The 57,083-nt window shown below is 63.6% G+C and carries 50 protein-coding genes and 2 pseudogenes (1 of these 52 running past the window's edge); 30 read left to right on the forward strand and 22 right to left on the reverse strand.

Annotated features, from left to right (window positions below; all coding sequences use genetic code 11):
- Window positions 1-357: 357 nt before the first annotated feature.
- The gene (locus AC0L3B_RS31035; protein WP_473381605.1) at window positions 358-1,497 is read left to right on the forward strand and encodes an MFS transporter; all 1,140 of its coding nucleotides are present in this window, start codon (window positions 358-360) and stop codon (window positions 1,495-1,497) included.
- Between the two features lie 6 nt (window positions 1,498-1,503).
- Here the strand turns inward: AC0L3B_RS31035 and AC0L3B_RS31040 are convergent, their stop codons facing one another.
- Window positions 1,504-2,493, reverse strand: coding sequence for a Bug family tripartite tricarboxylate transporter substrate binding protein (locus tag AC0L3B_RS31040; RefSeq protein WP_473381606.1), 990 nt, complete (start codon window positions 2,491-2,493; stop codon window positions 1,504-1,506).
- Between the two features lie 287 nt (window positions 2,494-2,780).
- Between AC0L3B_RS31040 and AC0L3B_RS31045 the strand changes: the two genes are divergently transcribed.
- Complete coding sequence (locus tag AC0L3B_RS31045) at window positions 2,781-5,621, forward strand: ATP-binding protein (protein ID WP_247473845.1); 2,841 nt, start codon at window positions 2,781-2,783, stop codon at window positions 5,619-5,621.
- A gap of 23 nt (window positions 5,622-5,644) precedes the next feature.
- Here the strand turns inward: AC0L3B_RS31045 and AC0L3B_RS31050 are convergent, their stop codons facing one another.
- The 3 genes from AC0L3B_RS31050 to AC0L3B_RS31060 all read right to left on the reverse strand — a co-directional run bounded on the left by AC0L3B_RS31050 (window position 5,645) and on the right by AC0L3B_RS31060 (window position 9,315).
- Window positions 5,645-6,583, reverse strand: coding sequence for an aldo/keto reductase (locus tag AC0L3B_RS31050; RefSeq protein WP_473381607.1), 939 nt, complete (start codon window positions 6,581-6,583; stop codon window positions 5,645-5,647).
- 93 nt (window positions 6,584-6,676) lie between these two features.
- Window positions 6,677-8,173: an MDR family MFS transporter gene (locus AC0L3B_RS31055; protein WP_473381608.1), complete on the reverse strand. Its 1,497-nt coding sequence runs from the start codon at window positions 8,171-8,173 to the stop codon at window positions 6,677-6,679.
- Complete coding sequence (locus AC0L3B_RS31060) at window positions 8,170-9,315, reverse strand: HlyD family secretion protein (protein WP_018460337.1); 1,146 nt, start codon at window positions 9,313-9,315, stop codon at window positions 8,170-8,172. The genes AC0L3B_RS31055 and AC0L3B_RS31060 overlap by 4 nt, the downstream gene beginning before the upstream one ends.
- Window positions 9,316-9,362: 47 nt before the next feature.
- Between AC0L3B_RS31060 and AC0L3B_RS31065 the strand changes: the two genes are divergently transcribed.
- The gene (locus AC0L3B_RS31065) at window positions 9,363-10,091 is read left to right on the forward strand and encodes a TetR/AcrR family transcriptional regulator (RefSeq protein WP_247393606.1); all 729 of its coding nucleotides are present in this window, start codon (window positions 9,363-9,365) and stop codon (window positions 10,089-10,091) included.
- A gap of 49 nt (window positions 10,092-10,140) precedes the next feature.
- Here AC0L3B_RS31065 and msrA read toward each other — a convergent pair whose 3' ends face one another.
- The 6 genes from msrA to AC0L3B_RS31095 all read right to left on the reverse strand — a co-directional run bounded on the left by msrA (window position 10,141) and on the right by AC0L3B_RS31095 (window position 15,389).
- A complete protein-coding gene (msrA, locus tag AC0L3B_RS31070; RefSeq protein WP_026234007.1) occupies window positions 10,141-10,656 on the reverse strand; it encodes a peptide-methionine (S)-S-oxide reductase MsrA in 516 nt (171 codons plus the stop codon).
- A 172-nt stretch (window positions 10,657-10,828) separates the two neighbouring features.
- Window positions 10,829-11,251, reverse strand: coding sequence for an OsmC family protein (locus tag AC0L3B_RS31075; protein WP_018460340.1), 423 nt, complete (start codon window positions 11,249-11,251; stop codon window positions 10,829-10,831).
- Between the two features lie 206 nt (window positions 11,252-11,457).
- On the reverse strand, window positions 11,458-12,306 hold the full coding sequence (locus tag AC0L3B_RS31080) for an enoyl-CoA hydratase/isomerase family protein (RefSeq protein WP_473381609.1): 849 nt from the start codon (window positions 12,304-12,306) through the stop codon (window positions 11,458-11,460).
- Window positions 12,307-12,368: 62 nt separating this feature from the next.
- On the reverse strand, window positions 12,369-13,682 hold the full coding sequence (locus AC0L3B_RS31085; RefSeq protein WP_473381610.1) for an epoxide hydrolase family protein: 1,314 nt from the start codon (window positions 13,680-13,682) through the stop codon (window positions 12,369-12,371).
- A 264-nt stretch (window positions 13,683-13,946) separates the two neighbouring features.
- A complete protein-coding gene (locus AC0L3B_RS31090) occupies window positions 13,947-14,684 on the reverse strand; it encodes a VOC family protein (protein WP_473381611.1) in 738 nt (245 codons plus the stop codon).
- 33 nt (window positions 14,685-14,717) lie between these two features.
- The gene (locus AC0L3B_RS31095; protein ID WP_085384008.1) at window positions 14,718-15,389 is read right to left on the reverse strand and encodes a sensor histidine kinase; all 672 of its coding nucleotides are present in this window, start codon (window positions 15,387-15,389) and stop codon (window positions 14,718-14,720) included.
- A gap of 332 nt (window positions 15,390-15,721) precedes the next feature.
- Between AC0L3B_RS31095 and AC0L3B_RS31100 the strand changes: the two genes are divergently transcribed.
- From AC0L3B_RS31100 to AC0L3B_RS31115, 4 genes are all read left to right on the forward strand, one after another.
- Entirely contained in the window at window positions 15,722-18,565 is a 2,844-nt protein-coding gene (locus AC0L3B_RS31100; protein WP_473381612.1) for an ATP-binding protein, read from the forward strand.
- Window positions 18,566-18,683: 118 nt separating this feature from the next.
- The gene (locus tag AC0L3B_RS31105; protein ID WP_085348991.1) at window positions 18,684-19,391 is read left to right on the forward strand and encodes a hypothetical protein; all 708 of its coding nucleotides are present in this window, start codon (window positions 18,684-18,686) and stop codon (window positions 19,389-19,391) included.
- 184 nt (window positions 19,392-19,575) lie between these two features.
- Complete coding sequence (locus tag AC0L3B_RS31110) at window positions 19,576-20,277, forward strand: type 1 glutamine amidotransferase domain-containing protein (protein WP_085384006.1); 702 nt, start codon at window positions 19,576-19,578, stop codon at window positions 20,275-20,277.
- Between the two features lie 122 nt (window positions 20,278-20,399).
- Complete coding sequence (locus tag AC0L3B_RS31115) at window positions 20,400-21,356, forward strand: alpha/beta fold hydrolase (RefSeq protein ID WP_085348989.1); 957 nt, start codon at window positions 20,400-20,402, stop codon at window positions 21,354-21,356.
- 49 nt (window positions 21,357-21,405) lie between these two features.
- On the opposite strand, the gene AC0L3B_RS31120 is transcribed toward AC0L3B_RS31115, so the two are convergent.
- Window positions 21,406-24,288: an ATP-binding protein gene (locus tag AC0L3B_RS31120; RefSeq protein ID WP_085361019.1), complete on the reverse strand. Its 2,883-nt coding sequence runs from the start codon at window positions 24,286-24,288 to the stop codon at window positions 21,406-21,408.
- A 354-nt stretch (window positions 24,289-24,642) separates the two neighbouring features.
- Between AC0L3B_RS31120 and AC0L3B_RS31125 the strand changes: the two genes are divergently transcribed.
- Window positions 24,643-25,626 carry a helix-turn-helix domain-containing protein gene (locus AC0L3B_RS31125; RefSeq protein ID WP_473381613.1) on the forward strand — a complete coding sequence of 328 codons (984 nt, stop codon included), beginning with the start codon at window positions 24,643-24,645 and terminating at the stop codon, window positions 25,624-25,626.
- 82 nt (window positions 25,627-25,708) lie between these two features.
- Here AC0L3B_RS31125 and AC0L3B_RS31130 read toward each other — a convergent pair whose 3' ends face one another.
- Entirely contained in the window at window positions 25,709-28,030 is a 2,322-nt protein-coding gene (locus tag AC0L3B_RS31130) for a molybdopterin guanine dinucleotide-containing S/N-oxide reductase (RefSeq protein ID WP_473381614.1), read from the reverse strand.
- A 328-nt stretch (window positions 28,031-28,358) separates the two neighbouring features.
- Between AC0L3B_RS31130 and AC0L3B_RS31135 the strand changes: the two are divergent.
- Window positions 28,359-28,708 (forward strand): annotated as a pseudogene (locus AC0L3B_RS31135) (RidA family protein).
- 69 nt (window positions 28,709-28,777) lie between these two features.
- On the opposite strand, the gene AC0L3B_RS31140 reads toward AC0L3B_RS31135, so the two are convergent.
- The 5 genes from AC0L3B_RS31140 to AC0L3B_RS31160 all read right to left on the reverse strand — a co-directional run bounded on the left by AC0L3B_RS31140 (window position 28,778) and on the right by AC0L3B_RS31160 (window position 33,450).
- Entirely contained in the window at window positions 28,778-29,986 is a 1,209-nt protein-coding gene (locus tag AC0L3B_RS31140) for a multidrug effflux MFS transporter (RefSeq protein ID WP_377829651.1), read from the reverse strand.
- A 180-nt stretch (window positions 29,987-30,166) separates the two neighbouring features.
- A complete protein-coding gene (locus tag AC0L3B_RS31145) occupies window positions 30,167-31,342 on the reverse strand; it encodes a helix-turn-helix transcriptional regulator (RefSeq protein WP_244561209.1) in 1,176 nt (391 codons plus the stop codon).
- A gap of 316 nt (window positions 31,343-31,658) precedes the next feature.
- The gene (locus AC0L3B_RS31150) at window positions 31,659-32,195 is read right to left on the reverse strand and encodes a methyltransferase family protein (protein ID WP_473381615.1); all 537 of its coding nucleotides are present in this window, start codon (window positions 32,193-32,195) and stop codon (window positions 31,659-31,661) included.
- Window positions 32,196-32,527: 332 nt separating this feature from the next.
- Window positions 32,528-33,121: a class I SAM-dependent methyltransferase gene (locus tag AC0L3B_RS31155; protein ID WP_473381616.1), complete on the reverse strand. Its 594-nt coding sequence runs from the start codon at window positions 33,119-33,121 to the stop codon at window positions 32,528-32,530.
- A complete protein-coding gene (locus tag AC0L3B_RS31160; protein ID WP_473381617.1) occupies window positions 33,118-33,450 on the reverse strand; it encodes a methyltransferase domain-containing protein in 333 nt (110 codons plus the stop codon). Before AC0L3B_RS31160 ends, AC0L3B_RS31155 begins: the two co-directional genes overlap by 4 nt.
- A gap of 209 nt (window positions 33,451-33,659) precedes the next feature.
- Between AC0L3B_RS31160 and AC0L3B_RS31165 the strand changes: the two genes are divergently transcribed.
- On the forward strand, window positions 33,660-34,610 hold the full coding sequence (locus tag AC0L3B_RS31165) for an AraC family transcriptional regulator (RefSeq protein WP_473381618.1): 951 nt from the start codon (window positions 33,660-33,662) through the stop codon (window positions 34,608-34,610).
- A gap of 642 nt (window positions 34,611-35,252) precedes the next feature.
- Window positions 35,253-36,035, forward strand: coding sequence for a Crp/Fnr family transcriptional regulator (locus AC0L3B_RS31170; RefSeq protein WP_473381619.1), 783 nt, complete (start codon window positions 35,253-35,255; stop codon window positions 36,033-36,035).
- Here AC0L3B_RS31170 and AC0L3B_RS31175 read toward each other — a convergent pair.
- Window positions 36,010-36,972 (reverse strand): glycosyltransferase family protein, encoded by a 963-nt coding sequence (locus AC0L3B_RS31175; protein ID WP_368507336.1) that lies wholly within the window; start codon window positions 36,970-36,972, stop codon window positions 36,010-36,012. The genes AC0L3B_RS31170 and AC0L3B_RS31175 overlap by 26 nt on opposite strands.
- A 12-nt stretch (window positions 36,973-36,984) precedes the next feature.
- Window positions 36,985-37,272 carry a hypothetical protein gene (locus tag AC0L3B_RS31180; RefSeq protein ID WP_018460363.1) on the reverse strand — a complete coding sequence of 96 codons (288 nt, stop codon included), beginning with the start codon at window positions 37,270-37,272 and terminating at the stop codon, window positions 36,985-36,987.
- A 354-nt stretch (window positions 37,273-37,626) separates the two neighbouring features.
- On the opposite strand from AC0L3B_RS31180, the gene AC0L3B_RS31185 reads away from it, so the two are divergent.
- From AC0L3B_RS31185 to AC0L3B_RS31255, 15 genes are all read left to right on the forward strand, one after another.
- Window positions 37,627-38,727 (forward strand): inositol-3-phosphate synthase, encoded by a 1,101-nt coding sequence (locus AC0L3B_RS31185; RefSeq protein WP_026234013.1) that lies wholly within the window; start codon window positions 37,627-37,629, stop codon window positions 38,725-38,727.
- Window positions 38,727-39,326, forward strand: coding sequence for a histidine phosphatase family protein (locus AC0L3B_RS31190; protein ID WP_473381620.1), 600 nt, complete (start codon window positions 38,727-38,729; stop codon window positions 39,324-39,326). Before AC0L3B_RS31185 ends, AC0L3B_RS31190 begins: the two co-directional genes overlap by 1 nt.
- A complete protein-coding gene (locus tag AC0L3B_RS31195) occupies window positions 39,323-40,426 on the forward strand; it encodes a CgeB family protein (RefSeq protein WP_018460366.1) in 1,104 nt (367 codons plus the stop codon). The genes AC0L3B_RS31190 and AC0L3B_RS31195 overlap by 4 nt, the downstream gene beginning before the upstream one ends.
- A 2-nt stretch (window positions 40,427-40,428) precedes the next feature.
- Window positions 40,429-41,238, forward strand: a complete 810-nt coding sequence (locus AC0L3B_RS31200; protein ID WP_018460367.1) for a nucleotidyltransferase family protein — start codon at window positions 40,429-40,431, stop codon at window positions 41,236-41,238.
- Window positions 41,235-42,002 (forward strand): TIGR04290 family methyltransferase, encoded by a 768-nt coding sequence (locus AC0L3B_RS31205; protein ID WP_018460368.1) that lies wholly within the window; start codon window positions 41,235-41,237, stop codon window positions 42,000-42,002. Before AC0L3B_RS31200 ends, AC0L3B_RS31205 begins: the two co-directional genes overlap by 4 nt.
- Entirely contained in the window at window positions 41,999-42,952 is a 954-nt protein-coding gene (locus AC0L3B_RS31210; protein WP_018460369.1) for a glycoside hydrolase 5 family protein, read from the forward strand. Before AC0L3B_RS31205 ends, AC0L3B_RS31210 begins: the two co-directional genes overlap by 4 nt.
- Window positions 42,940-44,145 (forward strand): phosphopentomutase, encoded by a 1,206-nt coding sequence (locus AC0L3B_RS31215; RefSeq protein ID WP_204511965.1) that lies wholly within the window; start codon window positions 42,940-42,942, stop codon window positions 44,143-44,145. Before AC0L3B_RS31210 ends, AC0L3B_RS31215 begins: the two co-directional genes overlap by 13 nt.
- A 209-nt stretch (window positions 44,146-44,354) precedes the next feature.
- Window positions 44,355-45,467, forward strand: coding sequence for an NAD-dependent epimerase/dehydratase family protein (locus AC0L3B_RS31220; protein WP_473381621.1), 1,113 nt, complete (start codon window positions 44,355-44,357; stop codon window positions 45,465-45,467).
- A complete protein-coding gene (locus AC0L3B_RS31225) occupies window positions 45,467-46,531 on the forward strand; it encodes a GDP-mannose 4,6-dehydratase (protein ID WP_018460372.1) in 1,065 nt (354 codons plus the stop codon). The genes AC0L3B_RS31220 and AC0L3B_RS31225 overlap by 1 nt, the downstream gene beginning before the upstream one ends.
- Window positions 46,528-47,814 (forward strand): TIGR04295 family B12-binding domain-containing radical SAM protein, encoded by a 1,287-nt coding sequence (locus AC0L3B_RS31230; RefSeq protein ID WP_018460373.1) that lies wholly within the window; start codon window positions 46,528-46,530, stop codon window positions 47,812-47,814. Before AC0L3B_RS31225 ends, AC0L3B_RS31230 begins: the two co-directional genes overlap by 4 nt.
- The gene (locus AC0L3B_RS31235; protein WP_473381622.1) at window positions 47,811-48,914 is read left to right on the forward strand and encodes a glycosyltransferase family 4 protein; all 1,104 of its coding nucleotides are present in this window, start codon (window positions 47,811-47,813) and stop codon (window positions 48,912-48,914) included. The genes AC0L3B_RS31230 and AC0L3B_RS31235 overlap by 4 nt, the downstream gene beginning before the upstream one ends.
- On the forward strand, window positions 48,911-50,041 hold the full coding sequence (locus tag AC0L3B_RS31240; RefSeq protein ID WP_018460375.1) for a CgeB family protein: 1,131 nt from the start codon (window positions 48,911-48,913) through the stop codon (window positions 50,039-50,041). The genes AC0L3B_RS31235 and AC0L3B_RS31240 overlap by 4 nt, the downstream gene beginning before the upstream one ends.
- A complete protein-coding gene (locus tag AC0L3B_RS31245; RefSeq protein ID WP_204511967.1) occupies window positions 50,038-51,126 on the forward strand; it encodes a CgeB family protein in 1,089 nt (362 codons plus the stop codon). Before AC0L3B_RS31240 ends, AC0L3B_RS31245 begins: the two co-directional genes overlap by 4 nt.
- The gene (locus AC0L3B_RS31250) at window positions 51,123-52,247 is read left to right on the forward strand and encodes a CgeB family protein (RefSeq protein ID WP_018460377.1); all 1,125 of its coding nucleotides are present in this window, start codon (window positions 51,123-51,125) and stop codon (window positions 52,245-52,247) included. The genes AC0L3B_RS31245 and AC0L3B_RS31250 overlap by 4 nt, the downstream gene beginning before the upstream one ends.
- 10 nt (window positions 52,248-52,257) lie before the next feature.
- On the forward strand, window positions 52,258-53,325 hold the full coding sequence (locus tag AC0L3B_RS31255) for a UDP-glucuronic acid decarboxylase family protein (protein WP_018460378.1): 1,068 nt from the start codon (window positions 52,258-52,260) through the stop codon (window positions 53,323-53,325).
- Window positions 53,326-53,368: 43 nt separating this feature from the next.
- Here AC0L3B_RS31255 and AC0L3B_RS31260 read toward each other — a convergent pair whose 3' ends face one another.
- Together AC0L3B_RS31260 and AC0L3B_RS31265 are read right to left on the reverse strand one after the other, a co-directional pair.
- Window positions 53,369-53,629: a hypothetical protein gene (locus tag AC0L3B_RS31260; protein ID WP_018460379.1), complete on the reverse strand. Its 261-nt coding sequence runs from the start codon at window positions 53,627-53,629 to the stop codon at window positions 53,369-53,371.
- A 107-nt stretch (window positions 53,630-53,736) separates the two neighbouring features.
- The gene (locus AC0L3B_RS31265; RefSeq protein ID WP_026234016.1) at window positions 53,737-54,234 is read right to left on the reverse strand and encodes a ferritin-like domain-containing protein; all 498 of its coding nucleotides are present in this window, start codon (window positions 54,232-54,234) and stop codon (window positions 53,737-53,739) included.
- Window positions 54,235-54,461: 227 nt separating this feature from the next.
- On the opposite strand from AC0L3B_RS31265, the gene AC0L3B_RS31270 reads away from it, so the two are divergent.
- The 4 genes from AC0L3B_RS31270 to AC0L3B_RS31285 all read left to right on the forward strand — a co-directional run bounded on the left by AC0L3B_RS31270 (window position 54,462) and on the right by AC0L3B_RS31285 (window position 56,791).
- Window positions 54,462-55,064, forward strand: a complete 603-nt coding sequence (locus AC0L3B_RS31270) for a NuoB/complex I 20 kDa subunit family protein (protein ID WP_473381623.1) — start codon at window positions 54,462-54,464, stop codon at window positions 55,062-55,064.
- Between the two features lie 29 nt (window positions 55,065-55,093).
- A complete protein-coding gene (locus AC0L3B_RS31275; RefSeq protein ID WP_166517552.1) occupies window positions 55,094-55,963 on the forward strand; it encodes an MBL fold metallo-hydrolase in 870 nt (289 codons plus the stop codon).
- Between the two features lie 73 nt (window positions 55,964-56,036).
- Entirely contained in the window at window positions 56,037-56,372 is a 336-nt protein-coding gene (locus tag AC0L3B_RS31280; RefSeq protein ID WP_143273835.1) for a hypothetical protein, read from the forward strand.
- A 182-nt stretch (window positions 56,373-56,554) separates the two neighbouring features.
- A complete protein-coding gene (locus AC0L3B_RS31285) occupies window positions 56,555-56,791 on the forward strand; it encodes a DUF3551 domain-containing protein (protein ID WP_083926601.1) in 237 nt (78 codons plus the stop codon).
- Window positions 56,792-56,900: 109 nt separating this feature from the next.
- Here the strand turns inward: AC0L3B_RS31285 and AC0L3B_RS31290 are convergent.
- Window positions 56,901-57,083 (reverse strand): annotated as a pseudogene (locus tag AC0L3B_RS31290) (SIR2 family NAD-dependent protein deacylase) (it continues 677 nt past the right edge of the window).

The raw sequence follows: 57,083 nt of genomic DNA on the forward strand, positions 1-57,083 counted from the left end.
ACCCGAACGCTGCCGCGTCCACCGCAAGCCCGGCTCGCGAACATGACGACCACAAGATCGCCCCTCAAGGATGAGCCAGGATGGGCGACACATACGCCGTTTCCGAATTTCGGTAAAGCGGAATATTTTCATCAGTGCGGCTTGACACCGGTGCGGGTCGGGCTGTCAAGGTGTTTCGCCCGACGGCGCAGCCCACCGGCGCGCCGAGATGCCGGTGACGAGCCAAAAGGCCTGGTGTCCGCTTGCGGCCGCCCGGGGGCCGCCTGCGACAATCCGAGTCCGCCGCGGACATAAAGACGCGACAATTGCGGGGCTTGTCGACTGCCCCTGCCCTGATTCCCCCTTCCCGGAGTTCCCATGTCTTCTGCCGACAGGCCAGCGACACGCCTTGCGACCAGACTTGCCTTCCTCGTCGCGGGTTTCGGCATGGCGTGTTGGGCACCACTGGTGCCGTTCGCGAAGGCGCGGCTCGCCGTCGACGACGGCATCCTCGGACTGCTCCTGCTCAGCCTCGGCATCGGCTCGGTCGTCGCGATGCTTCTGACCGGCGTGCTGAGTGCGCGCTATGGCAGCAAGCCGATCATCATGGCGGGCGGGATCGGTCTTGCCCTGGTCCTGCCTCTGCTGACAATCGCGAACTCGCCCGCGATGCTGGCGCTGGCACTCCTCGCATTCGGCGCCGCGCTCGGCTCCATCGATGTCGCCATGAACATCCACGCGGTTGAGGTGGAGCGCGCCGCGGGACGTCCGCTGATGTCCGGCTTCCACGCGCTGTTCAGTATCGGCGGCTTCGCCGGGGCCGCGCTCATGACCGCACTGCTCTCGCTGCAACTCGGCGCGCTCGCTTGCACGCTGATCTGCTCCGTCCTGATGCTGATCGCGATGCTTGGGGCCTGGCCGCGGCTGCTTCGCTCCGTGCAGGTGCAGGAAGGACCGCTGTTCGTGCTGCCGCATGGCGCCGTGCTCCTGCTCGCGCTGCTTTGCGCCATCACCTTCCTCGTCGAAGGCGCGATGCTCGATTGGGGCGCGTTGCTCGTCATCGGCGCGGGTCTCGTTTCCGAAGCGCAAGGCGGGATCGGCTACATCGTGTTCTCGGTCGCGATGACGATTGGGCGGCTCGCCGGCGACGCCGTCGTCGCGCGCATCGGAGACCGCACGACATTGTTCTGGGGCAGCCTGATTGCGATCGCGGGTTTCGTGGTCCTGCTCACCGCTCCCGTCGTGGCGGTCGCCATAGGCGGCTTCCTACTCATCGGCCTCGGCGCATCCAACCTCGTGCCGGTGCTGTTCCGCCGAGCGGCGAGGCAGAAGGTGATGCCAACGGGCCTCGCCGTCGCGGCGATCACGACCGCCGGCTACGCCGGCGTTCTCGTGGGTCCCGCCGGTGTCGGCTTCGTCGCACGTCTTGGCGGATTGCCGGTGGCGTTCTGGCTCCTGACCGCGCTGATGGGCCTCGTCACGCTGACGGCGCGCATTGTCACGCGCGCCGATGCCTGAGCGGCTTCACAAATTGCTCAGCCCGATCGATTTGATCAGGGGCGCGAGGCTTGCGGATGTGGCCTCGACGATGCGCTGGAATTTGTCCGGGCTTGAATCGTTGTCCGGCTCCATGCCCTGGGCGCGATAGCTCGCCAGAAGCGCCCTATCGGCCATGGCGAGCCGCGTCGCCTGCGCGATCCGGTCGATGATCGCATCGTCGGTGTCCTTGGGTGCGAACAGACCGAACCATCCCTCATACCGGATGCCGGGCATGCCGGATTCGACGGCGGTCGGGATCTCCGGCGCGCCGCTCAGCCGCGTTTCGGTGGTGACCGCAAGCAGCCTGACTCTTCCCGCTTGGGCCAGCTGCTGCAATTGAACGGACATGACGGCAATGACGAGCGATATCTGGCCGCTGACGAGGTCGTTGGTCGCCTGCGCGATGCCGCGATAGGGCACGTGGACGATGTCCAGCGCGCCGGCCTGCTGCTTGAAGGATTCGCCGACCAGATGGTTTCCGGTGGCGATCCCCGGCGTGCCATAGGACAGCTTTCCTGGATTGGCTTTCGCATAGGTGATCAACTCGCGCAGGTTTGCGGCAGGCACCGAAGGATTGACGGCGAAAACCAGCGCGCTGTTGATCAGCCGGTAGATGGCGCGGAAATCGCCAACGGAATATCCGGGATTTGCCGCCGTCATGGGAATGATGACCTGCGTGCTGCCGTTGCCGAGCAGCAGCGAATAGCCGTCGGGCTCCTCGCGCGCGACCGCCGCGGTCCCGATGGCGCCGCCCGCGCCGCCGATATATTCGACGAAGGTCGGCCCGAGCAGCGACGGCATCCTGTCCACCCAGGGGCGCGCGATCTGGTCACCCGATCCGCCGGCTCCGTAGGGAATCACCAGGCGAATGGGACGAGACGGATAGTCGGCGGCTTGTCCGCTGCGGGGAAGCGCGGCGAGCGCCGCTGCGCCCGACAACGCGTGCACCAATTGTCGCCGCGTGAAAGAGGCCATGCTGGAAATTCCGGAAGTCGGCAGTCAATGTGGTGGCGGGACCGGCTCCCGGACCATGCCATCGCAGCAATCCGGCATCACAGTCAATGCTCCATCCGGCCGTGCCCCGGCGTCATCGCATTGTCATGTCGGCCTAACTCTTTATTTCACAAGCATTATTTCGGCGAGCCATCCGTCCGCGCAGGGCTGTCAGCCCTGCCCACTGCTTTCGACCGGTTTACTGTACGCCTCGTTCTGTTAGATCAGAAAGTAATACCTTTTGACTCCCTTCGAGGGGGCGATGGCGCGTGCCAGATCGTAGCGAAGATTCGGCCATTTCCTTTGGGCCATTTCGACTGTTTCCGAAGTCCCGGCTCCTGGAGAAGGAGGGCTCGCCGCTTCATGTCGGCGGCCGCGCGCTCGACATTCTCATCTTCCTTGCCGGACGCCCCGGAGAAGTGGTCGACAAGAGAGAGCTGGTCAAGCGCATCTGGGCCGGCGTCAATGTCGACGAGGGTAGCCTGCGCTTCCATGTCGCAGCGCTACGCAAGGCGCTCGGCGACACCGGCAAGTCGGCGCGTTACGTCGTCAACGTGCCCGGCCGCGGCTATTGCTTTGTCGCCTCGTTCGCTCAAGCAGCTCCTCCGGCCGCCCCGCTCCCGGCCGAAAGCGCCCCTCCCCGCTCCTTGCCCGCTCAGCTCACCAGGATGGTCGGCCGGGAAGGTGTCATCGAGAAGATCTCGAACGGACTTTCGCTCTATCGCTTCATGACCGTCGTCGGCCCGGGCGGCATCGGCAAGACCTCGGTCGCCGTCACCGTCGGGCATCGCCGCTCCCAGGATTTCGGCGGGCGAGTCTTCTTTGTCGATTTCGGTCCGCTGAGGGATGCCAGTCACATCGCGACCACCATTGCTTCGGCGCTCGGACTGACCATCAGCGCGGAGGATCCGACGCCGGCCCTGCTGACGTTTCTGAAGACCGACCCGGCCCTGCTGATCTTCGACGGTTGCGAACATGTGCTGGATCATTTGGCGCCGCTGGTCGAGCGCATCGTTCGCGAAGCACCGCAGCTTCGTGTTCTCGCAACCAGCCGCGAGTCGTTCCGGAGCGAAGGCGAGCGAATTTTCCGGCTGTTCCCGCTGGACTGTCCGCCCGAGCGCGAAGGGCTTGCTGTCGACGAGGTCCTTGCCTACCCTGCGGCTCAGCTCTTTGTGGAGCGCATTGCGCAGAGCTCGGGCCCGTTCCAGCTCAGCGCGGAAGAGGCCCCCCTCGTCGCGAGCATCTGCCGGCGCCTCGACGGCATCGCGCTGGCAATCGAGCTCGCGGCGGGCCGCGTCAATGCTTACGGCATCGCCGGCACGGCATCCCTGCTCGACAGCCGCTTTTCGCTGCAATGGCGCGGCCGACGCACCGCCGTGCCGCGGCACCAGACACTCGCTGCGGCGCTCGACTGGAGCTACGACCTTCTGCCTGCCGCGGAGAGCGCAACGCTGCGACGCCTGTCGGTCTTCGCCGGGCCTTTCGCGCCGGAGGCGGCTGCGGCGGTCGCGTCGGGTGACGGCCTCAACGCCTCCGAGACCCTCGAAGCAATCGACAGCCTGGTGACCAAGTCTCTGATTTCGCCGTCCGGCTCGCGGACGCTGCGCTATCGGCTGCTCGACACCACGCGCACCTATGCATACGGAAAACTCAACGAGCTCGGCGAAGCCGGGCAGTTCGCGCGGCGTCATGCCGAGCATTTTCGCGATTTATTCCAGCGCGCGGAGGCCGATATTTCGACGCCGCTGCCCGAATGGCTGAGCATGTATGGCGCGGAGCTGGACAATGTGCGCGCGGCGTTGGACTGGGCCTTCGGGCCCGACGGCGAGCCGAAACTCGGGATCGCGCTGACGTCGGCCGCAGTCACGCTGTGGGTGCGTCTTTCGCTGTTCGCGGAATGCCGTGAGCGCAGCAGAACGGCGCTCGCGGCGCTCGGAGACACCGCCGACGACGACCGCATCCGCATGCAGCTGCTGTCGGCGCTCGGATGGTCGCTGATGTATGGCGAGGGCCGCGCGCGCGAGGCGCGGCCGATCCTCGAGACGACCCTCGAGCTGGCTGACAGGCTCGACGACAAGGATTTCCGGCTGCGCGCGCTCTGGGGCTTGTGCATCGACCAGTTCAATAACGGACAGTTCGGCAAGGCCCGTGCGCTCGCCGATCGCTTTGCGAACGCAGCCGCGAACTCGCCCGACAGGACCGATGTCATGCTGGGCGACCGGCTGATGGCCGTCGCGCTGCATTATCTCGGGGATCAGAACGAGGCTCGGCTGCGCATCGACCGGGTCAATGCATCGTTGCATGTGTTGGCGGAGAAGCCGAAAATCTTCCCGCTCGATCTGAGAATATCGACGCAATATTTTCGAGCTCGCATCCTGTGGCTTCAGGGTCTGGCCGATCAGGCTCAGGCCCTCACCGCCAGAAACATCGAGGAAGGCCGCGCCAACGGCCACGCGCTGACATTCTGCAGCGTGCTCGGACAAGCCGCCTGCCCGATCGCCTTCTGGTCCGGCGATTTCGACGCCGCCGAGCGTCACGGCATCGAGCTGCTCGAACACACCGAGCGCCACGCCATCCGGCTGTGGGGCCTGTGGGCACGGGCCTTCAACGCCGCAGTCATGGTCAGGCGCGGCGACGTCACGACTGGCCTGCCGCTGCTGCGCGAGGAGCTCAATCGCGCCGGCGATGCGCGCTTCCTGCCGCGCTTTCTGCCCTTGCTCGGCGAGCTCGCCGCGTGTTCCGGAGAGGCCGACCAGGTCGATCGCGGGCTCGACGTGATCGAGGATGTCCTGACCCGCTGCAACGACCGGCAGGAGCTCTGGTATCTGCCGGAGCTGATCCGCATCAAGGGAGAGTTGATGCTCAGGAACGCCCGGCATTCAGAGGATGCCGAGGCGCGCTTTCGCGAGGCCATGGACATTGCCGTCCAGCAAGGCGCGCGTTTCTGGGAGCTGCGAAGCGCGGTCAGCCTGGCGCGGTACATGATCGGGGCCGGCCAGAGCGCGGAGGCCTTGGCAATTCTGCAACGCGCATGCGGGCCGTTCACCGAGGGCGCCGGCATTGCCGAGATCCGCAGCGCCCACGATCTGATCGAGCAGCTCCGGGCTTGACGAGTCGGCTGACCGGCGCCGATTCATCCGGCCCGCGGAATGAATCCGGGCACGCCGGTCTCGACGACCGTGTTGAACCTGATGTTTGTCGTAATCTGGTCCCTCATCTCTCGCATGGCGTCTTCGGGCAAGGCCGAAATATCGAAGTTTTCCTGGATGCGCCGGGAATTGGTCGAAGTCGTCAGGAAAGCGGTGCCGCGCTGGAGGGCCCACGCCAGCGCAATTTGAGCCGGCGTCCTGTGCAAGCGCTCCGCGATGGCAGTGATCACCGGATCGGCTAGCACGTTCGGCTTCATGGCGTGTCCCAGCGCTGCAAACGCCTGCAAGACAATCCCGTGCTCTCGACAGAAGTCGAGCAGGTCCCATTCGGGAAGATACGGATGCGATTCGACTTGCACCATGGCGGGCCTGATCCGCGCGATCGAAACGATCTCGCGCAGCTTGTCCAGGGTGATGTCCGACAGACCGATCGACTTGCAGTGCCCCTCGTCGACGAGGCGCTCCAGCGCCCCCCATGTCTCCGCCAGCGTAACCCCTGAATCATAGATGACCCGACCGTGCTCATCCCTCGGGTCCTGCTCGTCGCCGGGTTGAAAGGCAAAGGGCGTATGGATGATGTAGCAATCGATCTCGTCGAGTTGCAGCCGCCGGCGACTGCCGTCGAAGGCAGGCCTGACCCGTTCCGGCCGATGATTGGTGTTCCATAGCTTCGTCGTAACGAACAGGTCCTTGCGCTGAAGCGTCCCCGCCTTGAATGCCTCCCGCAGCGCATCGCCGACCGCCTCTTCGTTGCGATAGCGCTCCGCGCAATCAAGATGTCGAAATCCGGCCTCCAATGCAGCCTTGGTGGCCCGCCTGGTCACGAGCGGATCCGGAATGAGCGTGCCAAATCCCACCGCGGGAATCGTCCCGGATTGATGAGTTAGAATTCTCGTATAACGAAGCGAATCCGACGTTGTCATGCTGATGCTCCTTTGTTTGCCCTCAGCTCCCTCAAAAGTAAGGGACGAGGTATTCGAAATTGACGATGCGATGTCATTCCACGACTCCAGGCGTTAACCGGTAGGCCGCGGCTTACGGAGAAAAAACACGAGCGGAATCATGACGAGCATGGCGAACATCAGGATCTCGAACTGGTCGATGACCGCGACGGTCGCCGCCTGACGCGTGACCATGCCGTTGAGGGCCGCAAGACCCGGCTTGCCGACCGAGCCCCCGACGTAAGCGGCGACACGATAGGGCGTGAGGTTCTTTGCGAGTGCGACATGCACAGCCTGCGTGTTGGCGTAGAAGAAGAGCTGGACGACCGCGATGCCAATGGTGCTGCCATAGAGGCGCGACAGGTTGATCAGCGCGCTGCCTTCCGGGCGGAGCTTCGGATCGAGCGTGCCGAACGCGGCCCTGGCGAGCGCGGGCAGCAACATGCCGACACCCGCTCCCTGGAGCAGGCCGGCCTCGACGACCGGCCGCCAATCCATCGCCGGTGAATAGCCAAGCATCAGCCAGTTGGCATAGACCACCAGCGTCATTCCACCCACGAGGAACGGCCGGTAGTCGATCTGCGCCGGGACCAGGCTCGTCAGCACCAGCGCCCCCACTAGCGCGACGCCGCGAGGAACGGTCATGTATCCGGTGGTGTCGACGGGGTAGTTGAGCAATTCCTCCAGCATCGGGGACGTCAAGGCCAGGGTCGGCAGCAGCACGAAGCCAAGCGCGAAGGAGATGACCGTCGAGAGCACGAGATTGCGGTCCCTGAACAGCGCCGTGCGGAGAAAGTGCTCCTTTGTCGTCATGACGTGCACGATGAAGAGATAGAAGCCGAGCACGGAGGCGCCCGCCTCGATCCAGATTTCCGTCGAGGCGAACCATTCGAGGCGCTCCCCGCGGTCGAGCAACATCTGCAACCCGATCATGCCGACGGAGAACGTCGTCAGACCGAAGAAGTCGAAGGACCGGCTCCGCTCCGCCCGCTTCTCGCGGAGCAGCTGAGCCATCGTCAGGAAAATGAAGCCCGTCATCGGCAGGCTGAAATAGAAGATCGAGGGCCAGCCGTAATATTCGCTGAGCCAGCCGCCAATGGCCGGGCCACTGCTGATGCCGAGTAGGGAGCAGACGGTCCACGCCAGGCTCATGCGCGCATGTCGCACCGGCGATGTCGCCTCGAGCAGGATCGCCAGCGAGAGCGGTGCCAGCGGTCCGCTCGCCGCGCCCTGGAGGATTCGCGCCAGCACGAACTGAATCGACGTCGTCGCCAGCGCGTCGAGCGCGAGACCCAACACGAAGATCGTGACGGCGGCCTGATAGACCACCTTCCGACCGTAGCGTCCCGCCAGCCATTGCGTGATCGACATGGTCACGGCGCTCGCCGCGATATACGAGGAAAACACCCAACCGACCTCGTCATTGGCCATCGAGAGCGTCGCCTGAATATGGGGTAGCGCCGCGTTCGGTATCGAGATGTTGACGGCCTGCATGTAGGTCGCCATGAGGGCGGCCGCGGCGATCGCGTGATGACCGCCGGGCGCCGTGGACGATGGGAGGGGCGTACTCATTTGCCCTCCATCGCAAGCGCCGGTTGGAGCAGATGCGCCCAGCTGCGGCGATGGCCTGTATCGACCCGCGCCGTCACGCTGATGCCTGAGAACAGCGGCCGGTTTGGATCGAGATCGTCGAGTTCCAAGCGCACCGGCAATCGCTGGACGACCTTGACCCAGTTTCCCGTCGCATTCTCGGGCGGCAGGAGCGAGAAGTCCGAGCCGGTCCCCGGACTCATGCTGACGATGTGTGCCTTGAACTTGCGATCGGGATAGGCATCGACGTCGATCGTCGCCTCCTGGCCAGGGCGCATATGAGTGAGACCGGTCTCGCGAAAATTCGCCTCGACCCAGACGTGCCGGCTCGACAGCAACGAGAACGTCGGTGCCCCGGCATTGACGAAGCCACCAATCTGGAGATCGTCGACCTTGGTCACGATGCCGTCGTCCGGCGCCGTCACGGTGGCGTAGGAGAGATCCAGCCGCGCACGGTCGAATTGTGCCTTGGCTGCGCGGACTGCCGGATGGCGATCGACATCACCCTCAAGCTCGCCGTTGAGTGCGACGATCGTGGTGGCGATCTGCTGCTCGACCGACGCCACGCGCTGGCGAGCGACCTTGAGATCCGTCTCGGCCCGTTCATAGACCGCGCGTGGCGTGAAGTCGGAGGCAACCAGCATCCTCTTGCGGTCGAATTCGTGCTCGTCGAACGTAGCCGTCTCTTTGGCCGACTGCAGCTCCGCCTGCTGCTGACGGTGGGTCGCCTTGAGGGATTCGATCTGGAGCCGCGCACTGCCGAGGCGCGCCTCGGCCTGGTCGACGGCAATTTGATAAGGCTCCGGGTCGATGCGAAACAGCACCTGCCCCCGCCGGACGCGCTCGTTGTCACGCACGGCTATCTCGACCGCCTGGCCGGAAACGCGCGCGTTGATGGTCACCTTGGCGGCACGCACAAAGGCGTCGTCGGTCGAGACATATTGCTCCTGCGCCAGATAGATGAATGCGCCGACCACGGCCGCCGCCATCGGCAGCGCAAGCATCAGCGGCCGTCGCAGCGGCTTGCCGAGCCCTGCCCCAAACCATTGGGCGGCTGCGTCGCTCGGGCGGAAGCTGTTGCGAACGCCGAGCCCGCCGGCGATTGGCGCGAAATCGAAACGCATCGGAAGATCCTCGGGTTCAATCTATTTAATAACGTTCGTTACAAATATTGTACCCCGACGCGGCGATCAAGTCCGCGACCTTGATTTTTATAACGATCCATACAAATATGCGTGTGGAACATGCCAACCGGGGTTCTGACGATATGGCACGGAAAAAGAGCGAAACGAGCCCGGCGCGCCGGGGACGCCCACCGGCCTACGACGCAGAGACGGCCTTGAAGCGGGCAACGGAAACGTTCTGGAGGACCGGTTATTCCGGTACCTCCCTGGACAAGGTCGCTGCCGCGACCGGGATGAGTCCGCCGAGCCTCTACGCGGTGTTCGGCAACAAGCATGCGCTCTATCTCGAGGCCCTCGCGCGGTATTGGGAGATCAGCCTTGCCGCGACGCGTGAGGCTCTCGCCGGGGACCATCCCTTGGACGAAGCGCTGATCCTGGCCTATGACGCGGCGCTGTCGATCTACTTTTCCGGCAAGGGAGCCGCACGCGGCTGCTTCGTGGTGGGGACGGCGGTGACCGAAGTCGCAGAAGATGCCGCGATCCGGAGCAGCGTTGCGGCGGGACTGCGCATGATAGATGCCGATTTCGAAGCCCGCTTCCGGCTCGCGCAGGACAAGGGCGAACTGAAGCGCGACGCCGATCCGGCGGCGCTTGCCATTTTCGCTTCAGCCACGATGCACACCATCGCCATTCGCGCCCGTGCCGGCGCCCGCCGCTCCGAGCTGAGGGAGATGGCCCGAAAAGCGGTCGATGTGATCTGCGGATGCCGGCGATGATCTCGCGGATTTCAGCCATGGCTCTCCCCGGCAATAGCGACGACCAGCTTTAGCCTGCCGCGGCAGCCCCGCGCCGCGGCAACTTCCAGTCGGGGCGGATGAAGTGGCAGGTGTACCCGTCCGGATAGCGTTCGAGATAATCCTGATGCTCCGGCTCGGCTTCCCAGAACTCGCCCGCGGGCGCGACCTCGGTCACGACCTTGCCAGGCCAGAGACCGGACGCCTCAACGTCTGCAATCGTGTCCTTGGCGATCCGCTTCTGCTCGTCGCTGGTATAGAAGATTGCCGAGCGATAGCTCGTGCCCAAATCATTGCCCTGGCGGTTGAGCGTGGTCGGATCGTGGATCTGGAAGAAGAACTCCAGCATGGTCCGAAAGCTGGTCTTGGCGGGATCGAAGGTGATCTCGATCGCTTCGGCATGACCTTCATGGTTGCGGTAGGTGGCATTCTTCACCGCGCCGCCGGTATAGCCGACGCGGGTGGAGACCACGCCCGGTTGCTTGCGGATCAGATCCTGCATGCCCCAGAAGCAGCCTCCGGCCAAAATTGCGCGTTCCGTTGTCATATCTCCACTCCCAATTGATCGGTCTGTCCGTTCTGAACCCGTCGCATCCTATGCTTTCGGCGGCCCAGTCGAAAGCCGGGCATTTGCCCATCCGGTTCCTCTCGTGGAGGCCAAAGCTTCGACGACCTCAGCTTCCCCAAGCAGAACCAGATGGACATAAATTGAGCGCGCCTTACGTCAGCTTCGCGTCGAGCGTGATTGCGGCGTTGAGCACCTTCGACACCGGACAGTTCTTCTCGGCCTCGCCCGCGATCTTGGCGAAACCAGCGTCGTCGAGGTTCGGCACCTTGGCACGTAGCGTCAGCGCCGATTTGCTGATCTTGAAGCCTTTGCCTTCCGGCTCGAGGCTGACCGCAGCTTCAGTCGTGAGCTCGTCCGGCGTGAAGCCGGCGAGTTGCAGGCCGAAGGCCAGCGCCATAGTGAAGCAGCCGGCATGGGCCGCAGCGATCAATTCCTCGGGATTGGTGCCCTTCTCGTTCTCAAAGCGGGTCTTGAACGAATAAGGCGTCGCGGCGAGCACGCCGGATTCGCTCGATAACTGACCAGTGCCATCGCGACCGGTGCCTTTCCAGACTGCTGTTGCCTTGCGGATCATCTCAATTCTCCTGGTTGATTTTTTTAGCACCGGCACTCGGTACGGTACGAAAGCGACATTGGCACGACCGCCTGTCGCCGTTCCAACCGGCCGAGCGCCGCAGCAGTTCCGTCAAATCCCGTTCCGATAAAATCGGAACGGGACTTGATTCTTGCTTTGACGCGTTTTCTTCACGCGAACCGGTATCCACTTCGCTTGAAAACGCTTTAGCTACCGATCTGTCCGACATGGAAGCCGAGCCGGTTCTCGACATCACCGGCGCGGTGGAAGCCGCGCGACATCAGCGCCTTGATGCGGCTCTGGCTTGCCGGGCGGCTGAGCGAGGCCAGGAACGCGTCCCATTCCGGCTTGATCTCGATATCCGGTGGCAGGCTCGCAACGTCGACGAGGCGCTTGGTCTCGGCAATCGCCTCCTTGTCGAAGGGCGCGATGCGCATGGCCAGCGCCTCGACGAAGCCATCGAGCTCGGCATCCGGCAACGAGCGGTTCACATAGCCGTAACGTTCGGCGAGATCGCCGTGGATATCGTCGGCGCCAAGCAGAACCTCGAGCGCGCGGCCGCGGCCCATCAGGCGCGGCAACCGCGCCATCGGGCCGCCGCCGGGCACCAGGCCCGCACCAACCTCCCATTGCGACAGGACCGCCTTTTCGCGGCTGGCAAAGCGCATATCACTTGCCAGCGCCAGTTCGCTGCCGACGCCGGTCGCACGGCCCCTAATCGAGGCAATCGAAACCACCGGCGCGCGGCTGAGACGCACCAGCATGTCGGGCAGTGCCTGCAGGCCCGTCGGCCCCGGCGGGATACGAAGCGAATCCTCCAGCGGCGCGAGGAAGTCGTAATGCGTGATGAAGAAGCCTTCGACGGCGCTGTCGAACACCACGACCTTCACCTCAGGATCGGTCTCGATCGCCTTGACGACGTCATCAAGAAGCGGAAGCTGCTTGGGGCCGAAGATATTGACTGGGGGCATGTCGAAGGTGACACGCCAATACGACGGCAGCCGACGTTCCAGGCGGATTTGGTCGGTCGTGAAGGTGCGTTCGGGGCGGTTCATGATTGGATTCCTGGTCTGTGGGGAAAGAAGGGAACGCGCGGAAGTGCGCGTCCCCGCAGGTCTCAGATCGACTGACGCAGCGGTCGGAAGGCGGTGCGCATTTCCGCGCAGAACAACGCGGGCTGCTCCCAGGCGGCGAAATGGCCGCCCTTGTCGAGACGGTTGTAGTGCATCAGCCTCGGATAGGCCTTCTCGGTCCAGCTGCGCGGCGCAGCGTAGATCTCGTCCGGGAAGACGCTGACGGCGACCGGGATCTTGATGTGCTTGGGCTCGAAGAACACCAGCTTGTTCTCCCAGTACAGCCGCGCCGACGACACCGCGGTGTTGGTGAGCCAGTAGAGCGCGATGTTGTCGACCACGTCGTCGCGCGACAGCCCTTCCGTCTTGCCGTCGAACACCCGGGCGATCAATGCGGCGCTGCGCGCATCATGGTCGAGCATCCAGGACGCGAGGCCCGCCGGCGAATCCACCAGGCCATAGAGTGTCTGCGGCCGGTTGGACATCTCGATCGCGTAGCCGAGACCGTGCTTGTAGAAGTCCTCGAGCTGATCGTAAGCGTAGCGCTCGTCGGCCGAGAGGTTCGACGGCCGCGATCCGCCGGGCTGAAGCGCCTTGGCGATGTCGTCAGGAACGGTCGCGGGCATGTTGGTGTGGATGCCGAGCAGTTCCGGCGGCGCGATCACTGCCATCTGCTCCGTCACGGCATTGCCCCAATCGCCGCCTTGCGCGACATAGCGGTTGTAGCCGAGCCGCTTCATCAGCACGATCCAGGCACGCGCGACGCGCTGGGGATCCCAGCCCAGCTCCGCCGGCTTGCCGGAGAAACCGTGGCCTGGGAGCGAAGGGATCACGAGATCAAAAGCGTCCGCCGCCGTCGCGCCGTGTGCGGCGGGATCGGTGAGCGGGCCGACGATCTTCATCTGCTCGATGATCGAACCGGGCCAGCCATGCGTGACGATCATCGGCAAGGCATTCCCGTGCCTGGAGCGGACGTGAATGAAATGGATGTCGACGCCGTCGATCTCGGTGACGAATTGCGGCAAGGCATTCAGCCGCGCCTCCATCTTGCGCCAGTCGTAGTCGTTCTGCCAGTAGCTCACGAGCTGCTGCACCGTCGTCAGTTGCACGCCCTGCGATTGATCGGCAACGATCTCACGATCAGGCCAGCGCGTCGCGGCGAGACGGCGACGGAGATCGAGCAGATCCTGCTCGGGCACGCTGACGTGGAACGGGCGAACCGCCCCACTCACGCCGGCCTTCGCGGAGTGCAGCGGCAGCAGGCTCGATACGCTTGCGGCAACCGCGGCCATCGCGGCCTGGCTCAACAGTTGACGGCGGTCTGGATTGAGAATGTCGGTACGTGCTTGCGTGGTCATGTTCGATCTCCCTGGCTTTGGTCGGTGACGCTGACCGAATTTGACATAAACGCCTCGGTTCGCCATGCCGAGAGATTGGCGCAGGCCCTGGCAATTTGCTCGTTATGGGTTGTTAGAGCGCGTTAGCCGTTGCGAGCCGCGCGACACCGAGGAGAGCGATCGTCGACGCGCGACGCGCGCCGCCAAAACAACACGGCGCGCGATGAGCTCAGTCATCGCGCGCCGTGTCGGCTTGCATCAGTCGAAGAATCCGTGCTGCCCAGCTCAGGATGGCAGCGGCTGGCCCGCCTGTTCGCGGACGATGTAATCGGCGTACCAATCGGCCCAGTTCTCGTCGTGCCCGCCGGTCCGCTTTTCGTGCTCGCCATGGGCCGCCGCCGCGCGGCGCAGTGCTGCGGCCAGCGCAGCCTGCGAAGCGAATGTCGTGCCGTCGCCCGCGATCCGTCCCGGCAATCGCGTCGTGACCTCCTGGAACAACCAGCCATTGCCGTCGGGATCGCTGAACGACGCATATGAGCCGTAGCTGCCGCCCTTCGGGTCAGCACCGCTCACCCGAACGCTGCCGGAGAGATAAGGCTCGTCGGTCCCCGCGTGAACATCGCCGGCACCGTGGAATGGAGCGCTGACCTCGACGCCGCGGTCGAGCAGATCCGTTCGCGCCGCCTCCAGATCGGAGACGATCAGGTACAAGCCTCGCGCCGAGCCCGGCGCTGCCGCCGTCACGTTCCTGCCGAAGATCACCGAGCAGGCCGAACCCGGCGGCGTGAACTGGATCACGCGCCAGTCATCGCCGGAGGCAAAATCGGCGTCCAGTCGCCAACCGAGACGCGCGTAAAAGGCCTTGGCGCGATCGACATCGGACACCGGGATCACGATCACCTCGAGCCGCTGATCGACGCTAGGCGATGTCGAAGGCGTCTTCGTAGACTTGTTGGAAGACTTGTTGGAAGGCTTATTGGAAAGCTTGGCCGCGGCGTCGCGGTCGATTTCGGTAGTGGCCATGTCGAACTCCCTGGGTTGGATCTAAGGCGAGCTTCAAGCAGCTGTGATCGGCATCACGATGGTTACGCGTGTGCCGTCCTCTCCCGCCTCGCCCTGCAGCCGGGCGTGAATGCTGCGTGCGAGTCCTTCGAGAATCCGGCTGCCGGTGCCCTGAAGCGGCCCGGTCGCGCCGATCCCGTTGTCTATTACCGTGCAGAACCAGGCGCCGTCGCGATTGGCCGTCTCGATGCGGATCAGTGCGTCATTCCTGTTCGGGAAGGCATGCTTGGCCGCATTCGTTACCAGCTCCGTCAGCATCAGCGCGAGCCGATGGCATTGCGACGCCGGCAGCGTGCCGCTTTCAATTGCAGCCTCGCAGCGGATGCCCGCCGGCTCCAGCACGGCCTCGGAAATCGCTCCGCACAGATTTTCGAAGAAGGCCGCCACCGGGATCGCCGTATGGTCGTCATTGTCGGACAAGAGTTGATAGAGCCTGCCGAAGGCGACAATGCGCCGCTCGAGCCGGTCCGCTGCAAGCGATACGTCCCTGGTACCCGTTCGGGTGAAATCGCGGCGGACTGACGCACCCAGTATCGTTAGCGTGTTCTTCATCCGATGGTGGGATTCCCGCAGCACGAGCTCCCAGTCACGCGACTGATCGTCTAAACTGGCCACAAATTGAGATCGAACGACGTCGTCATTCGGCCGAGCATTGATACCGGACATCGTAGCCTCCCCGTTGGAATTAGCGTCAAACTCGGAACGGATACTGGATGCAGTTCGCGCGCATTGCTCGTTAGACGTTGCAAGATTCTGTTATGATGGGGGTCCGACGACGGGCACTCCGAACGTGAGCTGGTCGGTCAAGCACACTGCCGGGTTGTCCCGATCGCTCCGAAAGAGGCTCGCGTTGAGTACAATTTGCGACGGATCGTCGCGCGCGACCGGCCAATTGCCGGCACCCTCCACGCGATTTCGCCACTTTCGACCAGTTTACTCAGGGTTCCCTTCTGCTAGATCAAAGTGCAGAGTTCAGCTCTCACTGGAATGATTGGCCCGTGCCGGACACTAACGACCAGGATTCGGCCATTGCTTTCGGGCCATTCCGGCTGTTCGCAAAGACGCGGCTGCTCGAGAAGGACGGCGCCCCGGTTCACCTCGGCGGCCGTGCGCTCGACATCCTCGTTTTTCTCGCCGAGCGCGCCGGCGAGGTCGTGGACAAGCGTGAGTTGATCCGGCGGGTCTGGGCCGACGTGAATGTGGACGAAGGCAGCCTGCGCTTTCACATCACGACGCTGCGCAAGGCCTTGGGCGATCCGGGCGAAGGGTCCCGCTACGTCGTCAACGTCCCCGGACGAGGTTATTGCTTCACGGCGGCGCTGCTCCGGGCTGCCCCTTCGGAGAACCGGACCAGCCTGCCCGTTGCTTCGCCGCGCTCGTTGCCCTCGCCGCTGGCAAAGATGATCGGGCGGGACGATGCGGTCCAGAGAATTTCCGCCGAGCTCGTTTTGCATCGCTTCGTCACGATCGTCGGTCCCGGCGGGATCGGCAAGACCTCGGTCGCACTGGCCGTGGCGCATGGCGAGCTCCCGGCCTTCGACGGCCAGGTGTGTTTTGTCGATTTTGGCGCGCTGAGGGAGACCCGGCTCGTTGCGGGAACGATCGCGGCCGCGCTGGGCCTGACAGTCAATTCCGACGATCCGGTGCCGGGGTTGCTGACGTTCCTGCGCAACCGGCGGATGCTGATGGTCTTCGACAGTTGCGAGCACATCCTCGACGATCTCGCCCCTCTGGCGGAGCGCATCGTCCGGGAAGCGGGTGAGCTGCATATTCTCGCCACCAGCCGCGAATCCTTCCGCGCCGAAGGTGAGCGTGTCCATCGGCTGTTTCCACTGGATTGCCCGCCACAGCGCGACGGACTCGGCATCGCCGACATCCTTGCCTATCCCGCAACTCAGCTTTTTGTGGAACGCATTGCAGAGAGCCTGAGCGAATTCGAGCTCAGCGAGGAGGATGCGCCGCTTGTGGCCGACATCTGCCGTCGATTGGACGGCATCGCGCTCGCGATCGAGCTCGCGGCCGGGCGTGTGAACGCCTATGGCATTGCCGGCACCGCCTCGCTGCTCGACAGCCGTTTCTCCCTGCTATGGCGCGGCCGGCGCACCGCTGTCCCGCGACACCACACCCTGAGTGCGGCGCTCGCCTGGAGCTATGATTTGCTGCCGGCAACCGAAAGCGCAACGCTGCGCGGATTGTCGGCCTTCGTCGGGCCGTTCACGCTGGAAGCCGCGCTTGCGGTCGCATCCTGTCAGGGCATCGGCGAGGCAGAAGCCGCCGAGGCGATCTCCAACCTGCTTTCCAAATCGCTGATCGCGACCTCGCCTGCGGAGCGGCGGCTGCGCTATCGCCTGCTGGATACGACGCGTGCCTTCGTCGCGGAGAAGCTCGTCGAGAACGGCGAAGCTGACCGCGTCGCACGTGCCCACGCCGAATATTTCCGCGATTTCCTGCGTGACATCGCCCTCAAATCCACGGGCATGCAGAGCGCCGGAGGCTTTCTTCCCTATGCCGACCACCTGCCCAATGTCCGGGCCGCGCTGACCTGGAGCTTTTCGGACGGCGGGGACCGAACGATCGGCGTGGATCTGGCGGCGTCGGCGGCGCAATTCTTTCTCGAGCTGACATTGCTGACCGAATGCTACCGCTGGACCCAGCAGGCGCTGGCGTCCCTCGACGCGAGCGCGGTGGATGGCCGCAATGAAATGATCTTGCAGGCCGCGCTCGGCGTATCCGCGATGTTCACGCAGGGCAATACCGAAGCGGTCCGCTCGGCATTCACGCGCAGTCTCCAACTTGCCCAGGAGCTCCAGGATTTGCACTGGCAGCTCTGGCTGCTCCGCGGATTGCACATCTATCTCACCAGGGTCGGAGATTTTCACGGAGCACTCGGAACCGGGGAACAGGGCGAGAGCGTCGCGCGGAAGCTGAACGATCCCGCCAGCACGCTGAACGTCGAATGGATGCTGGGCGTCGCCCATCATTTGATCGGCAACCAGGACAAGGCGGTGCAGCTCTGCGAGAGCGCGATGTTGCATAATCCCGGCTCGCAGCGGCTGAATATCGGCCATCTCGGCTATGACGACCGCATCGTCGCACTGGTGGCGCTGGCACGCGGGCTTTGGCTCACCGGCCGGCCCGATCGTGCGATCGAGGCGTCGAGATACACCGTTCGCGAAGCCGAGCTGCTCGAACAGCCGCTCACTCTCGGTATTTCCTTGATCTGGACCATCTACGTGTTCCTCTGGGTCGGCGACTTGGCCAATGCGGAAATCCTGATCGAGCGGCTGATCGATCATTCCGCGCGGCACTTCCTCGGGCCCTATCACGCGGTCGGCATCGGCCAGAAGGGTGAGCTGCTGCTTCGCCGCGGCGACGTCGCCGCCGGCATCGAGCACCTCCGCCGCAGCCAGGCCACGCTGTACGCGACGCGACACCGGATCATGACCACGGTGTTTGCGACCGCGCTCGCGGAGGGACTCGTGGCGCAGAACCAGGCCGACGAAGCCTTGCAGACCATCAACGATGCCATCGCAGAGATTCCCGATCATGGCGAATCCTTCGACATGCCGGAGATGCTCAGGGTCAAGGGCGACATCCTCGCCCGGTCGGGCAATGCCGCGGAGGCCGAAAGCTGCTTCCTGGACTCGCTCGATCTGTCACGCCGCCAAAGCGCGCTCGGCTGGGAGCTGCGGGGAGCAATTAGTCTCGGCCGGGTTTGGCGCGGGGCCGGAAAAGCCGCCGACGCACGCGCCCTGCTCGCCCCCCTCGTCGCGCGGTACCGGGAGGGCCTCCAGACCCGTGATCTCGTCGCCGCCAGGGAGCTCCTTGCGGCGCTGAATTGAGAGTATCTTCAATGAGATACCGCAAGGCTATCCGCTCGCAACTCCTAACAAATTCTAACACGCCAAGCCGCATCCGCCCCGCCATGGTGGTGGCACTTCATGGTGGATATGGCGGGACATGGCGCTTCTTGACGATGTAATTGATGCCAGCGGCGGAATGGCCCGCTGGAATAGCTTGAGCCGGTTCACGCTTCACCTCTCCGTCGCGGGAACGCTGTTCTCCAGCACCGGACATGCCAGCGAATTCAAGGACGTGACGGCGGAGGGCTCGACCCGCACGCAATCGGTCCGCTTCACCGGCATCACCGGAGGCGAACACTCCGGCTCGTTTCAGCCGGACGCGATCACGATCGAAAGCCTCGAAGGTGAGATTCTGCGGACCTGGCGCAATCCGAGTCTTGCGTTCACCGAGGCCGGTTCGCCCGCGCTCGCGGGCGAGCTGCATCTCGTCTTCTTCTGCGGCGTCGCGATCTGGAATTATCTGACCAATCCATTCCTGCTCGCCCATCCCGATGTCTTGGTGGAGGAGCTGCCGCCGTGGCAGGAGAATAACGAGTCATGGCGGCGGCTGCGGGCGCAATTCCCACCGAGCCTGATCACGCTCGCGCCCGAACAGATCTTCTATTTCGACGAGAACGCATTGCAACGGCGGACCGACCACGATCTGTTCGGAATGAAAGTCGCGCATTACTCCTGGGCCCATGACAGCTTCGGCGGCATCGTGGTGCCGACGCTCCGACGCGCGCAGACGCTGCGGCCCGACGGAACCGTGGTCGCCAAGCCCGTGCTGATGGATGTCGAGATCTTTGACGCCGTCTTCGAGTAGCGGCCCGCGCGATATCTCCAACTCTCAACGTCTAACAATACATAACGAGCCAACAGTCGGCCTTGAGCGCAGATTGGGGTCGCGAGCAACGAACGACGTGACGTGCTCGAACGAGACCCAGCTCCGCGCATCTCCACCGCAATGGAGCGCGTCATCGCAGCAAACGCACTCAAGGAGAACGGTCATGAAAATATTGATGGTCATCACCTCGCACGATCAGCTCGGCAACACCGGGCGCAAGACGGGCTTCTGGCTCGAGGAGCTCGCCGCCCCCTATTTCATCTTTAGGGATTCCGGGGCCGAGATCACCCTCGCCTCGCCGAAAGGCGGCCGTCCGCCGCTTGACCCCAAGAGCAACGAGCGCGAATTCCGCACCGACCTGACGCTACGCTTCGAGGCCGACGTCGCCGCCGAAGCCCAACTCGACAAGACGGTTCGCCTCGACAGCGTCAAGCAGGAAGATTTCGACACCGTCTTCTATCCCGGCGGTCACGGCCCGATGTGGGACCTCGCCGAGGACAAGGACTCGGTCAAGCTCATCGAATCCTTCCTTGCCGCCGGCAAGACAGTCGCCGTGGTCTGCCATTCGACTGGTGCGCTGCGCCACGTCAAGACGCCCGACGGCAAGCCCCTGGTTCAGGGCAAGGAGGTGACCGGTTTCACCAATGGTGAAGAGGAGGACGTCGGCCTCACCAAGGTGGTGCCTTTCCTGGTCGAAGACGAAATGCTGAAGCTTGGCGCCGTCTTCTCGAAGACGGCAAACTGGGGCGTTCACGTCGTCACCGACGGCCTCTTGATCACGGGCCAGAACCCGCACTCCTCGGGTCCGGCCGCGCAGGCCCTGCTCGCCGCCCTGAAGGGCGAGCCGCTGGCGCGCGCGTCGTAAAGCCCAGATGCGGCACATCGCGAGAGGCGCCCGCGATGGTGCCTCTCGACGCCGCCGTCACAAGGGGATGTCCCCTACTTGCGACACATCTTCACCTCACATGCCGAATTCGGAGCGATGACATGAACATCCCAGCCACTCTTGCCCTATCGGCCGCTTTGGCCTGCGCGACCGTGCAGGCCTCGGCACAGGATCTGCGATCGAGCCGGCGCTCGATCAGCTATCACAAGACCGATATCCGGGGTCTCGAGATTTTCTACCGCGAGGCTGGGCCCACCGACGCTCCGACGGTGCTGCTGCTCCACGGATTTCCCTCGTCGTCGCGGATGTGGGAGCCGCTGATGCCGCTGCTCGCCGACAAATATCATCTCATCGCGCCGGACTATCCCGGCTTCGGCAACAGCAGCGCGCCGCCGCCATGCGACTTCACCTATACGTTCGACAACATCGCCGCCGTGATCGGCGAGCTCACAACGAAGCTCGGCCTCACCGACTACGTCCTGTTCATGCAGGACTACGGAGGCCCTGTCGGCTTCCGCATGGCGCTGGCGCATCCCGAACGCGTCCGCGGTGTCATCGTCCAGAACGCGGTTTCGCACGAGCAGGGGCTGAGCCCGCTCTGGAATGCGCGCAGGAAGTACTGGGCCGACCCGGCGCACGAGGTCGAGGCGCTCAAGGCCAACTTTACGTCCCTGGAGGCGACGCGTCAGCGGCATCTCGGCTCCAGTCCGCGTCCCGAGCGCTATGACCCCGACACCTGGATCGACGAATACGCGTTCCTGACGCGTCCCGGCCAGGCCGAGATTCAGACCACGCTGTTCCTGGATTACCGGACCAACGTCGCCTCCTATCCGAAATGGCAGGCTTGGTTGCGCCAGACGCGGCCACCGACGCTGGTGGTCTGGGGCGAATACGATCCGTCATTCGCCGTCGCAGGCGCGACGGCCTATCGCGACGACGTGCCGGATGCCGAGGTTCACATTCTCGAAGCCGGCCACTTCGCGCTGGATGAAGCCACCGACGAGATCGCTTTGCTTGTCCGCGACTTCCTGGGGCGGCTGGCTGGACACAAGGGTTGAGCGCTGATGGACGCGCTCAGCAGCGAGAAGAGACGGTCGTATCGACTGTTCAGGCCCCCGGTTCGTTCAACATGCGCCGTGCTGCAATGAGATCGGCGGTCTCGAACCCTTCGGAGAACCGGGCATAGGTTTGAGCGAGCTGTTCGAGCGGATTTTGCACATGCTGCCGGGTTCGAAGCCGCGCCAGCGACATCTCGGCTCGCAGCCGCCACGATAGCGCGCCCTGCTGTTCGGCGAGCGAGATCGAGGCGACAAGATCGGCCTCGGCCGCGTCGGGATTGCCGCCCTGGATCTCCAGCTCTCCCCGCAGACGGAGCAGCTCGGGCATGTCGAACGCGCCGCCTTCCCGCTCGACCCGCAGAATGGTTTCGTGAAGAACCTGAATGCCTTCCGTCAATTGTCCCAAGCTGACCAGGCCCCGAGACAGATCCGCGGCGAACGCCGAGGCATAGAGTTCGTAGCGGTCGGCATGCAGGCGTGGAAGCGCACTCCGCATCAGGTCGACGCCGCCGGCCGCCTCGCCCCGAGCGATCATGCTCTGCGCCCGAAAACCCGCCGCGACGGCTTCGTAAGGCACGAGCCCGTGCATGCTCGCATGCGCGGTCAGACGACCGGTCATGGCCTCGACCGACGACCAGTCGCCGAGCCAGCCGAATACCGAAGCGGACCAGCATAATGCGATACAATGCATGACCACGTCATGCGGCGCCGAAGCGCCGACCAGCGGCCGGATGCATTCGAGCGCACGATCGGGAAAGCCGCGCAGCCATAGCACGCGCGCGAGCGGAATTTGCGGTGTGCGTGAATAGGCGAAATGCCCGGGTTGGGTGCCGCGGAGCGCAGCGTCGTCTCGCAGGCCCTGGTCGAGATGAGCCTGCGCCGCGGCCTGGTCTCCGGCGAGGTGATATGACACGCCGAGCAGCGCTTTGCTCCCGGCGATGCCCGCGGTATCGCCGATGACGCGGGCAATCCGCTCGGCGTGAAGCGCAGTCGGCACCAGATGCCGATAGCGACCGGTCCGGCGGTAGAACATGTTGAGCCGGGACAACAGCCTGAATGTGTTGGCGTGATCGGAAAGCGCTTCCGCTATTTCCAGCCCGCGCCTGAGCGCCGCTTCCGCCTGCTCGCTGTTACGTTCGGTGAACATCAAGGCGTGACCGAGCGTCGACTGAAGTTCGAGCTCCCATGCGCCGCCCCGGTCGGCCTCGTCCAGCATTGCGAGTGCGCGATCGGACCAGATGCGGGCCTCGTTCAGCAAATTGAGTTCGACGAACAGCCTTGTGCAGCTGCCGGCGAGCGGCACGCGCAAGCCGGCGCCGTCGTCGTTGGCATAAGCCCATTGCAGCGCAGCGCGGGCATCGGCGAGCAGGCTCGCGCTTTCCTGCAAACGTGACGCATGATCGCCGCCCTCCTTGTCCCTCATGCCCGCTTCGAGCGTGCATTGAACATAGAGAGCATGACGATGCGCGATCTGCGCCAGCTGTCCGCCGTCGGCCAGTTTCTGCAGGGCATAGGCACGCGTTGCGTCGAGCAGGCGATAGCGCCGCGATGCGCCGTCCGGCTGGGTGGAAACCAGCGACTTCACCACGAGTTGCTCCAGGGCCTCGACGACGCGATCCTCCGCCATCTCCGCCCCGGCCGCGACTGCTATCGCGCCCCTCAACGTGAAGTGACCTGCGAAGACGGCGAGGCGCTGAAATACGATCCGCTCGCTCTCGCCGATCAGACCGAAACTCCAGTCGAGCGTAGCGCCGAGCGTCTGCTGGCGCGGCGGCGCCGTCCGCCGCCCGCGCCATTCGAGCTGCAGCCGGTTGTCGAGCAGCGCCGCCATCTCGCGCAGTCCATAGAGACCGACACGTGCGGCAGCCAGCTCGATCGCCAGCGCGATGCCGTCGAGCTTGCCGCAAATCCGGGCCAGGACTTCGGCATCCTCGTCGGTGATGTCGTCGCGATGCCCCGCCGCGACGGCGCGATCGACGAACAGGCGCACGGCGGGATAAGCAAGCACCTCGCCGGCACTGAGGCGGGTGCCCTGCGGCGGACCGGGGAGCGAAACGAGCTCGAAAATCTGCTCGCCTTCCACCAGCAGCGACTCGCGGCTGGTTGCGAGGATGACGATGCCAGGCGCCTCCCGGTAGATGTTTTCTGCAAGGCGCGCGACCTCCTCGATGACGTGCTCGCAGCTGTCGAGCACGAGAAGCAGCCGGCGGCCGCGCAGGAAATTGACGATGCTGGCCGAGGGGTCCTCGTGGTGCACGACGAGGCCCAACGCGGCTGCAACCGTGCTCGCGACCAGCGCTCCGTCCTTGAGCGGACCGAATTCGAGGAAATGGACGTTGCCGTCGAAGCTATCGCACATCTCGTGCGCGAGCGCAGTCGCAACGGTGGTCTTTCCGATGCCGCCCGGCCCTCGCAGCGTGACGAAGCGATCGCGGAGCAAGCGCGCTGCCAACTCGGCCACGGCGTCCTCTCGCCCGACCATCCGGTCCAATCGGCGCGGTAGCGACGGTGGCGGCGCGGCCCTTTCAGGCACACGCGACGCCGGTGTAGCCACCTCCGCGCGCCCGCCACGCCGCACGGGCGCGACAAAGCAATAGCCCCGGCCCGGGATGTTGGTGATGTAGCGGGCACCATCCTTTCCGTCGCCGAGCACCTTGCGCAGCTCCGCGACATGGACGCGCAGGCTGACCTCCTCGACGGAAAGTCCGGACCACGCATAGCCGAGAATTTCGTTCTTCGGGACCACTTCGCCGGCGCGACTGACCAGCAGGCGCAAAATATCCATCGCACGGCTGCCGAGCCTGACCGGCAAGCCATCCTTCTCCAGCAGCCGCGACCGCAGCGAAAATGGCCCGAACGCGACGGCATCGAAATCTGGGATCGCCGCGGCGTCGCGGCCGCGGGGGCCCTGTCCTGCCGAGAGCTCGATCACTTTTGACTCATCTTGACGGCCGCTCCAGCGAAATGCGGCGCGACTATACCCGGCGCCAGTGCGAGGTCCAGCGAGGGCAACCCACAGAACTCACACCTCCACATCGATCTCCACGCCATGACCGGTGCTCTCCTGAGTCGTGTCGGGGATACGCAAATGTCTGATAAACTGTACAAAAACGACGCTTCCTGAGACGGGATGCCGCACCTGATGCGCTCCCACAAAAACTAACACATCCTAATCACCACTAACGAGCTTGCAGGTCAGCTCACGCCTATCCTCTCACCATGGAAAACGTGGGCTTTGCGCGTTTGCTGGTTGCAAACAGCGGAGAACGCCCGGAGAGGACGAACGATGTTGACCAATTTGCAGGCAGGTGATGCCTGGATTGAATTTCCGGGCACCTCGGGGGATTGCGAGTTCCCCCGGGCAACACACGCGATCATTCGGGAGCGTCAATGGCGTCAGATCGATCCGGGCACGGGAGCGGCGGCCGAGGACATCGCGATCTCGCGATGGGAAGACCCGCGGAGCACCTCGTCGCACCAAGCGACGACGCCCGAGGATCGCTATTTCGTCGGCATCGCCCTCAAGACCACGCGCGCGAAACTGACCCGGGATCGCCAGGTCATTTTCGACGGGACCATGCCCGCGGGCACACTGTATCTCACCGCGCCGTCAAAGCCCCTCGCCGTACAATTCCAGTCGCCATGCGCCTTCTTGCACTTTTACATCTCCGCGGATCAATTTCCGGCACAATTTTCCGGAACCGAAGGTTTGAATGATCTCGTCCTGTTGCGCGATCCGCTCGCGGCCGAGCTTGCCAAGGCGCTGATCGAACTTGGCGACGCCGCGGACCACGAGTTCACGCGCTGCATTGGCCAAACCCTCGCGATGCATCTGGCGCGGCTGGAATTGCCACGCGCCAAGGTCAATGCCCTGCCGAAATGGCGGCTGCGGCGCGTCGAGCAGTATGTCGCCGATCATTTCCACCGCTGCATCAGCCTGTCCGAGCTCGCCAATGTCGCCGGCCTGTCCAGAATGCACTTTGCGGCGCAATTCCGCGTCGCGACCGGTTATCGCCCCCGCGAATATCTGCTCAATCACCGGATCGAGCAGGCCAAGACGTTGCTGGCGACCACCGAGCGGCCGCTGGCCGAGATCGCACTCGCCGTCGGCTTCAGCACGCAGGCGCATTTTTCGACTGTCTTCAAGCGCATCACCGATCAATCCCCGGCACGCTGGCGCCTCGCCAGCAAGGGCGAACGGCGAGAGGTGCAAGCACTCCCGCCGCGTCGTCCTGCTACGGAGAGGGACTGGATCAGCGCAGCCGCGTAAGCATTCGCTCGCGCCCTCATCCTCCCGGGCCTGCGAGCCACTCGGGGCCGTCCCTGCACCCACACAGGACGGCCCCTTTTTTCTACACCGGGTCGAAAGCCCGGATCGGCGGCAGATTGCCGGTGAACTTCTCGACCTCGGCTGTCGTGAGCTGACCGGTGCAGCCTTGCGCAAAGGACGACGTGCCGACGTCGCGGGTGAGCACGTTCGGATTGCCGTGCACGCAGAGCGGCGCGTCGTCTTCGGGGTCCATCGGGTCGTACCAGGCGCCGGTCGGGAGCTGGACCACGCCGGGCGCGATGCCGTCGGTGACGTGGACCGCGGCGAGACAGGCGCCGCGCGCGTTGAACAGCCGGATGATGTCGCCGTGCTTGATCCCGCGTGCGTCTGCGTCCTGCGGGTTCATGCGCGCGACCTCGCGGCCGCGATGTTTGCTTTGAAGCGAATGTCCGCCGAAATCGAGCTGGCTATGCAGACGCGTCACCGGCTGGTTGGCGACCAGGAAGCACGGCGCCCCCGGCTTGGGCGTGTCGGACTTCTCCAGCCAGACCGGATGGCCCGGGCAATCCGCATCACCATGACCTGCGATCTTGGCAGAGAATATTTCGATGCGACCGCTCGGCGTGGGCAAAGCATGATTGACGGGATCGTCGCGGAAGCGGCGCAGCCGGCCACCGTCGTCGGGCTGCTGCGGCACCACCAGGCTGCCGCGCCGCCAGAACTCTTCGAAGCTCGGCGCTTCCAGGCCGCGCGCTTCGAGCGAGGCGCGGGTCGGCTCATAAAGATGTTCCAGCCACTGACGTGACGTCCGCCCCTCGGTGAAGGGCTCGCGCGCACCGAGACGGTCGGCGAGATCGGCGAAGATCTCGTAGTCGTCGCGCGCAAGGCCGAACGGCTCGGCGATCCGGTGCATCGCGACCATCAGGGGATCGTTGCTGGAATAGCCGATGTCTTCGCGTTCGAGCGTCATCGTCGAGGGCAGCACGATGTCGGCATGCCGGGCCGTGGCAGTCCATGCGAGCTCGTGCACGACCAGCGTGTCGACTTTCGCAAACGCCTTGCGCAGGCGGTTGATGTCCTGGTGGTGATGGAAGGGATTGCCGCCGGCCCAGTAGACAAGGCGGATATCCGGATAGGTGCGCGTCTCGCCGTTGTAGCGATAGGCGCTGCCGGGATTGAGCAGCATGTCGGCGATGCGCGCCACCGGAATGAAATCGCGGACAGCGTTGCGGCCCTGCCCCAATGTCGGCCCCGGCACGTCGTTGACGCGGCGACCGTAATAGCCGATTGCCCCCAACGAATAGGCGTAGCCGCCGCCGGAGAGGCCGATCTGGCCGAGCGCTGCCGCCAGCACCATGCCCATCCACACCGGTTGCTCGCCATGCTCGGCGCGCTGGAGCGAATGAGAGACGGTGATGAGCGCGCGCTTGCCGGCGAGCCGGCGCGCCAGCTTGCGGATTGTGTCGGTGTCGACGCCGCAGATCGCGGCGGCCCATTCGGCGTGCTTGGGTTGGCCGTCGCTCTCGCCGGTGAGATAGCGCAGGAAGACCGGCCAGCCCTCGGTGTAGCGATCGAGGAAGGCCTGGTCGTGCAGGTTCTCCGCGATCAGCGTATGAACGATGCCGAGCATCAGCGCGGTGTCGGTCCCGGGCACGCAGGTCATCCACTCGGCGCCGGCCTCGACGGGCAGGTCTTCGCGCAACGGGCTGACCAGGATGAACGCGCAGCCGCGGCGGCGCGCGGCTTCCATCGCGCCGCGCTCGACATGCTTGCTGATCGAGCCGCCTGCGACCATCGAGTTCTTCAGCGCCATGCCGCCGAACGCCAGCACGATGTCGGTATCAGCCGCGATCTGCTCCCAGGTGACATTGCGCTTGGTGATATCCTCGTAGCCGCAGAGGATCTGCGGCAGCAGCACCGAGGACGCGCCGGAGGAATAGGAGTTCACCGAGCGCACATAGCCGCCCAAGGCGATGTTGAGGAAGCGATGCACCTGGCTCTGGGCGTGGTGGAAGCGGCCCGCGCTCGACCAGCCATAGGAGCCGCCGAACACCGCGCCGGGGCCGCGCGTGTCACGGATGCGTGCCAGCTCGTCGCCGAGCAGATCGAGCGCCTTTTCCCAGCTGACGGATACGAATTCATCGCGGCCGCGGCGATCGTCCGGACCCGGACCGCGTTCGAGCCAGCCGCGGCGGATCGCCGGCTGGGTGATGCGCGCCTGATGGCGTAGCGCGCCGGGAAAATTGTCGATGATGCGGTTCGGATCGGGATCGCCCGCATAGGCCCTGACCTCGAGCCCGGCCTCGCCTTGACGTGCCGAGAACACGCCCCAATGCGAGGTGTGCGGCCTGAAGCCGTCGGACAGGTCGAGGCCGGGGTCGGGGAAGCCAATCGTATCGTCCATCGTCGCATTCCTTGTTCCGGTCGCGGCACTGTCCCGGCCGCACCGATGTCACCCGCGTCGCAGTATAGCGATCCGCGCTTCGATGTCGTCGGGTCAGGGCCGGCGAAAATGCCGGGCGCTCGTGCAAGGACAGATTGGCGAACGTTCGCAGGAACGACCCGGCGGCGATTTTTCGTCCAATTTGTGCTTTTATTTTCAACGCCTTAGTCGGTTGCATTCAGAGCCGCGCGGTCCGTCTTTCGGTGAGACTTGGCGCGAGATCTCTTTGCGACGACACTGACATTGAAATGTGCGAATGCCGCCCGTCACACACAACATCGGTCCCATCATGATCAAGCGCGTCTTGCCCTACGAGGGTCTGCTCCACGAAGTGGTCGAGCATCATGGCGTGCTCTACATCGGTGGAATCGTCCCAGAGGACACGAGCCTCGACATGTCGGGCCAGGCAAATGACGTCCTCGGGCAGTTGGCGCAGCTGCTCAAGACCCTCGGATCCGATCTGAGCAACGTCTTGCAGGTGACCATCTACATGACGAGCCTCAAGGAGAAGGCAGACTTCAACGCGGCCTGGAAGGCGCATTTGCAGAGGCTCATCTGCCGGCGCGCGCCGCAATCGGCGTGGCGGATCTCGGTCCCGGCGTCAAACTCGAGATCACGGCCATCGCCGCTCGACAATAGTGGCATGCCAGGGCGCCGCAAAGAACCTCACACCAAACCCATTGTGTTCTCGGCAAGATCCAGCTCAGATTAGCGCCGCTCGTGAAGGATAACCGCCACGAGCGACGTTACTGTCAGCACGATTCCTAGCCCGACGGCCGGATCGCTGGCGACAATCGCCGCGAGAGAGGCACCGCATGCAGCGCCCGCCATTTGCGAGAATCCGAACAGGGCTGCGGCGATACCGGCCTTGCTGCCAAACGGCGACAGCGCTGCCGCGCTCGACAGCGGGCTCACTATTCCCACGCCGAACAGAAAGACGGAAGCCGCTAACAGAAATGGCAGCAGCGCGCCGTTCGCGAGCAGCATCGCGCAAAGCAGCCCGGCGCCTCCGAGGACGGTTAGTCCCAAGCCGACCGACGTCGCACGGCAGGAACCAACCCGCGCCGATAGCCTAGGCGCCAGCATGCCGGCCGCAAACACCAGGAAGACCACGCCCGCAAATAGCTCACCAAGTGTGATTGGCAAGAATCCAAACGATTCGAGCAGCACCCGCGGCGCGCTGGAGAAAATCGCGAAAAGACCGGCCATCACCAGTCCAGCGGTTGTAGCAGGCGCAACGAACCGGCGATCCCGAACAAGCTCCAGATAGAAGCCGGCAATTTTGAGCGGATTCAGAGAACGACGCGCGCCGTCATTGGTTTCGCCGACGAAGGTCGCATAGGCCAAAGCCGTGCAGAGCGCGAAGGCCGCGACAAAGGCAAATTCCGAGCGCCAGCCAAAGAATAGATCGAGCGCACTCCCCAGCAGCGGTGAAAAGCCTGGGGCGGCCGCGGTTGCCATGGTGATCGAGGCCATGACCTTTGCAAGTGCCTGGCCATCGAACAGATCCCGGGCGATCGCACGTGAAAGCACCGAAGCCGCACATGCGCCGAAAGCCTGCATTGATCGGCCGATCAGCAGGCTCGATAGATCGCGCGCGAAAGCGCACCAGATCGTACCGGCGATGAAAATTCCGAGCCCTATCAGAATCGGCATGCGTCGCCCGAACCGGTCCGACAGCGGGCCGGCAATCAATTGCCCTATGGCGAAAATCGCCAGAAAGATCGTGAAGGCCGACGTGACCGCCGCGCTGGATACATGCAAATCGGCCGCGATGACCGGCAGCGAAGGCAAGAAGATGTTGGTCGCAAGGATTCCTGTCGCCGCCAGGGCACAAATCACTATTCTGCGCGCCGCCGCCCCTGCTTGACGTCCGTGCCCCGCCGCAGAAACCGTGCCCTCGACTTCAATGGACATGCTGCGCTCCCAAGTCCTGTCCAGATGCGGCGAGGCAGGGACGCCTGATCACCTACCCCACTGCATGCTGGCCGGACGCATGCCATCCTGAACAACCACTGCTTGGGTGTCGTCCTGCGAATGTGGGAGGAGCGCGCAAATATTTGCTGCTTCTGGGTGCTGCAATGAGCGCCCTCTCTCCTATCCCGCCAGGGGCGTCGTATAGCCTGCAACCAGCTTGACGAGATCCGCCTGGCGCGCGGTGCCTGTTTTTTCAAACAACCGGCTGACATGCGTCCTAACCGTGCTATCGGCGACCCCGAACGCCATGGCGACCTCAGGAACGCCACCGACCTCGACGATGGCCAGCAACACGCGGAGTTCGGTCGGCGTCAGCTTGAACGCGCTGCCGATGGCTCCGGGAATAGAAGCAACCGCCAGCGACGCCTTGCGAACGAACAAGGCCGCCGTGGCGGTGTAAACAATACCAGCACGCCGACGCGCGCCTGACGTGAGGGGCAATGCATGGGCCACATAGCGGTCGCCCTCCCTGCCGGTCAGCGGCAACGCGATGCCCCTTATACCAAGTGCGGCATCGCCCTGCCCCGCGGTGGCGAAGACATCTCGCAGGGTGCGGTCGACCTGAGGATCGCTGGCGACCAGCCGCCCGCCCACGGAACTCAGAATATCACGAGCGTCGAGAATGGCATTGCCGGCCGTATTGGCGTGAATGAGACGTCCACCGGGATCGACGAGATACATGCCAGCACCGAGCCCGTCCAACGTGTCAACGAACGTCGCGAGTTCAGCGGCCTTGAACTCGAACATCTTGCCGATCACGACGGCACGCCTGATATGCGGCGCGATCAGCCTCATTTGCCGGCGCGCGTGCTCGTCAACGATCCCATTTCGCCGGTGGCGGAAGACCCCGAAAATAGCTGTGCTGACCGTGGTCCTGTCGACAACCGCGCTGACAAAATCGACAAGCCCCTGGGGCTCGGCCCACTGCCGGTATAGTTCACTCTGGGTGAGTGCTGCGAAAGACATCAAATCGGTCGTCGCGATCGGCTGCTCGAGGTCACCGAGAAAGTGCCCCTCCGCGGAGGAATAAATCTGCCGAAAGAGTTCGACCCGCAACGGCACGTCAAATCCAAAGCGATGGGGCACCGTGGCGTGCTGGACACCGACGTCCTTGCAGAACAGCCCGCCTGCTGCGCCGCCAACGAATTGCACGATGCTGACGATGGCGTCTTCCCAACGAGAGGGATCGATGGCGGCATCGTAGATGACGCTGATCAGGTCGCTCAGTTGCTGCTGATCATCTGAATTGTCTTTCGACGATTCCGAAACCGACCGCGGATGTGAAACCCTGTTCATTCGAAGACGCGCCCCCGGTGTGAGGATAGCTGTGAGACAACTTTAAGCTTTTCCGCTGATAGCGAGCCGGTATCGCGCTCAAATCATTTTGATCGTGTCCCACCGGAGCCGCGGGGAATATCGGCCATCCTTCAAATGGAGGATGGTCATGCGGTCGGTGATCCTCTTGGCCGGACGCCTCAGGTTGAAATGAGTTGATCAGAACGCGATGCGCACGCCGCCCTGGCCGTGTCGATACGGCTGCGACCGGACGCCGCGCCGCTTGAATCCACCCCTGCTTGCGGACTGATTGGCCTGTCTTGACGAGCGTCTCGGGTCAGATGTCGGCGTCCTGGGACGCGGCGAAGTTTCGGCATGAAAGCGGGACGAGCATGGCCGCGTGACGGCGGTAGCGGCGATACCGGTTGCCGAACTGCTGGATCAGATCGTGCTCTTCCAACTGAATGCCGATCAGGATGTAGGCTGTGATGCCAAGCGAATAGACCAGATGACCGACCGTCATCGCAGGCGTGGCCCAGACTGCGAGCAGGATGCCGAGATAGATCGGATGGCGGACATACCGGTAGAGCAACGGCGTGCGGAATTTGGCTTCGGGCGGTTGTTTACCGAACAGGTGCATGAACACCTGGCTGAGGCCGAACAACTCGAATGACTGAGAAGAAACGTGCTGACCACCAGCACGACCCAACCCAGCCAGAAGACGGCGTCGAGCGCCCCCGCCGCGACCGGGTGGTTCACGGTCCAGACCGGCGTGGGGATCGGCTGCCACTGCCAGTACAGCAACAGCAGTGCAAAGCTGGCGAACAGCACGTAGGTGCTGCGCTCGACCGAAGCCGGCACGATTCGCGTCCACCAGCGCTTGAAGCCCTGACGCGCCATCACGCTGTGCTGGATTGCGAACACTCCGATTAGCAGCACATCGATAACAATGCTTGCAGGAACCGGACCAATGGCCCCGGAATCGATAGACTTTGGAACGACCAGGTCCCCGGTAAAGCCAATGAGATAGAGCAAGGCGACGAGCGGGACACCGTAAGCGGCAGTGCCGTTAGAGGACCGCAACTAGACCTGCCATCAATCTTCTCCCAGAGAGTTCATTTTTTTGCATCGATTCGTCCGATCGCGGCGGCGGCTGCGGCGGTGCTTACAATGAAGAGATTTCGAGCAGCGACTGGCGCGGGTACGTCACCCCCGGGGCCGCGGCGGTGATCCCGGATTCTGCGCGGTGACCATCCAAGAGCTTGAATTCATCATCACGCCTTCGGGGCGGACGAATTGTTTCAACTCGTCCTTCAAGGCCGCCACCAGCGTATCAAACAAACGAGCAGCCTTCGGACCGGCTTCGCGATAAACCTCCCCTGCGGGACCGATCGCGAGCTGAAACGCGACCGCTTCGTCAAGATCTCGCCCGACCAAGACTTCGGCATCGATCCGTTCGAACCTGATGCCGCCGTAGCCGGCAATCATCAATTGCCGAGTCACGGCCTCGGGATCGGTCATAGAAAACGGTCCGGGGCCGCAGGTTGCAGCGTCTTCCCTGACGGGGGGCAGGTAGCGAAGCAGAACCTCCTTCGACAGTGTAAGCCACGGATTGTCCGCCCGTTCGCGCCAGACGACCATCGTCATCAGTCCACCCGGCTTGAGCGCAAATCGCATGTTGCTCAAGCCAGCCGTTGGGTTTTCGAAGAACTGGGTTCCAAAGCGAGAGAAGCAAAAATCATGTACCGGCTCGAACGGATGGGTCTGAACATCCGCTTCGAGAAAGCTGAGATTGGTCACCCTGCCTCCTTCGCATCTGCGCGGCCGACGTCGAGGAAGGCATTGCAGCAATCGAGGCCGAGGACGGATCCGGTCGGTCCGACGCGCCGCGCAAGTTCAATTGCGGTGTCGCCCCAGCCACATCCCACATCCAGGGCCCTGTCGCCGGCTCTGATCGGCAGCGACGGGAAGACTTTAGCGCTATGCAGGTGAAGGCCGCCGGCGAGGATGTGCCGCCACGCATTGAATTTCGGAGCCAGTACCGCGTTCCAGAAATCGATATACGGCGTGACGGTTGCGGTAGCCTGCGCGATGCTCATGATCGGGATATCCGTCTGCTTGGTTGCCATCCAGAACCCCGTTGTGGCGTCCCGCTTTTCCATTCTCCCGCAACCGGTTCCGCGTCCGCCTGACCGTCTGGACAGCGTCTCAAGGAAACGTGGAGGAATCGGTTGCTTGGCAGTTCATTCATGAGCCCCGTATAAGCGCGGGGACCGCCACGGTGAATGATCGCCCAGCCGGATAAGTTGACCGATCGTCCAAATCTGAGATTAGCCTAATGATCGATCCGCTATCGGAAGTGCTTCGATCGGTTCGCCTGACCGGCGGCATTTTTCTGGATGCGCGGTTCACCGCGCCGTGGAGCGTCCATACGCAGATCGTCGCTGAGGACTGCGTGACCTTCGCGGTCAAGCCCTCGCTGCTGATCGCTTACCACTTCGTCATCGCCGGAAAATTTCTGCTCAGCGTCGACAGCGAACCTACATTCGAGGTGCGGGCCGGCGAGATCGTACTGCTGCCCAGAAACGATGTTCATACACTCGCCAGCGACGCGGGTCTGGTACCGACAAACGCGCGTCATCTCATTCAGCCGTCACCGGATGGGGGGCTGGCAAAAATTATGCACGGCGGAGGCGGTGAGCCGGCGCAAATCGTGTGCGGTTTTCTCGGCAGCGAGGAAACCTATAATCCGTTGATCGCGGCCCTGCCAAGAGTGCTGAAGCTCGACATTCGCGAGGGGGTCGCACGCGACTGGATCGAGGCTTCAGTGCGGTATGCAGCCGGCGAACTGACGGCCGGCAGGTTCGCCTCGTCAAACCTGATGTCTCGGCTTTCCGAACTGCTGTTCGTAGAGGCGATGCGGCAATATTCCGTGACATACACCGATCAAGATGGAGGATGGCTGAAGGGGATTGCCGATCCGAAAATCGGACGCGCGCTCGCCTCCATTCATCATAACGTCGGGCTGCCGTGGTCCGCGGAGTCCCTTGCGAGAAAAGTCTCGATGTCGCGGAGCGCCTTCGTCGACCGCTTCACAACCCTGATCGGGGTGCCACCAATCCGGTATCTGACCATCTGGCGGCTTCAGGCAGCCAAGGTGAGCCTACGAGAAACACGCAAGCCGATCGACCAAATCGCAGAGGAAGTGGGTTACGGATCCGGAGAAGCATTCAGCCGGGCGTTCAGGCGTGAATTCGGCCTGGCGCCTGCGCGATGGCGGCAACGCTGACAACGCAATTGATTGCGCACGCGTCAAGTTTCAGAACGAGCCTCCATAGGGGGACGATCAAGAAATGATGCGTCGCCGTCGCGGCGAGAGCCGTAGCGGGTCAAACCGGCCCTGGACGGTCGGAATCGCACCTCTTGTCTATCTCGCACAGCGGAGCATGTGACCAGCTGATACGCACGTCCCAGTGCCCTCGGCGTGGACCTGGAGCACGGGCACGCGTCACGCACGCCAATTTCAGTGCGCACAAACCCGCGCGATATCGGCGACGGGTCGAGATCGGCGAAGGCACGCACATGGTCCTGCTGGAGAAGAACCGGTTGCAGGCCTTCGACGCGATCAATCAGTTTCTCTCGGAACAGTATGAGCATGACTAGCGCGATCTCCGCGGATCCCGCCGCGAGAAACACAGATGCTTCGCCTGAGCGCGACTCGCGCTTCCGGTTCCCGAAACGTCCGATCCTTGAGGACGATCGCATGCGCCGTTTACTATTCCGGAACCGTTTGACCGATCGCCCTCGCACTTCTGGGCGCATGCTGGGCAGACAAACAATGACCTGCATGGAGTAAAACTATCAAAGTTTAATGCGCTCTGTCGTTCTCATCGATCAAATTGGGGACGGGTTCTGAGTTATTAGGCGACCAATGCAGGCAGGATTTGCGTTCTCCAAGCTCGCCGACCGGTTGGCGAGCCTCACTCCCGTAACGGCCGACGATCTCCACCTGCTCGCGGACATGGCAAGCACAATCGCGCATCTCGGTTCGCGTCAGGCCGTTTTGCGGCATGGCGATGATGCCACCCAGTGCTGCCTGCTCCTTCAGGGATATCTGTCGTGGCAGGATGCAGAGAGTGCGGACGGGCAGATCACGTCAATCCATGTTCCCGGTGACATCGCCGATCTACACACGCTTTATCGTCCTCGCGTTGACGGCAACCTGATCGCGCTCGGCCCTGCCATCGTCGCTCTCGTGCCACACCGCTTCTTTCACGATTTGTCCGCGCGTTCGCCCGCGATGTCTCGCGCATTGCTGCTGATGCTGCTCACCACCCACGCCATTCAGCGCAACTGGACAGTGAACCTGGGTAGCCGTGATGCATTGACGCGCGTGGCGCATCTGCTGTGCGAGATCACCACCCGGCTGCAAAGCGTCGGCTTGGCGAGAGATTTCAGACTGCCGTCACCCTTCACCCAATCGGACCTTGCGGCAGCATGCAGCATCTCCCCGGTCCACGCCAACCGCACGATTCAGGAACTGCGACGATGCAATCTCCTGCAATGGCAGGGCAAGACGGTAACGATCACGGACTGGCAGGGACTCGTGCGGCTCGCAAGATTCGATCCGACTTACCTGAGCATTTCGTCCAGCCGCGACGATGCGTCGTCCTCGCGTCTCAGGCCACTTACGGCGGGCCTTGCGCTCGCTTGAGCTCCTTTCGGACGACACCTTGGAGACTTGCGGAGCGTGCAATCAGGGCCTCCCGCACCTCTTCAAGGACGCTATCCCAGTTGCCTGGTGTCCTCTGATGAAACAGCCGCAGGCTCGGATACCAAAGGGAATGGGCCTCGGATGCCGGCCAGCGCCAGTCGCAATCCGCATGCAATAAGACCCACGCCTCACAGCCGAGTGCTCCCGCGAGATGGGCCACCATAGTGTCGACGCAAATGACGAGATCGAGCCGCTGGAGGAGATGACCGAGAACCGTAACGTCAGGCGTGCTGACGTCCCTCGCGCCGATCTCGGCCAGTTCGCACGTTCGGGCCCCGCGTTGCAGTGAGCAGAGCGTCACGCCGGGAACGGCAAGATGTCCCAACAGGGACGGCGGAACGGTCCTCCGCTTGTCCCAATTGCCGACTTCCCAAACCAGGCCCACGGCAAGGCCCCTGAGTTCGAGACCTCGGTCTTGCGGGAGCGCTGGTTCGACCTTGGTCGGCAACGACAGGTAAGGTGCGCGCATCTCGACCTGCTCTCGCCTCGCCCTTATGGCATGCGGCACCTCCATAATCTCGATATCGACCTCGAAGTCGACCTCAGGTGCACCATCATGGAGCGCGAAGGCCCGATCGACGCCAGCCGCTCGCTCGACCAGCGGCAGAAGCTCGCCCTGGCACCAGACCGTGACGCGGCGCGCGACGTCACGAAGCGGCCGCATGAAGCGCAGGAACTGGATAGTGTCGCCGAGCCCGTGGTAGCAGCGGACCAGCACATCCTTGCCCCTCAGTTCCTCACCACGCCAGATCCGCTGCAGGTGACGCGGCCCGGTGTGCTTGGGTGGATACGCAAGCATTGCCAGATCGCGGTCATTGATTGCCCAGGCGCGTTCGAAGTCGCCTGCCCGCATCGCCTCGGTCCAGCTGCCCGACACGTGGTGATCCAACTAGCGCCGTACGAATTTGTGAAAGCGGCTCGGCTTCCCATCCTTGGTCTGGTCCTGATGGAGGAAGGCAATGCCGGCCTCGTCGAACTTGGCGAAGAATTCGTCCCAGCTGATCCGATCGAGACCTTCGTCGGGCGGATCGAAATCGATGCGCAGGATACCGGCGTGTCCGTCCTCCTCCGTGGCCTTGACCGTTGCAGGCTTTCCGCCGCGCTCCTCCGCCCATTTCCGGATCACATCATGGCTGGTGGTCTGCTGGGCTTCGCTGGTTTGTGATTTGGATGACATGTGACACCTCGATTGCTGACAAGGAGCGAGCGACGGATCGGCCCTCGCGTCGGACTGTTTCGCCGTGAACGCCGGGCGCGAGCATTTGTTCTTTCGTAGGCCGGACTCTCTCAAAACATCATCTTCTTCATCTTCATCATGGAAGCTTTTCGTTCCCACCAACCCTCCCGGGATTCTATCCCAGGTTAAGCGCGCGAGATTTTTTCGGCCGGAATCCGACGTGAGGCGGACATAGTGCAGTGAGTTCAGGAACGAACATACGTTCCCCACGTTCGCCGACGTACTTACGTCAACACTGCATCTCTTCAACACTGCATGCCTTAACGCTGCACGTCTTCCGGAGGGCCTCTAGCCATGCATTCTCGTCTTCAGGACAGGCGGCGCGTGCGCGTCGGCATCGTCGGTGTCGGCAATTGTGCGAGCTCCTTCGTTCAAGGGCTCTCCTATTACCGGGACGCCAAATCGAATGAACCGGTGCCTGGGCTGATGAACGCCGATCTCGGCGGCTACCACATCAGCGACATTCAGGTCGCGTCGGCCTTCGACGTCCATGCCGGCAAGGTCGGACGCGACGTGGCCGAGGCGATCTTCGCAGCGCCGAACAACACGCACCGCTTCTCCGACGTCGCCCCCACCGGCGTCATGGTCCAACGCGGCCCCGTCATGGACGGTGTCGGCCATTATCTAAAGGACGACGTCCCGATTGCGGATGTCCCGGAAGCCGACGTCTCCGAAGTGCTCGCGACCTCGCGCACGGACGTGCTTGTGTCCTATCTTCCCGTCGGCTCGCAGCGTGCGAGCGAATTTTACGCCGCGCGCGCGATCGAGGCCGGCTGCGGCTACGTCAATTGCATCCCCGTCTTCATTGCCTCGAATCCCGACTGGCGGCGGCGTTTCGAGGATGCAGGCCTGCCGATCGTCGGCGACGACATCAAGAGCCAGGTCGGCGCCACCATTCTGCACCGTGTGCTCGCCAATCTCTTCCGTGAACGCGGCGTACGGCTGGACAGAACCTACCAGCTCAACATCGGCGGCAACACCGATTTCAAGAACATGCTCGAGCGCGAGCGGCTGACATCAAAGAAGATCTCCAAAACCCAAGCCGTAACCAGCCAGTTCGACGTGCCCATGGATGCCGATAATATCCATGTCGGCCCGAGCGACCATGTGCCGTGGCTGACCGACCGCAAGCTGGCCTTTATCCGCCTGGAGGGCACCACGTTCGGCGGTGTTCCCTTGAGCGCGGAAGTCAAGCTCGAAGTCTGGGACTCCCCGAACTCGGCGGGTGTCGTGATCGACGCGGTCCGCTGCGCCAAGCTCGCCATGGACCGCGGGCAGGCCGGCGCGCTGACGGGCCCCTCGAGCTATTTCATGAAGTCGCCGCCTCAGCAGTTCACGGACGAAGAGGCCGGACGGCGAACGCGCGCCTTCATCGACGACAAGGCGTATACCTGATGGCGAAGATCATTCATCTGATCCGCCACGGGCATCATGCCCTGCTCGGCCGCACGCTCTGTGGCCGGATGAAGGGCGTAGAGCTCGATGATCTCGGCTGCGAGGAAATCGCGCGATGCGCCGATACTTTCACGCCCCCGCCGAGCATGGTTCAGTCGAGCCCGCAGCGGCGCTGCATGCAGTCGGCCTGCATCCTGGCGGCGCGCTTCGGCTTGCCGGTCGAGATCGTGCCGGCACTCGACGAGCTCGACTACGGCGAATGGACCGGACTGTCGTTCGAGGCGCTCGCCCGGGATCCCCGCTGGTCGCGCTGGAACGAACAACGCGGAACGAACCGCCCGCCGGGGGGCGAAAGCATACGGTCGCTTCAGAAGCGCGTCGTCGCCCATCTGGAGCAGCTGCGCAACGATCATGGTAGCGGCACCGTCGTCGTCGCCGTCAGCCATGCCGAACCGATCCGCGCGGCGCTGCTGCACTATTCCCGGAAAGAGCTCGACGACTTCCTCTCGATCGAGATCGACCCCGGCAGCGTCAGCACCCTCAGCGTGGACAATCGCGGACTCAAGATCACCGGGATCAATCAGCGGGTGCCAGCGTGAAGATCGTCATTTTCGGCCTGACAATTTCCTCGTCCTGGGGCAACGGTCACGCCACCCTGTGGCGAGGGCTTTGCAAGCATCTCGCGCGAGCCGGCCACAGCGTCGTCTTTTTCGAGCGCGACGTGCCCTACTACGCGGGCGCGCGGGATTTGCACGAACTGCCCGGCGGGCAATTGCGACTGTTCTCGAACTGGGACGATGTGCTGCCTTTGGCGCGGAGCGAAATCCGTGATGCAGATGTCGCGATCATAACGTCCTATTGTCCCGACGCGATCGCCGCGACAGAGCTTGTCCTGTCCGAGGGTCGTGCGGTGCCCGTGTTCTATGACCTCGACACGCCGGTCACGCTGACGAAGCTGATGGCCGGCGAGGCCGTTCCCTATATCGGGCCGCGCGGCCTGCGGGATTTCGCCCTGGTCCTGAGCTTCACCGGCGGCTCCCGCATCTGCAACGAATTTCGCGACAGGCTCGGCGCCTGCAACGTCCGCCCGCTCTACGGACACGTCGATACGGACATCCATCGGCCGGTGCCGTCGCAGCCGCATTACCGTGCGGATCTGTCCTATCTCGGCACATATTCGCAGGATCGCCAGCGCGCACTCGAGGCTCTGTTCGTCGAACCCGCACGTAACAGGCAGGATCTGCGCTTCCTGATTGGAGGTGCACAATATCCGGAAGATTTTCCCTGGTCGCCAAACATCTACTTCGTGCAGCACTTGCCGCCGTCGGAGCACGCGGCGTTCTTTGCGTCATCCCGGCTGACACTCAACGTCACGCGCCGCGCCATGGCCGAGATGGGCTGGTGCCCCTCCGGCCGCCTGTTCGAAGCCGCTGCCTGCAAGGCCCCGCTGCTCAGCGACGACTGGCCGGGACTCGATGAATTCTTTGTACCTGGGCAGGAGATCCTGATCGCATGCGATGCGAAGGACACGCTTGCTGCGTTGACGATGGCCGACGCCGAGCTTCAGCACATTGCCGGGCGCGCCTATGAACGGACCATGGATCAGCACACATCCGACAAGCGCGCAGCCGAACTGATTTGGCTGCTCGAGCAGACGGCATCGCTCGGCGCGCGCCGACAGCAACCCGAGGAGGCCTGATCATGTGGGGCATCGTTCCGGCCGCGGGCCGCGGCAGCCGCATCCAGCCGCTCGCCTTCTCCAAGGAGTTGCTTCCGGTCGGAAGCCAACGGGACGACGGCATCGACCGTCCGTGCGCCGTCTCCGAATATCTGCTGGAGCGGCTGATCCTTGGGGGCGCCGACAAGATCTGCTTCGTGATCTCCCCCGGCAAATCGGACATCCTCGAATATTTCGGCGATCATTATGGCAGCGCCCAGCTCGCCTATGTCGTGCAGCCCGATGCGTCGGGGCTGTGCGATGCCGTGTTCAGGGCGGGCACGGTCGTTGGCCACGACGAAGACGTCCTGGTCGGACTTCCGGATACCGTATGGTTCCCAAAGGCGGCCTTGCAGACGTTGCCGGCCGCCGACCTGTCGTTTCTGCTGTTTCCGGTCGAACATCCCGAGTTCTTCGATGCCGTCGTGCTCGACGGCGATCGCGTCACGGAGATCCAGGTCAAGCAGCCGGATGCGGTGTCGAAATGGATATGGGGCGCCTTCAAGATGTCCGGCCACGGTTTTCGCGAGCTTCAGTCGTTGTGGACGAAGCGCGACCGCCGCGATGAATATTTCGGGACGCTCGTCAATGCCTACATCGCGGGCGGCGGCCAGGGTCTCGGCGTCAAGGCCGGCGAATCCTATGTCGACGTCGGCACCATCGATGGCTACCGGACGGCAATGGCGTTGCTCGCGGAAAGCTCCGCCGGGAACGGACGCTCTCGACTGCTGGCCGGCGGTTCGCCGGAGGCAATCCGCCCTGCCTCCGCAATGAACAATGGAGTGACCGCATGAGCAGAGGCGCCCTCTCCCGCGAGGAAATCCGCCAGCGCGTCGATGCGCTCGGGCCATGGTTTCACAATCTGGACCTGAACGGCGTGCCGACAGCGCCTTCACACTTTCTCGGCGACTATCCCAACGTGAAATGGCGCCGCTTTTCCGGGATCATTCCGGACCGCCTCGAAGGCAAGACCGTGCTCGATATCGGCTGCAATGCCGGTTTCTACGCCATGGAGATGAAGCGGCGCGGCGCCGAGCGCGTCCTCGGCCTGGACACCGACGACGAATATCTCGCGCAAGCCCGCTTCGCGGCCGAGGTGAACGGGCTCAGGATCGAATTCCGCAAGATGTCAGCCTATGATGTCGGCCAGCTGCGCGAAAAATTCGATCTCGTGATCTTCATGGGCGTGCTCTACCACCTGCGGCACCCTCTGCTGGCACTCGACCTGATCCACGAGCACGTGGCTGACGATCTCCTGCTGTTCCAGTCGATGCAGCGCGGCGACAGCCGCGTGGATTCCCTCGACAAGAACTATGACTTCTGGACCACCGATCAGTTCGATTCCCCGGGCTATCCAAAGCTGCACTTCATCGAGAACAAATATGCCGACGACCCCACCAATTGGTGGGTGCCGAACCGCGCCTGCGCCGAAGCCATGCTGCGCAGCGCCGGCTTTGCGATCGCGGCGCATCCGGAAGAGGAAGTCTATCTCTGCAAACGGGTGACAAGGCCGCAGGCGGAAGGTCCGGTTTATCCGTCGCGGGAGACTGGCCGATGATCGAAGCCGCCAAGATCTGGAACGAGCCCAACAACAAGTCGCACTGGGACATCCTGATCGATCCGGATTGGACCATGTTCGCGAGCCTGTCGCTCGCTGCCGGAAAGGCGATCCGCAGCGCGCATCCCACACTCCCACGTGTGCTTGGCGGCATATCGCCGATCGATCCGTCCTTCCTGCGCAACATGCAGGCGCGCGGCGTACTCGATCATGTCGATGTCGTGGCCGTGCACGGCTTTCCGCTGGACTGGAACCTGTGGCAGATCGCGGAATGGCCGGCCAAGATCGACGAGATCAAGGCCGTCACCCCGCTGCCTGTTTGGGTCACGGAGGTGGGAGTCTCGTCTTTCGGCGCCGAGGAGGTGCAGGCTTGGGGCCTGACCCGAACGGCGGAGTTGTTGATCGGCCGCGCTCCGCGCATTCACTGGTACAGCCTCTACGATCTGCCTTCGAGTTGGGAGGCCACGACCCGGCACAAGGAAGCTGAAGGTTCATCCTACTACAGGCATTTTCACATGGGCCTGCTACGCGAGGACGGAACGCCGAAAGCCTCGGCGGACCTGTTCGCCCAATATGCACCTGCGATGGGCCTGTGCCAGTGGTTTCACTTCGAGGACCACCGCCTCGACGACGCCGTGCGCTGGATGCGCCGGCTGGGCGTGCAGCATCTCAGGACTGGCCTGTCCTGGGCCGACAGCTTCCGTCCCAATGCGCTCGACTGGTTCGATCGGCAGATGGACGCGCTGGCCGAGTTTCAGGTCACGGTGACCTTCTGCTTCACCCCGGAACATCGGGGTATCGAGCCTCATCACACCAGCCCGCCGCTCGACGTGAACGAGTTCGCCGAGTTCTGCGCGCAGATGGTCGAACGCTATTGCGCGAAAACCGGGCTCGCGCCGTCCGCAGCGTCTTCGCGCCCGGCCATCTCGGAGCCGACATGCGTGCCGTGATCCTGGTGATGGACTCCGTCGGGATCGGCGCCGCGCCCGATGCCATCAATTACGGCGACGAGGGTGCCGATACCGTCGGCCACATTGCCGAGATGTGCATGGCCGGCAATGCCGACGGACCGCACCGGGAGGGGCCGCTTCAGCTTCCCAATCTGGTTGCGCTCGGCCTTGGCCAGGCTTGCCGTCTCGCCACCGGGCGCGTGCCGCCGGGGCTCGATGGCCCAACTGAGCATGCGCGATTTGGCTGCGCGAGCGAGATCTCCAAAGGCAAGGACACGCCCTCGGGCCATTGGGAGATCGCCGGCGTGCCGGTGCCATTCGACTGGGGCTATTTTCCAAGAACCAAGCCATGCTTCGCGCGCGACCTGACGGAGAGCCTGTGCGAACAGGCTCGAGTGCCCGGCATCCTCGGGAACTGTCACGCCTCCGGCACGGAGATCATCGCCGAATTCGGCGAGCGTCACATCAGAACGGGCGAACCGATCTGCTATACATCGGCCGACAGCGTGTTTCAGATCGCAGCGCACGAGGAGACGTTCGGTCTCGAACGCCTCTATGAGGTCTGCCGTGTTGCACGCCGACTGGTCGACCCCCTCAACATCGGGCGCGTCATCGCACGCCCCTTCATCGGCACGTCGGTAGGTGACTTCAAGCGAACAGCGCACAGGAAGGACTTCTCCGTCCCCCCGCCGGAGCGAACGATCCTCGATCTTGCCGAGAGCGCAGGCCGTGACATCGTAACGATCGGCAAGATCGACGACATCTTCGCCCATCGCGGCACCGGGAGGAACCTGCGCGGCGATGGCAACCAAGCGCTGTTCGATGCCACGTATGATGGGCTGGCCTCTCTCGCGGAGGGCGGGATGTTGTTCGCCAATTTCATCGATTTCGACACGCTGTACGGCCATCGCCGAGATGTGGCAGGCTATGCAGCGGCGCTCGAAGCCTTCGATGCGCGAGTTCCGGATCTTTTGAACCGCCTGCGCGAGGATGATCTCCTGATCATCACGGCTGATCATGGTTGCGATCCGACCTGGAGCGGTACCGATCACACGCGGGAACAAGTGCCGGTTTTGGCGTGGAGCGCGCGGTTAACTTCTCCGATCGGCAAGCGCGCCGGATTTGCGGACATCGGCGCGACGGTCGCGAGCCATCTCGAGCTGCAGGCACCGGGTCACGGCGTGTATTTTTAGCCTGCTGCACCGCGCAGATTCACCTGGGTTATTGATCCAGGTTAGAGAAATTTTCGTTTGTAGGTTTCGCAGGAACGAACATTCCTTGCACCGCTTCTACTTCCAAATGTGACTGGCGCGCCGGTCGCTCGACCAGAACAGCAGCGCGCTTTCATTCTCATCACGGATTGATCCCGCAGGATCGATCTTACGGCGGCACGGAGCGGTGAATGACGCGAGTATTGATCACTGGAGGTGCGGGATTCATCGGATCGCATGCAGCGGACGCGCTGCTCGCGGCCGGCTACGAAGTCCGCCTGCTCGACAATCTCTCGCCGCAGGTCCACGGAGGCAACCGCCAGCGTCCCGCCTATCTTGCCAAAGACGCGGAGCTCGTCGTCGGTGACGTCACCGACGCTCTCGCGGTCGATCATGCGTTGCGCGGCACCGACATGGTCCTGCATCTCGCATCAGCGGTCGGCGTCGGCCAGAGCATGTATGACATCGAACCCTACGTCAGAACCAACGAGCTCGGTACCGCCGTGCTGTTGCAAGCACTATCCAAGCGCCCGGTCGCGCGGCTCGTGGTGGCCTCGTCCATGAGTATTTACGGCGAGGGCCTTTACCGGAGCGCCGATCAGAGCGTGGTCGCCTGCGAGGAGCGGGCGGTCGAGCAGCTTCGCCGCGGCGATTGGGAGCTGCGCGATGCCGCTGGCAACCCGCTCGATCCCGTCCCTACGCCGGAGACAAAGCAGCCTTCGCTGAGCTCGATCTATGCGCTCAACAAATTTGCGCAGGAGCGCATGTGCCTGATCACAGGCAAGGCGTATGGCATTCCGACGGTGGCGCTACGCTTCTTCAATGCGTTCGGGCCACGTCAGGCCCTGTCCAATCCGTATACCGGCGTACTGGCCATCTTCGCCGCCCGGCTGCTCAACGGCCGTCCTCCCCTCGTGTTCGAGGATGGCCGGCAGCGCCGCGACTTCGTCCATGTCCATGACGTCGCCCGCGCCTGCCGGATGGCGCTGGAGGCGGAGCATGCGCAGGACGTCTTCAACGTCGGCTCTGGTCAGAGTCGCACCATTTTGTCGGTCGCGGAGGATCTGGCCGAAGTCATGGGGCGCCGCGACATTGCGCCCGAGCTGACGCGGAAATATCGCGCCGGGGACATCCGGCACTGCTTCGCCGACATGGGAAAATCCCGCGACGTGCTCGGCTTCGAGCCTCGCGTCGCATTCAGGGACGGGCTCGAAGAGCTGGCGGAATATCTCGCCGACCAGATCGCCGACGATCAGGCGGAGCGAGCCACCAAGGAGCTGCAGCAACGAGGATTGGTCGCGTGATGAGTGAACGAGACAACAGACCCGTCCTGATCACCGGCGGCTGCGGGTTTATCGGCTGCAACCTCGCCGACCGCCTCGCGGAGCGCGGCGAGCCGGTGCTGATCCTGGATAACCTCGCCCGCACCGGCGTGCGGGAGAATGCGCAGTGGCTGAAGTCCCGGCATGGCGACCGGGTCACAATCACCGTGGCCGACATTCGCGAGCCGATCCCGGTGATCGACGCCGTACGCGAAGCCCGCGCCGTGCTGCACTTGGCCGCCCAGGTCGCCGTCACCGACAGCGTGAGCGATCCGGCCGCCGATTTCGAGATCAATGCGCGTGGCACATTGAACGTGCTCGAAGCCGTGCGCCTCCACAACAACGCCGCACCGATCGTGTTCGCCTCGACCAACAAGGTCTACGGACGCCTGATCGATGATGGCGACATCGCGCTCACCGGCCGCCGCTACACGCCGAAAAGCGGCCTGCTGGCGGCCGGCATCTCGGAAAATGCGCCGCTCGACTTTTACAGCCCCTATGGATGCTCCAAGGGAACGGCGGATCAATACGTCCACGACTATGCGCGGGTCTACGGCCTCCAGACCGTGGTAATGCGCATGAGCTGCATCTACGGGCCCCGTCAATTCGGCACCGAGGATCAGGGTTGGATCGCGCATTTCCTGCTCAGCGCTATCCGCAGCAAAGAGCTGACGATCTATGGCGACGGCCATCAGGTCCGCGATGCGCTTCACGTCTCCGACGCGGCCGCGGCCTGGCTCGCCGTGCTCGATGGCATCGCGCTCGCCCGTGGGCGCGTATTCAATCTCGGCGGTGGTCCGGCCAACGCGATCAGTCTGCTGGAATTGATCGACCGCATCACCGATCTGACCGGCCGCAAGGTGGCCTATCGCTTTGCCGATTGGAGGCCCGGCGATCAGCCCTGGTACGTGACCGACACGCGCGCGCTCTCCAGCGCGCTCGGCTGGGCACCTCAGATTTCATTCGCAGACGGACTCCGATCCCTTCACACCTGGCTGGCCGGCCGGTTCGGATCGTCACAAGACAACCGCGAGGCGCTCGCATGACGCGTGTTGCCCTCATCAACCCAAACTGGGACTTTGGCGGCAGCATCTATTTCGGCTGCCGATCGCCTCACCTTCCGCTCGAACTCGGGATCTCCGAGCACTACCTGAAGGCGGCCGGGCACAAGACGCTGCTGCTCGACGCCCACATGTTTGACCTTTCTCTCACCGAGATCGAAGCCGAGCTGCGCGCGTTCGGCCCCGACCAGATCGTCATCACGACAGCGCCGACCTATCTGTTCTGGCGCTGCGCCCCTCCCGAGCTCCGCGTTCCGCAGGAGCTTGCGATGGCGGTGCGCGACTTGGCTCCGATCCTCATCGCGGTGGGTCCCCATGGCTCGACCGTGCCAAGGGCGGCGCTTCGAAAGCTCGGCACCGACATCGTCGTGATGGGCGAGTGCGAGGCGTCCTTGCTGCGTCTAGCCAATGGCGAACGGGACTTTCCGGGCTTGTGCTTTGCCGATGGCGCATCGCTCCGCGTCAATGGCGGCCCGCAGGCCGTCGCGTTCAAGGATCAGCCGCCGCTCGACTGGCCGGAGGAGATGATCCGGCGACACCACCATCACCATCACCGCTTCGAAGCCGAGCCGCAGGCGCCAGGCGCCGAGGTCGAATCATCCAGGGGATGTCCGTACAACTGCACGTTCTGCGCCAAGGAGAACTTTCGCAACGCCTACCGCAAGCGGCCCCCCCTTATCGTTCTCGAAGAGATCGACGGTCTGCGCCGTCAAGGCATCGAATATGTCTATTTCATCGACGAGATTTTCCTTCCGAACGCGGAGCTGCTGGAAGGGCTGACCACACGCGGACTGAAGTTCGGGGTGCAGACCCGCATCGACCTTTGGAAGCCGGACATGCTGGCTCTGCTCGGCCGCGCCGGCTGCGTCTCGATTGAAGCCGGCATCGAAAGCCTCACCGTCGAGGGTCGCGCCGCGCTCGCCAAGAACTGCAAGATGACGACCGACCAGCTTGCCGAACGGCTGGTCGAAGCGCGCCGTCACGTTCCTTTCGTCCAGGCCAATTTGATCGAAGTCCCCGAGGACGATGACCCCATCGTGCAGCGCTGGCGTCGCACCATGCAGGATGCCGGCATCTGGGCCAACGATCCGGTCCCGCTGTATCCCTATCCCGGGTCGCCGGATTATCGAAAGCTGTGGGGCGAGCCCGACGATTTCGCCTGGGAGCGCGCACACCGGCACTATCTCGCGATGTTCGACCAGTTCAGCGACGTGCAGAACGATCGCCCGGTCCCGCTCGAGGCTCTCGAACTGCAGGTGGCATCATGAGCCGCAGCTCGCAGCTCAGAATCCTGATGACGACCGATACTGTCGGAGGCGTCTGGACCTACTCGTCTTCTCTAGCTTCGTCCCTTGCTTCGAAGGGCGCCGACGTTACCCTGGTGACGATGGGCCCGCGCGCGCAGCCCGGCCAGCTAGAGATGCTGCGTGGTTCGCGGGTCCGCCTGATCGAAACGGACCTTGCACTCGAATGGCAGGATCCGGAAGGCCAAGATCTGGTCCAGGCCAGGCGCGTCCTTGCGAAGCTCGAGGCCGGAATCGTGCCTGACGTCGTTCACCTCAATAGTTTTCGCGAGGCGGCCTTCGCCTGGCGCGCTCCTGTGATGGTCGTCGCGCATTCCTGCGTCAACTCCTGGGGGCACGCCTGCCACGATACGAGCTGGCTCCGCGAACCGAAATGGCGCAGCTACACCGAACGGGTAACGGCCGCACTCGACACGGCACAGGCCTGGGTTTGTCCCAGCCAGTCCTTCCACGATGACATTGCGGAAATTTATCGGCCTCGCTCGCGCGGCATCGTGATCTGGAATGGAATTGGCCCTCAGGGCTTTGCGGGACGGAAGCAAGACGTGATCTTTGCGGCGGGCCGGCTCTGGGACCGCGCCAAGAACATCGAGGTCCTGGCGGCCGCGGCGCCTGGGCTGGACTGGCCCGTTCAGGTCGCGGGCCCGGCGGATGAGTGCCCTTCGGCTTCCATCACCTGGCTCGGGCATTTGCCTCACGAAGTCATGCGCGCGCATTTGCGGCAGGCCGGCATCTTCGCCAGCCCCGCGCTCTATGAGCCGTTCGGCCTCTCCGTTCTGGAAGCCGCGGCGGCGGGATGCGCTCTCGTCCTGTCCAACATTCCGACTTTCAGGGAATTGTGGAGCGGGGCCGCGCTCTTCGTCGATCCCACCGACAGCAAGGCGCTGCATCGAGCGCTCGCAGGTCTGTGCACCGACGATCGCGAGCGGGTGAGGCTGCAACGTGCCGCCTTTGAGCATTCCCTGACCTACTCGCTGACCCGAACCACGAGCGCCTATCTCAGCCTCTACGAGGAGCTGCTTGCCGTCCATCACGCGCCTGCCCCCATGGAGGTACGCGCATGAAATGCGTTCTATTCTATCACGCGTTCACCTCCTGCTGGAACAACGGCAATGCCCATTTCCTGCGCGGTTATGCCCGCGAACTTCACGCGCTCGGTCATGAGGTCGTCGTGTTCGAGCCGATCGACGGCTGGAGCCGATTGAATGCGATCCGCGAGGGTGGCAGTCAGACGATGGAGGATATTCCAACGCTGTTTCCCGGCATCGGCATCCGCCGCTACGACGCCTCCCTTGATCTCGATGAGGCATTGCACGGCGCCGATCTCGTCATCGTCCACGAATGGAATTCGCCTGATCTGATCGCAGACATCGGATCGAGACGGGCTCACGGCGCGCCCTTCACGTTGCTGTTCCACGACACCCATCATCGCGCCGTCAGCGCACCGGACGAACTCGCGCAGTTCGACCTCGACGGCTTCGACGGTGTGCTCGCCTTCGGCGAGGTCCTTCGCCAAATATATCTGAAGCTCGGCTGGGCGGACCGAGCCTTCACCTGGCACGAGGCGGCCGACATCGCCCTGTATCATCCGCTGCCGCATATCGAGCGCACCGACGATGTCGTCTGGATCGGCAATTGGGGCGACGGCGAACGCAGCGCCGAGCTCAACGAATTTCTGGTCGAACCCGTGGCCGAGCTGAAGCTGCGCGCGGGCGTCTATGGCGTCCGCTATTCGGACGCAGCCCTCGCGACCATTCAGGCGGGGGGCATTCGGTATGGCGGCTGGCTGCCCGCACACTGGGCTCCCATCGCTTTCGCCGGCGCACGCGCGACTGTCCACGTCCCCCGCGGTCCCTATGTCCGCTTGCTACCGGGCATTCCGACCATTCGCATCTTCGAGGCGATGGCGTGCGGCATTCCAATGGTCTCGGCCCCCTGGTCGGACGCGGAAGGCCTGTTCCCGGAAGGTGCCTATCTCAGCGCCTCCGACGGCACCGCAATGAAGCGGGCGCTTCGTGCGCTCCTCGATGACCGGGAATTATGGTCAGCCACGGTGGAGACTGGACTCCGAGCGATCAAGGAGCGTCACACCTGCCGTCACCGGGCGGAGCAGCTTGTCGGCATCGTGCAGGACCTCAGGGCTTCAAGCCACGCGACACAGCCCCTGCGATACATCGGAGCCTCCGCATGAAGATCTGCTTCTTCGGATCCAGCCTCGTCTCATCCTACTGGAACGGTGCCGCCACCTATTACCGCGGCATGCTGAAGGAGATTGCGGCCCTCGGCCACGACGTCACATTCTTCGAGCCCGATGCCTTCGAGCGCCAGGCCCATCGCGACATCGACGATCCCGACTGGGCGAAGGTGGTGGTCTACGCCGCGACGCCCGAGGGCTGGCGTAGCTCGCTTGAGGAAGCCGCCCGCTCGACCGACATGCTGGTCAAAGCCAGCGGCGTCGGCGTCTTCGATCGGGAGCTGGAGAACGCGGTCGCCGACATTCCGTCGAATGCAATGCGCATCTACTGGGACGTCGATGCCCCCGCGACGCTGGAGTCCGTGGCGGACAATCCAGACCATCATCTGCGCCATGCGATCCGATCCTACGACATGGTTTTGACCTATGGCGGCGGCGATGCTGTCGTATCCGCTTATCGCGGCATCGGCGCGCGAGACTGCGTGCCGATCTACAATGCGCTCGACCCCGCCACGCACTTTCCGGCGCCGCCCAATCCACACTTCACGTGCGATCTGAGCTTGCTGGCAAACCGCCTCCCGGACCGCGAGCAGCGCGTCGAGCGGTTCTTTCTCGACGTCGCGCGCCAATTGCCCGACAAAACGTTCGTGCTCGGTGGATCGGGGTGGGACTCCAAAGACACGCCATCCAATCTGCATAAGGTCGGGCATGTCGGGACCGGCGACCACAACGCGTTCTTCGGCTCCGGTCTGGCTACGCTGAACGTCAATCGCGACAGCATGGCGCGCTACGGCTTCTCGCCGCCAACGCGCGTGTTCGAGGCCATCGGTGCCGGAGCCTGCCTGATCACCGACCAGTGGGACGGCATTGATCATTTTCTCGAGCCAGATCGCGAGGTGCTGGTGGCCGCGAGCGGGGCGGAGGTCGCAGAGCATCTTGCCGCACTGCGCCCCGAGCGGGCTCAGGCGATCGCAGCGCGCGCTCGTGCGCGCATTCTGAGCCATCACACCTACCGGCAGCGCGCCCGCCAGTTCAACGATCTCTTTGCCGCAAGCAGTTCGCGAATCGAGGCAGCAGAATGAACCTCACCATCGTCGTCGTCGGTCTTTCGGTTACTTCGTCCTGGGGCAACGGTCATGCCACGACCTATCGCGCCCTGATCGAAGCCCTGGCACGACGAGGTCACCACGTCACGTTTCTGGAACGCGACGTCCCCTGGTATCGCGAGCATCGTGATCTTGCCAAGCCTTCCGGTTGGACTGTCGAGCTTTACCAATCCTTGAAGGACATCCCGCAGCGTTTCGGAAAGATGATCCGGGATGCCGATCTGGTGGTCATCGGCTCCTACGTGCCCGACGGCATCGCGATCTCCGAATGGATCACGACCCACGCCCGGGGGATTACTGCCTTCTACGACATTGACACGCCTGTCACGCTTGCGAAGCTCGAGCAGGGCCTGAACTATCTGTCCGCGGCGATGATCCCGCGCTTCGACCTTTACCTGTCCTTTGCCGGCGGCCCGGTGCCCGGCATGATCGAGGAGAACTATGGCAGTCCGCTGGCTCGGGTGCTGTATTGCAGTGCCGACACCGACATCTACGCGCCGCAACGCGCGGAGAAGAAATGGGCACTTGGCTATCTCGGAACCTACAGCGAGGACCGGCAGCCGGTTCTGGAGCAGCTGCTGCTCGCCCCTGCTCGCACTCTCTCACGCGAGCAATTCGTCGTCGCCGGCGCGCAATATCCCGATGAGGTGGTCTGGCCCGCCAATGTCGCCCGGATCGAGCACCTCACGCCCAAACATCATCCGGGATTTTACGCAGAGCAACGCTTTACGCTAAACGCCACCCGCGCCGACATGCGCGCGCTCGGCTTCTCGCCTAGCGTTCGGTTGTTCGAAGCGGCCGCGTGCGGCACGCCCGTCATCTCGGACCGGTGGCCTGGAATCGAGACCGTCTTCGAGCCTTCCCGGGAAATCCTGCTCGCATCGAGCCCCCGCGACGTCGTGGAGATCCTGCGCGACATGCCCGAGGAGCAAAGGCGCACGATCGCGGAAAACGCACGGCGCCGCGTTCTGGCTGACCACACCTCCGACCACCGCGCCCGGCAAGTCGAGACCTACTACGCCGAGGCGTCGGTCCGCCGCCGCCGGAAAGCCCCGCAACTTCCCGCCTCGCGTCCCATGCAGGTCGCTCAAATCTGAAAGGCAGCACATGACAGTTCAGACCCGCATCAACGCGTCCCGCCGCTCTCCCACCGTTCTGGTGGCCGGCGGCGCCGGCTTCATCGGATCCCACCTCTGCGATGCGCTTTTGCAGCGCGGTCATACCGTGATCTGCCTCGACAACCTGTTTACGGGAAGGATCGACAACATCCGCCCGCTGCTCAATCATCCGAATTTTCGCTTCATCGAACACGACGTGCGCGATCCCATCGAGATCGAGGGCGACATCGACCGGATCTACAGCCTTGCCTGCCCAGCCTCACCCAGGCATTACCAGAAGGATCCAGTCGGCACGATGAAGACCTGCGTGCTCGGCACCATCAACATGCTGGAGCTCGCGCAACGGAAAGGCGCCCGGGTGCTGCAGGCATCGACCAGCGAGGTCTACGGCGATCCCGAAGTGCATCCCCAGCCGGAAACCTATCTCGGCAACGTCAATCCGATCGGGCCCCGGGCCTGCTACGACGAGGGCAAGCGGGCCGCGGAAACGCTGATGTTCGATTACCATCGCATGTACGGCGTCGAAATCAAGGTCGCGCGCATCTTCAACACCTACGGACCCCGTATGCTGGAGAATGACGGACGCGTGGTCTCCAACTTCATCGTGCAGGCGCTTCGCGGAGAGCCGATCACGATCTATGGAGGTGGTACGCAGACCAGGAGCTTCTGCTTCGTCGACGATCTCGTGCGCGGCCTCCAGCTGCTCATGGAGAGTCCATCCTCGATTACTGGTCCGTGCAATCTGGGCAATCCCCACGAGGTCACCATCGAGGCTATTGCGCGGGACGTGCTGGCGTATACGGAGTCAATCTCGCCGCTCCGATTCGAGGAGTTGCCGAAGGACGATCCAAAGCGCCGCAAACCGGTGATCGACACAGCCGTTCGAGCGCTGGGATGGCGCCCGCGCGTGGCGCTCAAAGACGGTCTCAAGGCGACGATCGCCTATTTCGCCATGCGCATGGCCGGGGAAGCGCCGGCACTTGTTCCGGCCATTGCACCGCGCAGGAGCGGACGTACCGGGGCACGCGGACAGCTAACGATCGCCGATGGGCAGTAAACGGCAGAACGAGCCGAGGAACGCGCGGAACCCGCGCGAACTCTCAAGCCCGTGTAGCAGCCGCGCCACGGGCCCGCTTGCAGAAGTTCTCGAGATGGTACTGGTATTCGGAGATCGCGCGATTGGCCATCCGGATCCGGTTTTCCTGGCCTTCCTCGACCATCATGGTGATGCGCTGGGCCAGAAACACGCACGCCTCGAACTCATCGTGGATCGCCCCGCTGCGGGCCAGAAAGTCCCACGCGATCTCATAGGCCTGTTCGGCAGCGGGACTACGGTAGTCGCTGAAAATGATGTGCGCCATTACAGCCAAACGTGGATAAGAGGGTTCCGGTCCTGCGAGCCGATATGACCGCAGGCGGACTCGGCGGCCGAAGCCGCCGGTCTCGCCGTGGTGGGTGTGGAGTGCGATCAGGCCGCCTGGCGCTGATGCGCCAGATATTCCATTGTCACCTTCTCGACGTTCGAGTCGATCCAGGCGGCCATGCGCTGCTCCTCCTTCAGCGACGTCTCAAGAGGCTCCTTGGCCTCCGCGAACCCAGCGGCGCCGCAGAGGGCGAGCAAAGACTTGTATGCAGCAATCTCGAAATTCTCGAAGGCATTGTTGGCGAATGTGTTCTTGAGAATCTCGTCGCCGGCGACAGAGTGTGCCATGGCTTGCATGTTCGCCATCATGGATTGCGTCGTATCCTTGAGGCTGGAGGTGCTCTCCCCGCAGGCTTCCAGGCATCTCTCCAGCCGCTTCAGCTGCTCGTTGGTTTCCTGAAGGTGGGCGGCAACCTTGGCCTTGACCTCGGGATATTCGTCCAATCGTTCCGACTGACGTTCCATCAACTCTCGCGCCTGCACTTCCATCGCATGCGCATTGCGTAATCCAACCACGAATGTATCGCGGGCTGCGTTCGTCATTTCATGTTCTCCATTTCACCGGCCTTGTCGCCGCCAACCGCAGTTTCGGTGGATCGTTCCTAGAGTGATCCGTGACGCCGACGCTGGGTTCCGGCCGCCGGACCCGAAGCTAACCTGCGATAACAGAACACAAATCCCGCTACCGCCGCAGGAACGCGGCATGCAAATGACTGTTTTCCCGAACGTGTGGTCGCATCGCCAAACGGCCGCAGCGCTTAGGGACAAGAATGACAGACAGCTCTCCGCACGTCGGCAGCTCAGGCGCTTCGCTTGGCCGGCCTGGACTTGGCCGGCCCGGACTTGGCCGGCCGGGCGAGGGACGGCCCGACAACACTTCCGATCCGTTCTTCATGACGATCCGCGACGATCTTGCGGACAAGGGCTTCTTCACGGCGAGCGCGGAGGAGCTGATCACCTGGGCGCGAACCGGGTCGCTGATGTGGATGACGTTCGGGCTCGCCTGCTGCGCGGTCGAAATGATGCAGATGTCGATGCCGCGTTACGATGCCGAACGCTTCGGCTTCGCGCCGCGCGCATCGCCGCGCCAGTCGGATGTGATCATCGTCGCGGGCACGCTCACCAACAAGATGGCGCCGGCGTTTCGCAAGATCTACGACCAGATGCCCGAGCCACGCTACGTCATCTCGATGGGGTCGTGCGCTAATGGCGGTGGTTACTACCACTATTCGTATTCGGTCGTGCGCGGCTGCGATCGTGTCGTGCCGGTCGACATCTACGTGCCCGGCTGCCCGCCGACCGCGGAGGCGCTGCTGTACCGCGTGATGCTGCTTCAGAGGAAGATCCGGCGGATCGGCACAATCGAGCGCTAGTGAGCTGACCAACTCGGACTTGAATGGACATGACGCAGATCCCGCTTCCCTCTTCCGCCGACGCGGAGCACGCGCAATCCGACCTCGACCGCAATGACAACACGCGGCAGATCGTCGCTGACGTCGCCTATCGTCAGCTCGCGATCGTCAACGTGATTTTCGTCGGCCTCGAAAACGCCGGCGACGGCAATTGGGTGCTGGTGGACGCCGGCATTCCCGGATCGGCTGGCGCCATCCGCTCCGCCGCGAAAGCCCGGTTTGGAGGAAACGGCCGGCCTTCCTGCATTGTCATGACGCATGGGCACTTCGATCACGTCGGCGTGCTCGAAACGCTAGGGAATGAATGGCACGTGCCGGTTTATGCCCATGCGGCCGAGCATCCCTATCTGGACGGAAGCCAATCCTATCCGTCGGCCGATCCCAGCGTCGGTGGCGGGCTGCTCGCTCGGCTCTCTCCGCTCTTCCCGACAAAGCCGGTGGATGTCGCATCGCGCCTTTATGATCTTCCCTGTGATCACAGCGTGCCCTTCATGCCGGAATGGCAGTGGATCCATACCCCCGGCCATACCCCAGGGCATATCTCGCTCTGGCGCGAACGCGACCGCGTGCTGATTGCCGGCGATGCCTTCATCACGACGCGGCAGGAATCCGTCTACGCCGCAGTGACGCAAACGCCGGAGATGCACGGGCCCCCGATGTATTTCACCCCCGATTGGGGAAGCGCCAAGACATCGGTGCGCGCACTTGCCGCACTCGCTCCGGAGATCGTCGTCACGGGGCACGGCGCGGCCATGCAGGGGCCGCAGATGCGCGCGGCTCTCGATGCTCTCGCCCAACGGTTCGACGAAGTTGCCGTGCCTTCGCAATATCGACGCGGAGTCGTCGACGACAGAGCTTGATCACGCTGCACGGCTAGGAACGGTGGATGCTTCACATGATTGATCCGACATCGAAACCTCAAGGAGAAGACAGATGCGTAAGACAATCCTGACGATCTTTACGGCAGCAATGCTTGCAGGCGCTTCAGTCGGCGCAGCGTTCGCGCAAGGTGCTGGCGGTGGCGCCGGTGGTGGCGCAGGCGGCGCCGGTGGTGGGGCCGGAGGCGGTGCTGGCGGCGGCGCGGGCGCTGGTGCCGGGGCTGGCGGCGCAGGCGCAGGCGGTGCTGGAGCTGGAGATGGCGGCTCAGGCGGAACCGGCGGCGGCGGCGGCATCACCCATGTCGAGCGGGGCGGACAAGGTGCTTCCAGTCCTTCCGGCATGCGCAACGAAACGACCCCACCGTCCAACGGCGCCACGCCGCGTCGCTAGCGGTTCGCGGTTAGCAATCCTCCAAAGCGCGCCCTTGCTGTTGCGCGCATGAGAGCGGCCTCGGTGAGATCCTCTCCTCGCCGGGGCCGCATCGCGTTCAGGTCGCAATTAGAGGAGTCGGTAAACGTTGCACTTGGAACGCCGCTTCACGAGGCACGTTCAATGTTGAAATGGAGATTTCCATGAAGCATCGATTGCTCCTGGCCGCCGCCTCTCTCGCGCTCGTGACGGGCCTCGGCTCCCCAACGGCGGCCGTCGCACAAGACCGCTACTGCCTTCAGGGCCGCGTCTGGGGCTATCCGGGCAACTGCCAGTTCGCCAGTTACGCTCAGTGCATGGCGACTGCATCGGGAACGCACGCCTATTGCGGCGTCAATCCTCGCTATGCCTATGCACGGCGATATAGGGGATATCGGTGACCGGCCCAGGTGCGGACTGGTCATCGATCCTCCTTCTGACCGATCCCGCCGCTGAGCCGAGCGGCCCCGCGGCAGCAGAGCAAACGCTCAAGGCGCGCCAGGGACCGCTTTAGCTCTCTCGCTCGATACGCCGGCGGATGTCCAGCAAAAACTGGCTGACACCATCATCTGGGCTGACGCCGTCAGGCGACGCTATGGTGGTGATGCCCCAGTTCGCCAATACAGCCTCCTGCACCGGATTGCGCTGCGTGACGAACGCGAAGGACCTCGGTCGGTCCTGGCGGTGCCCGGA

It is taken from the genome of Bradyrhizobium sp. Kon56 (assembly GCF_055807635.1).

What these genes read in the sequence shown, in the direction of transcription:
- AC0L3B_RS31170 (WP_473381619.1), top strand. Translation starts at nt 35,253, where the DNA reads ATGCAGGCAGGATTTGCGTTCTCCAAGCTCGCCGACCGGTTGGCGAGC.
- AC0L3B_RS31185 (WP_026234013.1), top strand. Translation starts at nt 37,627, where the DNA reads ATGCATTCTCGTCTTCAGGACAGGCGGCGCGTGCGCGTCGGCATCGTC.
- AC0L3B_RS31140 (WP_377829651.1), bottom strand. Translation starts at nt 29,986, where the DNA reads ATGTCCATTGAAGTCGAGGGCACGGTTTCTGCGGCGGGGCACGGACGT.
- AC0L3B_RS31130 (WP_473381614.1), bottom strand. Translation starts at nt 28,030, where the DNA reads ATGGACGATACGATTGGCTTCCCCGACCCCGGCCTCGACCTGTCCGAC.
- AC0L3B_RS31200 (WP_018460367.1), top strand. Translation starts at nt 40,429, where the DNA reads ATGTGGGGCATCGTTCCGGCCGCGGGCCGCGGCAGCCGCATCCAGCCG.
- AC0L3B_RS31180 (WP_018460363.1), bottom strand. Translation starts at nt 37,272, where the DNA reads ATGTCATCCAAATCACAAACCAGCGAAGCCCAGCAGACCACCAGCCAT.
- AC0L3B_RS31245 (WP_204511967.1), top strand. Translation starts at nt 50,038, where the DNA reads ATGAAGATCTGCTTCTTCGGATCCAGCCTCGTCTCATCCTACTGGAAC.
- AC0L3B_RS31270 (WP_473381623.1), top strand. Translation starts at nt 54,462, where the DNA reads ATGACAGACAGCTCTCCGCACGTCGGCAGCTCAGGCGCTTCGCTTGGC.
- AC0L3B_RS31080 (WP_473381609.1), bottom strand. Translation starts at nt 12,306, where the DNA reads ATGAACCGCCCCGAACGCACCTTCACGACCGACCAAATCCGCCTGGAA.
- AC0L3B_RS31205 (WP_018460368.1), top strand. Translation starts at nt 41,235, where the DNA reads ATGAGCAGAGGCGCCCTCTCCCGCGAGGAAATCCGCCAGCGCGTCGAT.
- AC0L3B_RS31190 (WP_473381620.1), top strand. Translation starts at nt 38,727, where the DNA reads ATGGCGAAGATCATTCATCTGATCCGCCACGGGCATCATGCCCTGCTC.
- AC0L3B_RS31235 (WP_473381622.1), top strand. Translation starts at nt 47,811, where the DNA reads ATGAGCCGCAGCTCGCAGCTCAGAATCCTGATGACGACCGATACTGTC.
- AC0L3B_RS31095 (WP_085384008.1), bottom strand. Translation starts at nt 15,389, where the DNA reads ATGTCCGGTATCAATGCTCGGCCGAATGACGACGTCGTTCGATCTCAA.
- AC0L3B_RS31240 (WP_018460375.1), top strand. Translation starts at nt 48,911, where the DNA reads ATGAAATGCGTTCTATTCTATCACGCGTTCACCTCCTGCTGGAACAAC.
- AC0L3B_RS31280 (WP_143273835.1), top strand. Translation starts at nt 56,037, where the DNA reads ATGCGTAAGACAATCCTGACGATCTTTACGGCAGCAATGCTTGCAGGC.
- AC0L3B_RS31165 (WP_473381618.1), top strand. Translation starts at nt 33,660, where the DNA reads ATGATCGATCCGCTATCGGAAGTGCTTCGATCGGTTCGCCTGACCGGC.
- AC0L3B_RS31265 (WP_026234016.1), bottom strand. Translation starts at nt 54,234, where the DNA reads ATGACGAACGCAGCCCGCGATACATTCGTGGTTGGATTACGCAATGCG.
- AC0L3B_RS31145 (WP_244561209.1), bottom strand. Translation starts at nt 31,342, where the DNA reads ATGAACAGGGTTTCACATCCGCGGTCGGTTTCGGAATCGTCGAAAGAC.
- AC0L3B_RS31055 (WP_473381608.1), bottom strand. Translation starts at nt 8,173, where the DNA reads ATGAGTACGCCCCTCCCATCGTCCACGGCGCCCGGCGGTCATCACGCG.
- AC0L3B_RS31105 (WP_085348991.1), top strand. Translation starts at nt 18,684, where the DNA reads ATGGCGCTTCTTGACGATGTAATTGATGCCAGCGGCGGAATGGCCCGC.
- AC0L3B_RS31050 (WP_473381607.1), bottom strand. Translation starts at nt 6,583, where the DNA reads ATGACAACGTCGGATTCGCTTCGTTATACGAGAATTCTAACTCATCAA.
- AC0L3B_RS31075 (WP_018460340.1), bottom strand. Translation starts at nt 11,251, where the DNA reads ATGATCCGCAAGGCAACAGCAGTCTGGAAAGGCACCGGTCGCGATGGC.
- AC0L3B_RS31090 (WP_473381611.1), bottom strand. Translation starts at nt 14,684, where the DNA reads ATGGCCACTACCGAAATCGACCGCGACGCCGCGGCCAAGCTTTCCAAT.
- AC0L3B_RS31225 (WP_018460372.1), top strand. Translation starts at nt 45,467, where the DNA reads ATGAGTGAACGAGACAACAGACCCGTCCTGATCACCGGCGGCTGCGGG.
- AC0L3B_RS31110 (WP_085384006.1), top strand. Translation starts at nt 19,576, where the DNA reads ATGAAAATATTGATGGTCATCACCTCGCACGATCAGCTCGGCAACACC.
- AC0L3B_RS31260 (WP_018460379.1), bottom strand. Translation starts at nt 53,629, where the DNA reads ATGGCGCACATCATTTTCAGCGACTACCGTAGTCCCGCTGCCGAACAG.
- AC0L3B_RS31215 (WP_204511965.1), top strand. Translation starts at nt 42,940, where the DNA reads ATGCGTGCCGTGATCCTGGTGATGGACTCCGTCGGGATCGGCGCCGCG.
- AC0L3B_RS31125 (WP_473381613.1), top strand. Translation starts at nt 24,643, where the DNA reads ATGTTGACCAATTTGCAGGCAGGTGATGCCTGGATTGAATTTCCGGGC.
- AC0L3B_RS31040 (WP_473381606.1), bottom strand. Translation starts at nt 2,493, where the DNA reads ATGGCCTCTTTCACGCGGCGACAATTGGTGCACGCGTTGTCGGGCGCA.
- AC0L3B_RS31115 (WP_085348989.1), top strand. Translation starts at nt 20,400, where the DNA reads ATGAACATCCCAGCCACTCTTGCCCTATCGGCCGCTTTGGCCTGCGCG.
- AC0L3B_RS31275 (WP_166517552.1), top strand. Translation starts at nt 55,094, where the DNA reads ATGACGCAGATCCCGCTTCCCTCTTCCGCCGACGCGGAGCACGCGCAA.
- msrA (WP_026234007.1), bottom strand. Translation starts at nt 10,656, where the DNA reads ATGACAACGGAACGCGCAATTTTGGCCGGAGGCTGCTTCTGGGGCATG.
- AC0L3B_RS31220 (WP_473381621.1), top strand. Translation starts at nt 44,355, where the DNA reads ATGACGCGAGTATTGATCACTGGAGGTGCGGGATTCATCGGATCGCAT.
- AC0L3B_RS31285 (WP_083926601.1), top strand. Translation starts at nt 56,555, where the DNA reads ATGAAGCATCGATTGCTCCTGGCCGCCGCCTCTCTCGCGCTCGTGACG.
- AC0L3B_RS31035 (WP_473381605.1), top strand. Translation starts at nt 358, where the DNA reads ATGTCTTCTGCCGACAGGCCAGCGACACGCCTTGCGACCAGACTTGCC.
- AC0L3B_RS31230 (WP_018460373.1), top strand. Translation starts at nt 46,528, where the DNA reads ATGACGCGTGTTGCCCTCATCAACCCAAACTGGGACTTTGGCGGCAGC.
- AC0L3B_RS31250 (WP_018460377.1), top strand. Translation starts at nt 51,123, where the DNA reads ATGAACCTCACCATCGTCGTCGTCGGTCTTTCGGTTACTTCGTCCTGG.
- AC0L3B_RS31160 (WP_473381617.1), bottom strand. Translation starts at nt 33,450, where the DNA reads ATGGCAACCAAGCAGACGGATATCCCGATCATGAGCATCGCGCAGGCT.
- AC0L3B_RS31210 (WP_018460369.1), top strand. Translation starts at nt 41,999, where the DNA reads ATGATCGAAGCCGCCAAGATCTGGAACGAGCCCAACAACAAGTCGCAC.
- AC0L3B_RS31085 (WP_473381610.1), bottom strand. Translation starts at nt 13,682, where the DNA reads ATGACCACGCAAGCACGTACCGACATTCTCAATCCAGACCGCCGTCAA.
- AC0L3B_RS31060 (WP_018460337.1), bottom strand. Translation starts at nt 9,315, where the DNA reads ATGCGTTTCGATTTCGCGCCAATCGCCGGCGGGCTCGGCGTTCGCAAC.
- AC0L3B_RS31255 (WP_018460378.1), top strand. Translation starts at nt 52,258, where the DNA reads ATGACAGTTCAGACCCGCATCAACGCGTCCCGCCGCTCTCCCACCGTT.